Source organism: Dyadobacter soli (assembly GCF_900101885.1).
Taxonomy (GTDB): Bacteria; Bacteroidota; Bacteroidia; order Cytophagales; family Spirosomataceae; genus Dyadobacter; species Dyadobacter soli.
In genome coordinates this window covers 173015-230685 of sequence record NZ_FNAN01000016.1, presented here as the reverse complement: position 1 = coordinate 230685, position 57671 = coordinate 173015, and the positions used below count along the sequence as shown (strand labels likewise).

Annotated in this window: 38 protein-coding genes (2 of these 38 running past the window's edge); 18 read left to right on the top strand and 20 right to left on the bottom strand. The window is 52.4% G+C overall.

Features of this window, described 5'->3' with window-relative positions:
* From BLQ88_RS25385 to BLQ88_RS25365, 5 genes are all read left to right on the top strand, one after another.
* A protein-coding gene (locus tag BLQ88_RS25385; protein WP_090155726.1) for a sensor histidine kinase crosses the window boundary here: on the top strand, window positions 1-1481 show its 3' portion. Its footprint begins 802 nt before the window's first position; only the last 1481 of its 2283 coding nucleotides appear in the window; the start codon falls outside the window, past its left edge; the stop codon is at window positions 1479-1481.
* A 138-nt stretch (window positions 1482-1619) separates the two neighbouring features.
* On the top strand, window positions 1620-2603 hold the full coding sequence (locus BLQ88_RS25380; RefSeq protein WP_090155725.1) for an alpha/beta hydrolase: 984 nt from the start codon (window positions 1620-1622) through the stop codon (window positions 2601-2603).
* Between the two features lie 24 nt (window positions 2604-2627).
* Window positions 2628-3404: an alpha/beta hydrolase gene (locus tag BLQ88_RS25375; protein ID WP_090155723.1), complete on the top strand. Its 777-nt coding sequence runs from the start codon at window positions 2628-2630 to the stop codon at window positions 3402-3404.
* A 270-nt stretch (window positions 3405-3674) separates the two neighbouring features.
* Window positions 3675-4466 (top strand): AraC family transcriptional regulator, encoded by a 792-nt coding sequence (locus BLQ88_RS25370; RefSeq protein ID WP_090155721.1) that lies wholly within the window; start codon window positions 3675-3677, stop codon window positions 4464-4466.
* A gap of 1 nt (window position 4467) precedes the next feature.
* Window positions 4468-5322: a helix-turn-helix domain-containing protein gene (locus BLQ88_RS25365; protein WP_090155719.1), complete on the top strand. Its 855-nt coding sequence runs from the start codon at window positions 4468-4470 to the stop codon at window positions 5320-5322.
* Between the two features lie 5 nt (window positions 5323-5327).
* Here BLQ88_RS25365 and BLQ88_RS25360 read toward each other — a convergent pair whose 3' ends face one another.
* Window positions 5328-6326 carry a S41 family peptidase gene (locus BLQ88_RS25360; protein ID WP_176885096.1) on the bottom strand — a complete coding sequence of 333 codons (999 nt, stop codon included), beginning with the start codon at window positions 6324-6326 and terminating at the stop codon, window positions 5328-5330.
* A gap of 73 nt (window positions 6327-6399) precedes the next feature.
* Window positions 6400-7194, bottom strand: a complete 795-nt coding sequence (locus BLQ88_RS25355; protein ID WP_090155715.1) for a helix-turn-helix domain-containing protein — start codon at window positions 7192-7194, stop codon at window positions 6400-6402.
* Between the two features lie 223 nt (window positions 7195-7417).
* Between BLQ88_RS25355 and BLQ88_RS25350 the strand changes: the two genes are divergently transcribed.
* Window positions 7418-8005, top strand: a complete 588-nt coding sequence (locus tag BLQ88_RS25350; protein ID WP_090155713.1) for a Crp/Fnr family transcriptional regulator — start codon at window positions 7418-7420, stop codon at window positions 8003-8005.
* A gap of 54 nt (window positions 8006-8059) precedes the next feature.
* Complete coding sequence (locus BLQ88_RS25345; protein ID WP_090155746.1) at window positions 8060-8983, top strand: NAD-dependent epimerase/dehydratase family protein; 924 nt, start codon at window positions 8060-8062, stop codon at window positions 8981-8983.
* Here the strand turns inward: BLQ88_RS25345 and BLQ88_RS25340 are convergent.
* Window positions 8955-10130 carry a PepSY-associated TM helix domain-containing protein gene (locus tag BLQ88_RS25340; protein WP_090155711.1) on the bottom strand — a complete coding sequence of 392 codons (1176 nt, stop codon included), beginning with the start codon at window positions 10128-10130 and terminating at the stop codon, window positions 8955-8957. The two genes, BLQ88_RS25345 and BLQ88_RS25340, sit on opposite strands and share 29 nt — an antisense overlap.
* A gap of 106 nt (window positions 10131-10236) precedes the next feature.
* On the opposite strand from BLQ88_RS25340, the gene BLQ88_RS25335 reads away from it, so the two are divergent.
* A complete protein-coding gene (locus tag BLQ88_RS25335) occupies window positions 10237-12543 on the top strand; it encodes a TonB-dependent receptor (protein WP_090155709.1) in 2307 nt (768 codons plus the stop codon).
* 73 nt (window positions 12544-12616) lie between these two features.
* On the opposite strand, the gene BLQ88_RS25330 is transcribed toward BLQ88_RS25335, so the two are convergent.
* Window positions 12617-13744, bottom strand: a complete 1128-nt coding sequence (locus tag BLQ88_RS25330; protein WP_090155707.1) for a helix-turn-helix domain-containing protein — start codon at window positions 13742-13744, stop codon at window positions 12617-12619.
* A gap of 253 nt (window positions 13745-13997) precedes the next feature.
* Between BLQ88_RS25330 and BLQ88_RS25325 the strand changes: the two genes are divergently transcribed.
* Together BLQ88_RS25325 and BLQ88_RS25320 are read left to right on the top strand one after the other, a co-directional pair.
* The gene (locus BLQ88_RS25325; protein ID WP_090155705.1) at window positions 13998-16898 is read left to right on the top strand and encodes a TonB-dependent receptor; all 2901 of its coding nucleotides are present in this window, start codon (window positions 13998-14000) and stop codon (window positions 16896-16898) included.
* Between the two features lie 27 nt (window positions 16899-16925).
* Complete coding sequence (locus BLQ88_RS25320; RefSeq protein ID WP_090155704.1) at window positions 16926-17744, top strand: tyrosine-protein phosphatase; 819 nt, start codon at window positions 16926-16928, stop codon at window positions 17742-17744.
* Window positions 17745-17857: 113 nt separating this feature from the next.
* Here the strand turns inward: BLQ88_RS25320 and BLQ88_RS25315 are convergent, their stop codons facing one another.
* A complete protein-coding gene (locus tag BLQ88_RS25315) occupies window positions 17858-19069 on the bottom strand; it encodes an MFS transporter (RefSeq protein ID WP_090155703.1) in 1212 nt (403 codons plus the stop codon).
* A 27-nt stretch (window positions 19070-19096) separates the two neighbouring features.
* Window positions 19097-19756 (bottom strand): FadR/GntR family transcriptional regulator, encoded by a 660-nt coding sequence (locus BLQ88_RS25310; RefSeq protein WP_218132952.1) that lies wholly within the window; start codon window positions 19754-19756, stop codon window positions 19097-19099.
* Between the two features lie 216 nt (window positions 19757-19972).
* Between BLQ88_RS25310 and BLQ88_RS25305 the strand changes: the two genes are divergently transcribed.
* Window positions 19973-21364, top strand: a complete 1392-nt coding sequence (locus tag BLQ88_RS25305; RefSeq protein ID WP_090155701.1) for an alkaline phosphatase — start codon at window positions 19973-19975, stop codon at window positions 21362-21364.
* 151 nt (window positions 21365-21515) lie between these two features.
* Here the strand turns inward: BLQ88_RS25305 and BLQ88_RS25300 are convergent, their stop codons facing one another.
* The 4 genes from BLQ88_RS25300 to BLQ88_RS25285 form a co-directional block, all read right to left on the bottom strand.
* Entirely contained in the window at window positions 21516-23450 is a 1935-nt protein-coding gene (locus BLQ88_RS25300) for an alpha/beta hydrolase-fold protein (protein ID WP_090155699.1), read from the bottom strand.
* Window positions 23451-23478: 28 nt separating this feature from the next.
* Window positions 23479-27558 carry a hybrid sensor histidine kinase/response regulator transcription factor gene (locus BLQ88_RS25295; RefSeq protein ID WP_229212856.1) on the bottom strand — a complete coding sequence of 1360 codons (4080 nt, stop codon included), beginning with the start codon at window positions 27556-27558 and terminating at the stop codon, window positions 23479-23481.
* A gap of 215 nt (window positions 27559-27773) precedes the next feature.
* Window positions 27774-29591 carry a RagB/SusD family nutrient uptake outer membrane protein gene (locus BLQ88_RS25290; protein WP_090155697.1) on the bottom strand — a complete coding sequence of 606 codons (1818 nt, stop codon included), beginning with the start codon at window positions 29589-29591 and terminating at the stop codon, window positions 27774-27776.
* Window positions 29592-29605: 14 nt separating this feature from the next.
* Window positions 29606-32797 (bottom strand): SusC/RagA family TonB-linked outer membrane protein, encoded by a 3192-nt coding sequence (locus BLQ88_RS25285; protein ID WP_229212855.1) that lies wholly within the window; start codon window positions 32795-32797, stop codon window positions 29606-29608.
* Window positions 32798-33232: 435 nt separating this feature from the next.
* On the opposite strand from BLQ88_RS25285, the gene BLQ88_RS25280 reads away from it, so the two are divergent.
* From BLQ88_RS25280 to BLQ88_RS25265, 4 genes are read left to right on the top strand one after another with little or no spacing between them, the layout of a single operon-like run.
* A complete protein-coding gene (locus BLQ88_RS25280) occupies window positions 33233-34885 on the top strand; it encodes a sensor histidine kinase (protein ID WP_176885095.1) in 1653 nt (550 codons plus the stop codon).
* Window positions 34885-35637 (top strand): LytR/AlgR family response regulator transcription factor, encoded by a 753-nt coding sequence (locus BLQ88_RS25275; RefSeq protein ID WP_090155694.1) that lies wholly within the window; start codon window positions 34885-34887, stop codon window positions 35635-35637. Before BLQ88_RS25280 ends, BLQ88_RS25275 begins: the two co-directional genes overlap by 1 nt.
* Window positions 35638-35692: 55 nt before the next feature.
* Window positions 35693-36688 carry a glycoside hydrolase family 43 protein gene (locus BLQ88_RS25270; protein WP_090155692.1) on the top strand — a complete coding sequence of 332 codons (996 nt, stop codon included), beginning with the start codon at window positions 35693-35695 and terminating at the stop codon, window positions 36686-36688.
* Between the two features lie 60 nt (window positions 36689-36748).
* The gene (locus tag BLQ88_RS25265; protein ID WP_090155690.1) at window positions 36749-38386 is read left to right on the top strand and encodes an ABC-F family ATP-binding cassette domain-containing protein; all 1638 of its coding nucleotides are present in this window, start codon (window positions 36749-36751) and stop codon (window positions 38384-38386) included.
* Window positions 38387-38454: 68 nt separating this feature from the next.
* Here BLQ88_RS25265 and BLQ88_RS25260 read toward each other — a convergent pair whose 3' ends face one another.
* From BLQ88_RS25260 to BLQ88_RS25245, 4 genes are all read right to left on the bottom strand, one after another.
* On the bottom strand, window positions 38455-39951 hold the full coding sequence (locus BLQ88_RS25260) for a T9SS type A sorting domain-containing protein (RefSeq protein ID WP_176885094.1): 1497 nt from the start codon (window positions 39949-39951) through the stop codon (window positions 38455-38457).
* A 32-nt stretch (window positions 39952-39983) separates the two neighbouring features.
* Complete coding sequence (locus tag BLQ88_RS25255) at window positions 39984-41150, bottom strand: tail fiber domain-containing protein (protein ID WP_090155686.1); 1167 nt, start codon at window positions 41148-41150, stop codon at window positions 39984-39986.
* A gap of 100 nt (window positions 41151-41250) precedes the next feature.
* A complete protein-coding gene (locus tag BLQ88_RS25250) occupies window positions 41251-41889 on the bottom strand; it encodes a response regulator (protein WP_090155684.1) in 639 nt (212 codons plus the stop codon).
* Between the two features lie 172 nt (window positions 41890-42061).
* Entirely contained in the window at window positions 42062-44356 is a 2295-nt protein-coding gene (locus BLQ88_RS25245) for a sensor histidine kinase (protein ID WP_090155682.1), read from the bottom strand.
* 257 nt (window positions 44357-44613) lie between these two features.
* On the opposite strand from BLQ88_RS25245, the gene BLQ88_RS25240 reads away from it, so the two are divergent.
* Window positions 44614-47034, top strand: a complete 2421-nt coding sequence (locus BLQ88_RS25240) for an ABC transporter permease (RefSeq protein ID WP_090155680.1) — start codon at window positions 44614-44616, stop codon at window positions 47032-47034.
* Between the two features lie 26 nt (window positions 47035-47060).
* Here BLQ88_RS25240 and BLQ88_RS25235 read toward each other — a convergent pair whose 3' ends face one another.
* On the bottom strand, window positions 47061-48416 hold the full coding sequence (locus tag BLQ88_RS25235; RefSeq protein ID WP_090155678.1) for an FAD-dependent oxidoreductase: 1356 nt from the start codon (window positions 48414-48416) through the stop codon (window positions 47061-47063).
* A gap of 166 nt (window positions 48417-48582) precedes the next feature.
* Between BLQ88_RS25235 and BLQ88_RS25230 the strand changes: the two genes are divergently transcribed.
* A complete protein-coding gene (locus tag BLQ88_RS25230) occupies window positions 48583-49809 on the top strand; it encodes a serine hydrolase domain-containing protein (protein WP_090155677.1) in 1227 nt (408 codons plus the stop codon).
* Between the two features lie 80 nt (window positions 49810-49889).
* On the opposite strand, the gene BLQ88_RS25225 is transcribed toward BLQ88_RS25230, so the two are convergent.
* From BLQ88_RS25225 to BLQ88_RS25205, 5 genes are all read right to left on the bottom strand, one after another.
* Window positions 49890-51128, bottom strand: coding sequence for a DUF4374 domain-containing protein (locus BLQ88_RS25225; RefSeq protein WP_090155675.1), 1239 nt, complete (start codon window positions 51126-51128; stop codon window positions 49890-49892).
* A gap of 9 nt (window positions 51129-51137) precedes the next feature.
* On the bottom strand, window positions 51138-54551 hold the full coding sequence (locus BLQ88_RS36505) for a PepSY domain-containing protein (RefSeq protein ID WP_143016926.1): 3414 nt from the start codon (window positions 54549-54551) through the stop codon (window positions 51138-51140).
* 8 nt (window positions 54552-54559) lie between these two features.
* Window positions 54560-55744 (bottom strand): DUF4374 domain-containing protein, encoded by a 1185-nt coding sequence (locus BLQ88_RS25215; protein WP_090155673.1) that lies wholly within the window; start codon window positions 55742-55744, stop codon window positions 54560-54562.
* The gene (locus BLQ88_RS25210; protein WP_090155671.1) at window positions 55744-56364 is read right to left on the bottom strand and encodes a hypothetical protein; all 621 of its coding nucleotides are present in this window, start codon (window positions 56362-56364) and stop codon (window positions 55744-55746) included. Before BLQ88_RS25210 ends, BLQ88_RS25215 begins: the two co-directional genes overlap by 1 nt.
* Window positions 56365-56429: 65 nt before the next feature.
* Window positions 56430-56993 carry an RNA polymerase sigma factor gene (locus tag BLQ88_RS25205; protein WP_090155669.1) on the bottom strand — a complete coding sequence of 188 codons (564 nt, stop codon included), beginning with the start codon at window positions 56991-56993 and terminating at the stop codon, window positions 56430-56432.
* A gap of 246 nt (window positions 56994-57239) precedes the next feature.
* On the opposite strand from BLQ88_RS25205, the gene BLQ88_RS25200 reads away from it, so the two are divergent.
* Window positions 57240-57671: the beginning of an aminotransferase-like domain-containing protein gene (locus BLQ88_RS25200; protein WP_090155667.1), read on the top strand. It continues 987 nt past the right edge of the window; only the first 432 of its 1419 coding nucleotides appear in the window; it begins with the start codon at window positions 57240-57242; its stop codon lies beyond the right edge, outside the window.

Genomic DNA, 57671 nt, shown 5'->3' with positions numbered 1-57671 from the left:
ACGACGAGCTGCAAGAGCCGCAAAAGGCTCTCGTTTATTACAAATTATCAGTGAGTCAATCCATTGCAGACGGGAACCCTAACCAGGTACTGATCTCTACCCGGCGGATCGTCAAGAATTTACTGGCTTCCGGCAAGGTGGACGAAGCGAGGAAATACTTCGCCCCTATTTTCGCGAAATATCCGCCGAGAAACATCGACACCGAGATCATCTTCCTGGATGTGATGGCCCATTACCATACCTATAAAGGGCAGTTCGACATTGCCGAGAAGTTTATCCGGCAATTCCTTAAATATGAACCGAGCGTCAACAGCTTTTTGAGTTTCGAACTACAACTGCACCAATCCGTTGGTAAGCTTTATCTCCATGCCGGCCGCCTTGCTATGGCCAGAAAACATCTTAATGAAGCCTCCAAATGGGTCACTACCAGCAATCCTCAGGCCGTCATCATTAACATCGATATCCAAAAGAACCTGTACAAGCTAGATTCCGCCCAGGGAAATTATGCACTCGCGCTGGAACATTTTCGTCAGTTCAAGATACTTAGCGACTCGATTTATTCGGTAAGGAAAAGTCTTCAGATTGCGGGGATCCAAATCCAGTTCGACCTTAAGAAAAAGGAACAAGACATTCAGACCCTGTCCCAGCAAAACAAAGCGCAACTCGCCCGTTTGGCGCAGCGGGAATTCCAACGCAATGCCATGGTGGGCGGCACCTTGCTGCTAACCCTGCTGCTGCTTTCATTGTACGTTCTGTACCGCAACAAACAGAAGAATAACCTGGAATTAAAGTCGCACCAGCAGGTTATCGAAGAATCCAATACCCGGCTGACCCGGACCGTTGAAGAGAAGCAACTGCTGGTGAGAGAAATCCATCACCGCGTTAAAAACAACCTTCAAACGGTGATCAGTTTGTTGGAATCCCAGGCCTTTTACCTTGAAAATGACGCACTGACGGCCGTAAAAGATAGCCAGAGCCGCATACATGCCATGTCGCTCATTCACCAAAAGCTGTATTTGACGGAAAATGTTACTTCGATAAACATGCAAGTCTACATCGAAGAACTGGTTTCGCACCTCGGCAGCAGTCATCCCGACAGTGGCCAGATTTCCGTTGAAATGCAAATTGATGAGATATACCTCGATGTAGCGCAGGCGATTCCGCTTGGGTTGATCATTAATGAAGCTGTAACGAACATCTTCAAATATGCTTTTCCGAACGGGATGCCAGGCGAAATGCTCATCCGGTTCAGCGAGATTTCCGAAGGCCGGTACACGTTAAGTATCCATGACAACGGGATCGGGCTAAATACGGAGGCAAATCGCGCACGGACCGGTTCGCTGGGCATGAACCTGATGAAGGGCCTGAGTCGCGAACTGGGGGGCGATTTCATTCTTAAATCAGATCATGGCGTAAAGATTACAGTTCAGTTCGCATCTCTTCCCCATTTTTCGGAGGCAATGCACGCACATCAGGCTTGAAGTACATGAATTACCGGGTGATTACCATTGATCGCCCGGCGGTGTTACGCGATTTTTGTGAAAACGATGATGATTCATCCCCCTTGTGGTCCAAGGGCTACTTCCCGCGTAATCCATTTACTTAAACCTGAATAGATCATGACCACTGAAACCATCGCACTGTCCCCGGTCGACTTTGCCGAAGATCCCCATTTATCACCGGCTGTGAAAGCGTTTCTCAAACCGCTTAATGCGGGCGGGCCACCATTGGAAAGCTTGCCGGTAGCCGACGCACGGAACGTACTGGTTGCTGCGCAGGCTGCATTTGAGGTTGATCTTTCGGGCATTTCCGAGCAGGAAACGACTATCACGGAAGACGGCTATCAGATAACACTCAACATTGTGCGTCCCGAAGGGGCCACCGGGCAGCTGCCGGTATTCCTGTTCATCCACGGGGGCGGATGGGTGCTGGGCGACTACCCGACCCACAAGCGCATGGTACGTGACCTGGTGACGCTCACCGGCTTCGCGGGTGTGTTTGTGAATTATTCGCGTGCCCCGGAAGCGAAATACCCGCAACCCGTGCATGAAGTATATGCAACAGCAAAGTGGCTGGCGGCAAACGGGCAGTCCGTTGATCTCGACGGCACGAGGCTCGCTATCGTAGGGAACAGCGCCGGAGGCAACTTATCGACCGCCGCGGTACTACTGGCCAAATCAAAGGGCGGCCCCGAATTTAAGACCCAGATCCTGTTCTGGCCGGTTACGGATGCCAATTTCGAGCGGCCTTCGTTCCAAAAATTTGGTACACAGCGTTTTCTGACTTCTACCCTCATGCAATGGATGTGGGATCAATATGTTTCGCCGGACAGGAGGCATGAAATCTACGCATCTCCTGCTCAGGCTACCATCGAACAGCTTCGCGGTTTGCCCCCTACCCTCATCCAGGTGGCCGAAAACGATATCCTGCTCGACGAGGGCGAGGCTTATGGTCGCAAGCTCAGTGAGGCGGGAGTCGAAGTCACCACCGTCCGCTACAATGATGTGATCCATGATTTTGGCCTCCTGAACGGGCTTGCAGAAATCCCGCAGACGAAAGCCCTGTTTATCCAGGCAGCGCAGCAATTGAAGAAATACCTATAATATCCACCGTTAGCCAGATTCAATATGAAGACAAAGACGATAATGTTTGTGACGGGTGCATTTGTGACGCATCACTGCTGGGATGAATGGAGGGAATATTTCGAAGCACGCGGCTACTCCACGCTCGCGCCTGCGTGGCCATTCAAGGACGGGACAGCAGCGGAACTTCGCGCGCGCCAACCGAATGACGTAGACCTGGCGCGGCTTACGCTGGCCGAACTGGTAGATCATTATGCCGGCATCGCAAAAAGTTTTCCTGAAAAACCCATTATCATCGGGCATTCGCTGGGAGGGCTCATTACCCAGATCCTCCTGAACCGCGGACTGGCCTCGGCGGCAGTAGCAATCCACTCGGTACCGCCGCAGGGCATTATCCCGTATGAGTTTTCATTCCTGAAATCGACCTGGGGTGCGCTCGGGCTATTTACCTCACTGGATGAGACCTACCTGATGCCATTCGACACCTGGCAGTATGCATTCGTGAACGAAATGCCGTTGGAAGAGCAGCAAAAGGCATACGACCTGTTCACAGCGCCCGAATCCAAACGTGTTGCGCGGGGCGGGCTCACGAGCGCGGCTGCGGTAGATTTTGATAAACCGCATGCGCCGCTTTTGCTCACCTCCGGCTCGCTGGACAACATCATCCCGGCCCATTTGAATAACCGGAATTTTGAACGTTATAAAATGAATGGATCGGTCATCGAATACAAGGAGTTTCCCGGTCGTAACCACCACACGCTGTCCCAGGCGGGTTGGGAATCCGATGCCGATTATATTCTTGACTGGATCAAAAATTACTGACAAACGCTTCGCAGCAAACCTGATGCCCTTGCCATTTTGCAAGGGCATTTTTTTATCAGATTAATCCAAGCCCGGGAACAGTATCCTACAACAATGGCATCATTACGGCTCGTTGCTATCGAAATATCGCTGCCATATTTCGAAGATTATTGATATTTCAACAAAATCGAAAATTACTAAAACAGCTAATTATCTTATAATCAAAACATTAACTACTTGGCATGATTATGGAAAACAAAAAAAGACTCACCCATAAACCCATTCAGTCTTATGAAAGATTTTCCTTTAATCACCACCCGCGACACTCCGGTAATACAAGCTATCCATCCGGGAGAGGCCGTGCCGAAATTGAGCAATTCATACCGGCTTCTTTGGCTTGAAACACCGTATCATACATCTACCCGAAGACTGCTTATACAGCCTCCCGGCAAGCCATTGGCACGACAAGACATATTTGAATGCAGTGGCTGTGTAGTGTCATTTGCAGAAGAGTTTTTGCTCATGTTTGGTTTTGAAGATTCTGGTCCATTCCGGATAACGGCGGCGTTGCCCGCTACGCTCGACATATCCAACTGCCTTACCAGCAGAACGATCGAGCGCACTATCGCCAGCCTGAAACGCCAATCCCACCAGTTACCGAAAGGCAGCCTGGTTCTTTCCGGGCTTTTGAAGATACTCCTCGTTTCAGTCACACGCATCTTTGAACAAGCCGGGCAAGATCGTGGTACCTGCGTCGACCAGCGGGTTTTCGAGCGCTTTATAGATCTGATCCGTCAGCGCAACCTAAGTAAGAAAGGCATGCAGGACTACGCCAGGGCGCTGTCCATCCGGCCGGATGTGCTATCGGAGACGATCAAAAGAGTTTCGGGATATCCGGCAAGCCATCATATTTACCAGCACATCATTCGTACTGCCAAGCATGCCGCCATTGGATCAGGCTCTACTATGAAAGAGGTTGCATTTGCATTGGGTTTCAAAGATGTGGCCCATTTCAGCAAATTCTTCCGCAACAAAGCAGGGATGACATTTTCGGATTACAAAAAGGCTTATCAGGTTCTGTAACATGAAATATTCACATTACAATCCCTCGCAAACCAGCTTCCATGCGATTTCCCTCGGTGAAAATCAGGAGGGTGCTGAAAGTGCTTCCACCGGCTTCCGTCAATCGGAATTGTTTGAGCTGATCTGGATCAAAAAAGGCTATGGAGCGGTCACCGTAGATCTGGAAAACCGCCTGATCAGCGATAACAGTCTTTTTTGCCTCGTCCCGGGCCAGATCAATCGGTTTCCCGCCGGACAAGAGTTTGTCGGGTATAAAATCGCCTTCTCGCGGGAGTTTTTGTGTGCCGACAGCGCGTTACCTCACCTCCCTCCTGCCCTCGGCTATGGCGCCCGGGGCGGCCAGCTGGAAGTGTTGGCCCTGGGTAAGGAAATGCAAACCGAAGTAGAAAGTATCGTGGAAATGATTCTTTGGGAATACCATAACCGGCAAACGATGTGGGCGCAAATGCTGCACGGCCTTTTGAAAGTCCTGATTGGTTATTTCCCTTCCAATGCGAATGTTGCCGGATTGGAACCAACAGGAAACGATTCCCTGGCATTCAACCGGTTTATGGCCCTGCTCGATCAAAAGTTTGCATTTCAACGACAAGTTGCCGCCTATGCATCGGACCTCGCAGTTTCCTCCAACTATCTGAGCGAAATAGTGAAGCGCGTTTCCGGGCATTCGGCGAGTCATCACATTCAGCAGCGGGTGCTCCTGGAAGCAAAGCGTAAAGCGGTCAGCAGCAGCAGGTCCATGAAGGAAATCGCGCTGGAACTCGGCTTTGAGGATTCGTCTACTTTCAGCAAATTCTTCAAAACGATGACACAGGTCAATTTTTCAGAGTTTCGGCGCGGCTGGGTTACAGGTGTCTGAGGATGTCATTTGGCCGCTTCTGCCAGTACGTCGGCAACCGCAGCAAGCTCGGTTCCCTCTGCGACTGTGCGATCCGGTTGAATACCCGTCGCTTCCCAATTCTCGGTTGTACCCGGCCAAGTGGGCGCTCCGGTGGAGACGGAAATATAGAGGTGCTCATTGACGGGGTACCACGAATTCATGAACGCCGCCCCGCCCGATCGTTGTCCGATGATTTTTGCGCGACGGTGCTTTTGCAGGGCATATGCAAATGCTTCCGCCGCCGAAGCCGTCCCCTTGCCAACCAGGATGACCAGCGGCTTCTCATATCGGGGTTCCAGCAACCAGCCGACCGTCTTTTCTGTCTGCACGTTGCCATTCCTGGTTTTAAATTCCAGCAAAGTTGTGTTGGGGGGAAGGAAAAAGCTTTCGAGAACACTACCCACGTTACTGCCCCCGCCTCCATTGCTTCGCAGGTCGATGACCAATGCGCGCGTATTCGCCACGAAGCGCATTGCCGCAAACAGCACGGGAAGGCTCCTGGCCGAAATGTTGATCTCCGAGACATCCAGATAACCGATGTTCCCGTTCAATATTTTCACGTCGCGAAAGCCAAAGTTCCGTTCCGCGGCATCTTTCCCGTCGAAGAACGGGTTATATGCCTGCACGGCGGTGTCCGCGCCGGGCTGCGCAGGTTTTTGCAGATCCCTGACAGTCTTAGGGTCGTTTCTAACGTACAAATGCCCGTCATGGCTGAATTCCAGCAGGCTTTTTGAGATAATGCCGGCCAGATCCTGCCAATTTTTAGCGGCTGCAAATTTTCCCTGCCGATGTTCGGACCGGAGATGTTCCGCTATTTTCTTTCCTTTCTCCGGAAAAACATAGGCAGTATCGACCGTGTGCGCCATCGCGGCAATCGCCGCATCTATTTCCCGGGCTGGAAGTGCCTGGGCGAGCGCACACCGGCAGCACACCAGGAGAATGGTCGCGCTCAGGCAGAAACGGGTAAGTTGGATTAGTGACATGTGCCGGGTTGATTTTGGTTTCCCGGCAAAGTTCATCCATCCGCACCGACTAAAATTGTATGAGATTAGCGCGTTAGCTCTTCCGGTATTCCTTGGGTAAAAATCCTGTGACCTGCTTGAAAGCCCTGGTAAAATGCGCCTGATCGGCAAATCCGGATTCATACGCAATACGCGTGAGCGGGTAAGCGGTATTCTTAATCCGGGTAATTGAATTTTTGACCCTCAGGTTTCGAATGTACTCGCTTAAAGTACAGCCGAAATAGCGCGTAAAATACTTTGAAATCGTGACGGGATGCGTACCGGTTTGTGTCGCAAGTTCATGCAGGCTTACGTGCTCGTTCCAGCGGTCGTGCAGCAACTCGGCAATTTGCAATACCCAGTCCGGCTGTCGGCAACCGGCGGTTTCCCTCATGCGTAGCAGGCCAAGTACGGCCATAGTAATCGAATCGCCGATACAGTCTCCATCATAAATCAGTTGGCGGTACGCACGCAGGAACGCGGCGGCAGCGAGCGGATTGGCATGGGTAGCCTGTCCGATCCCGCACTCGGTGAGATCGAATGTTTTGATAAAATCGGGCGTAAACTCGATATTGAAATTTCGCGAACCCGGCAACGTCTTGCTATTCTGGTGAGGCTCGCCCGCGTGAAAGAATATCGCTTCACCCGCCTGGCGATAGCATTCACTGTGTTGCCGCTTTTCAACGGTCGCCCCCGCCAGAAGCATCGTTATGTGCGCATTCTCGTGCGCATGCAGCGATACATTGGGAAGATTTTCCTGCGAATACGTTGTTACACTCGTCCAGATGCCATTTTCCAGGCGGGTCGTCAGGTTCTTTCCTAAATAAGTGGCTGTCGGAAGAAGTTGCATAATCGATTCGGGTAAAACTATTTGAACCTGGTAGTACGATCGAACTGTGTTACTTTGCAGGCGAAAACCATTCAGCCAGCGGTAATGCTAATGACGCGATAAGACTTGAAATATTGTTGAGAGGAGGCTTCCTGATATCCCAAAGTCCTGGCGTGCAAACTTGTTAAACTTGCGCCAAATTTCAAAAAATGCCGTAATTTGAATTCATTAACAGGAAAACACCATGATCTCAGCGCTCGTCGAAACCTTGCAAAAAGAAGTACCGGTATCGGCCGCCGATGTAGCGCTGATTGCGAAGCATTCCAGGGTGAAGCGGTACCAGCGCGGCGAAGTGCTACTTCAAGGCGGTGAGGTACCGCAAGAGGTATTTTTCGTGCTCAGTGGGGCTTTGCACCAGTTTTATGTAGAGGAAACAGGCACCGAGCATACCTGCAATTTCACATTTGAGCGCGAGTTCGTGACAGACCTGGAAGCGTTTCAAAAGCGGATCGACTCGCCGTCTACCATTCAGGCCATGACCGACGCCACCGTACTCTGCATCAGTCATCAGGATTTCACATTAATGTTGGCGGAGTCGCCGGCAGTGGCCGAATATTTCAGGGTCCTCGTAGCGCGCATTGCCGAGCAGGGCATTAAACGCACCAAATTGCTTTTGTCCTCTTCGCCGGAAAAGCGGTTTATTGAATTTACCCGGGAGCAACCCGACCTCCTGCGTCGCGTGCCCCAGCGGTATGTTGCGCAATACCTGGGCATGACGCCCGAGAGCCTGAGCCGCATCAAAAAAAGATTGATGACCAGCGAAAAATCTTAACACAAATCAATGCCCCGCAGCGTACGGCCCGGATACATTTGCATCAAAAAGATCATGCAAACTATACTTGGCTCGGGTAGCGCAATCGGTAACCTTCTGGCAAAAGAATTAAAGAACTTCACCAACCACATCCGGCTTGTCGCCCGGAAGCCCGTTAAGGTCAATGCCGACGATGAGCTTTTCCCGGCCGATCTGCTCGACAAGGAAAAGGTTGAAATGGCCGTGAAAGGCTCGGATGTGGTGTACCTGACGGTCGGATTGCCGTACAATACCCGGGTTTGGGAGTGGGACTGGCCGGTTATCATGCATAACGTCGTCAGCGCATGTCTGAAATCGAATGCCAGGCTGGTATTTCTGGACAATGTTTATATGTATTCGGCGGACGAAATTCCCCGCATGACGGAAACCTCTCCTCTGCAGCCGCCCAGCAGGAAAGGACGGGTGAGGACTCAAATTCAGCAGATTATGCTTGATGCGATTGCTGACCGTGGCTTGCAGGGGCTTATAGCCCGAAGCGCCGATTTCTACGGGCCTTCCGTGGCCAACAGCCCGCTCGCCATCACCGTCCTCGACGAATTCCGCAAGGGTAAAAAAGCATTCTGGCAAGTCGACGATTCCAAACTCCACGCATTCACCTACGTGCCCGACGCCGCCAGGGCGCTCGCCATGCTGGGCAATACCGAAGATTGCTACGGTGAAATCTGGCATTTGCCCACCTCTTCCGAAAAACTGACGGGCAAAGAATTTATCACGAAAGTAGCCGCAGAACTGAAATGCAAACCGGATTACTATGTTTTCAAGCGCTGGATGATGAAACTCGTCGGCATTTTCGTACCGATCGTCAGGGAACTCGGCGAAATGTCATACCAGTACGACCGCGACTATGCATTCGACAGCAGCAAATTTGAAAACCGCTTTTCCTACAATCCCGTCAGCTACGCGGAGGGGATCAGGGAAATGGTACAGGCGAGCGTTTAACTGGCTTAACCTGCTTCTTACGCCGTCCCCACCAGATCAAAAAGCCCGTGACCGGCAGGCTAGCCAGAAACAGCGCCCCAAAAGTGGCGAGTATTTTGGTAGGCAGGCCAAAGATGCTGCCCACGTGAATGGCGTAGTTGGAGTTGCGCCATTTGGCACCGAGGGTCTTTTCATCCTGGTGCTCCTGATGGAACAGCTCGCCGGTATTGGCGTGGTAAGAATAATGGTCCGACTCGTCCCAGCCGGTGTTGCCGTCGAATGCCAGGTAGGCTCCTATTTCTGCGCGGCCATCGGCGGGTACCGGTAAATAGAGATTCATCGCGGTCCATTCGGCACGTTTGGTGACTACGTCGGCGAGTACCTTGTCGAGCGGTTGGGCCGTCAGCGGGAACTGGGCCAATGGACTTTCGTGTATCGGGAAAACCTGCTCAGGGTCGTCGCCCAGGAGGCGGTAAATGCCGTTGGTCCACCAATCGAACGTCCACACGAGGCCGGTAATGGCGAAAAGCAGGATGAGTAAATGCATATAAAACCCGCCCACATTGTGCACGTCGTAATTGACCCTCCGCCAGCGGGCGTCCCATTTGATCTTGAAGCGCTGCTTGCGCGCGGCTTTGTTTTTGGGCCACCACAACACCATACCAGTAATGGAAAGTATCATTACGAAAACCGTGGCAAATCCTACCACATAATGCCCGATATCATACCGGAGCAGCATGTTCTGATGTAGCCGCCGGGTAAGGTCTATCGGGTTACGAAGCATGTCGACCACGCCTTGCACGCGGCCCGTATAGGGGTTTACGTACACGTGCACCCAATGCGTGTAATCATCCCAGTGCGTCCAGCCCGTGGGGTTCGGATTGTCTTTGTAAGTAGTGAAAATATAAGCCCGGTCAGGGGCATTCACGATGTCTATCCAGTTCAGTTTTTTCCCGGGCACCGTCTGCTGCGCGATTTCCGTAAGCCGGGAAAGCGGGAGGCGCTGCGTGTTTTGGGGTTTTACAAAAACATAATCGTGGTAGTACCAATCGGTCAGCTCAGTATCCCAGACAAAGATGGCCGCGGCGGTCATACTAAGTACCACCACCAACCCGGCGGCCATCCCCAGCCAAAGGTGAATGGTGCCTGCAATTTTCTTGATTTTCATAGCGGCTGCAAAGGAACAAATAAAAAATTATTATTTAATCCAATTCCAAATAATGAAATGAGCAATATCTTTGCGCATCCACAAACACTCAATGCAAATCACCCCTATGAAGCAATTTCTATCCTTTATGCTCCTCCTCGTGAGCATGCATGCCCTCGCGCAGACGGGCACCATCCGCGGAAACGTGACCACTTCCGACGGTAAGCCTGCCGAATTCGTCAATATCGTTTTGGAAAAAACCAGCCGCGGCGCGGTAGTGAACGAAGCGGGCAATTACGCTGTCAACAAGGTGCCTGCGGGCTCTTACACGCTCGTCGCCAGCTTTGCGGGCCTTGTTACGCAAAAGAAAGAAGTGACCGTTTCCGCGCTCGAAGTGAGCACCGTCGATTTCATCCTGGCCGAAGACAACCGGCAGTTGCAGGAAGTGATCGTGCGGTCGTCGGCGGGCCGGGTAACCGACAAATCGTCGGATATGGTAGCGCGAATGCCCATTTCAAACCTGCAAAATCCGCAGGCGTTCAATATTGTGGGCAAGGAGCTGATGAAACAACAAAACGTCGTCGCCATTACTGATGCATTCAAAAATGCACCGGGTGTGGTGGCCGCATTGTATCCCAGCGGCGGAATCGGCGCATTGTCGCGCGGGTTCTCGACGGGCATCGACGCCCGTAACGGCCTGCAAACCACCTCGGGAAGGGGTAGTGCGGACGTCGCGAATATCGAAAGGATCGAGTTTATCAAAGGGCCCTCGGGCACCTTGTTCGGTGCGGGCAGCTCATCGTTTGGCGGTGTGGTGAACCTGGTGACCAAAAAGCCGTTTGAAACATTCAAAGGCAGCGTCGACCTATCCGTCGGCAGCTTTGGCCTCGGCCGCATCAGCGCGGATGTGAATACCCCTTTGAAAAGCGATAACAGCCTGCTTTTAAGGGTCAATACCGCGCTTCAACGCCAGGATGCCTACAACGAAAGAGGCTTTTACAACAGCTCGCTTTTCGCACCAAGCATTTTGTACAAACCAACTGACCGGCTCTCGGTGCTGGTGGACGCCGAAATTTACAGCGTCAACTCCGTTCGCCCGACCTACGTGCGCATTGCAGAAGATGCGGGGATCCGCTCCTATGCCGATATTCCATTGGATTACAAAAAGTCACTGCTGGATAACGACCTCGACGCGAAAACGAATACCGTCAAGTTCTTCGGAGAGGCCAGATACCGCATGAACGGCGGCTGGACCTCCACTACCAATGTCTCCTACGTAAACGAGTTTACAGAGCGCAGCTACCAGGATTACCCCGTCTGGATCTCGCCTACGAAAGTGACCATTGACGTTTCGCGGTACGGACCCGTGAGCAATACCTACGCCAACCTGCAACAGAATTTCAATACCACATTCAACACCGGCCCTTTGAAGCACACCTTCCTTACCGGCCTGAACCTGAACCAGTTCCTCGGTCGCGGTGAGAGCGGTGGTACCGGCATTATCCGTACGCTCGACGTGCGCGACAACAACCTGAAAGTGGACAGAATACTGGTCGACAGCGCATTGGTACCAGGTACCATGCTGAACTGGGGACGCTCGAACACGCTTACCTACGGTGCGTACGTGTCGGATGTGATCAGCTTCAACGATCGCCTGTTTGCGATGCTGAGCTTGCGGTACGAATACATTGAAGATAAATCGGTTGGCCCGTGGGCGTCGCCTTACACGCAGAGCTCTTTTTCACCCAAACTTGGGCTCGTGTACCAGGTCGTGAAGGACAAGGTATCGCTGTTTGCCAACTACATGAACGGTTACCAGAACTACCCGCCGATCGTTCAGCCGAATGGTTCTACCTTGCAGGTCAAACCGATCTATGCCATTCAGTATGAAGGCGGTATCAAAGCTGAGCTGCTAGACAAGAAGGTGAACACGACATTGAGCTACTATTATATCGACATCGACAATGCGGTGCGCTACGGGAACAACTCGTTCGCATTCCAGGATGGCAAGCAGGTGAGCAAGGGTATCGAGTGGGATTTCAGCGCCAACCCTGCCCCGGGGATGACAGTAATCCTCGGCTACGGCTACAACGATAACCGCATTCTCGGCGCCGAAAACCTCGACCGGAACATTTCCAACAACTCGCCCCAGCACATAGCCAACTATTGGCTGAACTACCAGTTCCAGACCGGCGCGTTACGGAATTTCGGCCTCGGCGCGGGTGGTAACTACGTTTCCGACGCCTATTTCGACGACACGAATTTGTTCCTGTTGCCCTCCTACCACATTGTCAATGCGAGCGCTTTTTATGAAAACCAGAAGTTCAGGATCGGTTTTAAACTGAACAATATCAATAACCAGAAAAGCTGGGGTTTCTGGGGCGCACCGAACCCGACACGTAATTTTGTGACCAGCGTGAGTTTTAAATTTTAGCATTGCGGCGGATTCCTGTCGTCGGCACTGTTCGGCAGACGGGAATCCGCTTTCGCGTAGCATATACCCCCATTCAAACCGCAATTTTCGCCCCCCGCAGAACTCTTAAATGCTCCGAAGGCGTGAACCCGGTGATCTCTTTGAAGTACCGGTTGAAGGAAGACTTTGCCTTGAAGCCTGATTTGTAGGCGAGGGAAAGAAAGTTGAAATCGTCGGACTGGCTCGTCGAAGCGGCCTCCATTTCTTTCAATGCATAGGAAATCCGGTACTCGTTGATGTATTGGTAAAAGGATTTACCTGCAAAACTGTTAAGCGTTTCAGATAGGTGGTATTTGTTGATACCGGTCAGGCCGGCCAGTTTGTCGAGGTTCAGGTCGCAGTCGGTGAAGAACATGTGCCGGCGCATTTGCGCTTCCAGCGATTCCCAGATTTCCTTTTGCCGCTCCTCGGGCAGTACTGCTGCCTTGCGGGACAATGGGCTGTCGGCGGTGGCGGTTTCTGTAACCGGCGCTGTTTCGGAGGTAAGTAATGCCGTATCCGGCGCAGTTCCTGCCACAAATTTGTAATAAACGATCATCACGCACAGCGCACTCAATGCGGTGTAGGTGATAATGCGGACAGGGATCATGAGGTCGGCATGGAAGAACGAGTTGGCAAAATAAACCGGCCCCGAAACGCAAACCATGCCCAGAAAGCACCATGCTATGACCGCTACAATGCGTTTTTCAACCACTTTCCCGTCGGCGAACCCACGCCTGATCCGCAATGCCAGCCACGCATAACCAATATCCGAAAGCAAAATCCCGCAGTAACTCCCCAGGTTATACCATTTGAGCAGCCCGTAACCCGACGTGCCCGAAACCGCGATAACGCCTGCGATCGTGAAGTAAGCGATAGCGGCAGCGACGAACGGCAGGAAAACGTACCAGCGCGTGGCGGGCAGGAAGGCGTCGTCATGCACTTTCCGGGCATACAGGTACAGGAGCGGCGCATAGCAAAAGCCGATGAAAGTATTCATTTGCTGCCGCACCTGCTCGTCGTTCACGAAAGTATAGATCACGAATTTGATCGAAAGGTGGCAGCCAATGCAAGCGATAAACATGATCAGCAACGAATCTGCGCTCGTCCGCACTTTGCCTTTCCATAGCATTCCCACGGCGACGATCGCCTGAAAGATGCCGATTGCGATAATATGATGCATGTAATGCTGTTTTTCCGGATGCAAATTTAGGATTTCAGTATTAACTGGATGTTAAGGAACCGGCACACGAGTGATCCGCGGCGCACTTGCAGCCTTTCTTAATGATTTCTTAACAGGAAAATAAGTATTTGTATATCAATAACTTAAAAGTGGCGCTCCAACGAGTGGGACGTGTGCGGGTAGCAGTTGTTGGCGTGGGTTGAAGCGAGCATGAAGTGTCCCGCACCTTTGTCGCAAACAATCCCGGACTACCATGTACACTTTTACAAATGTCGGTTCCCTCACCGGCAAACGATCCCAACGCAGGCTGTTATGGTCGCTGACGGCCCTGCTGGCACTCGCATCCGTTGCCCGTGGGCAGACGCTCAAAGGCACGGTCATCAGCAAGGACGGAAGCCTGCCCGGCGCCACGATACAAATGCCGGCGCATAACCTGTTTGCCTCCACGGAAATTGACGGCTCGTTCACACTTGTAGCCAATACGGAAGGACACGCACGGCTGACGATCACGTATGTAGGGTACGGTAAGAAAGAAATGGATGTCGTGATCGGCAAAGGCGTGACCAACCTGGGTAACATCGAATTGCAGCCCGATAGCAAGAACACGCTCAGCGAAGTACTCGTAACCGGCAGCATGGCGCCATCGCAGATCAAGGCGATGAGCATTAAAAGGAATTCCAATGCGATCATAGATGTAATGGCTTCCGACGCCATTGGTAAACTCCCCGACCGTAACATTGCCGAAGCTGTGCAGCGCATGCAGGGCGTGGCGGTGGCGCGGTACCACGGCGAGGCCGACCAGGCCACCGTACGCGGGACGCCATTCGCATGGACGTCGACGCTCTTCAACGGAAGCCGGCTGCCGAGCTCCAATGTGCTGGGTAACCGGTCGTCGGTCCTCGACGCGATCCCCTCCGAAATGATCCAGTACGTACAGGTAGCGAAGGCGATCACACCCGATATGGAGGGCGACGCGATCGGCGGTTCTATCAATTTCATCACCCGAACGGCCCCGGCTTATCGTCAGCTGAATGCAAGTGCGGCGGGCGGCTACAACTCATTTTCCCGAAACGGCACCTACAATGCCTCGCTGATCTACGGTGACCGTTTTTTCAAAAACAAACTCGGCGTCGTGCTCGCCGGTGCCATCTGGGACCGTCAGTGGGGTGCCGATGCATTCGATGTGAGCTACAACACCGGACTGGCCGACGCGGCGCAGAAAAAATCCATTAACTCGGTGATGTTCAAGCGGTATATGGGCAAGCGCCAGACGATGGGCCTCAGCCTGGGAATGGAATACAAGCTCGGCGGAGCGAGTAAGCTGTTTTTCAGGGGAATGCTGAATAAATTCAATGATATCCGTCCGGTGTCTGAATCGTATATCGACTATACCAACAGCCGCTATCAGTACAACTACCGCTATTCGCATTACCAGACGGCCATTCAGGGCGGCGAGATCGGCGGGGAACACCAGGTAGCGCCCCGGCTCAGGCTCGACTGGTCGTACAGCGATTACAAATCCAGGTATTTTCTTGAAACACCTCCTACCTATGGAATCAAAGGGCTGCCGATTGGGACTTTTCGGCAGAAGATCACAGGCGGTTTCAATGATCTGTCGTCGGACGGCAAACGTTACTGGGGTTTCGATTCACCCAATGGCGTCGGGGGTGATCCGATGCATTTCGAAGCGGGCCTGACCAACGAGTCGGAAACCATGGACCCGCAAAAGCTGACACTCCAGCAACTCGTGATTGCGCAGCTCGACAACAGCGAACACGACCGAAACGTGCAGCTGAACCTGCAAACGGAAGTTTCGAAAAATCTGAAACTGAAATTCGGGGCCAAATACCGCCACAAGTACCGGGAGAGCACCTACGGATCGAGCATTGTATTTATGCCGGCCGCTGCACTGGGCGTACCCAACTCCCCTGCCCTGCTAAGCCTGGCCAACCTGCAAACCGCCGCACCTGCGAAAGGGACCGAATTTTTCGGCCATATGCCCGGCGATCACAGCCAGTATGTGATGAATCCGCTTACCAAAGACCAGCTTTTCAACCTGTATGGCGCCGAATCGCTTACCAAAAACGGTTTCGTGGAAGTAACGCCTAAAACCAATCCGACGGCACTTTACGAAGGTTCCGAGCAGGTAACATCGGCTTACGTAATGGCCGAATACCAGGTAACCGCCCAGTTGCGGCTCGTGGGCGGCGTGCGTAACGAGTACACCAACATGGACCTCGAAGGCTCGGCCGCTACCATCGCCGGAACGCCCGCCACGACCGTCATTACCCCGACGAACGTGAAAAACAACTACAATGCATTGCTGCCGATGCTGCATTTGAAATATGCATTGAGCGTCAATACCAACATCCGCGCCGCTTACACCCGCACATTTATCCGCCCCAACTTCGGCGATATGACGCCGGGTACCTCCATCGACAATACCAAAACGCCGATGACCATCAGCCAGGGTAACCCCGCATTGAAACCGACATTCTCCAACAACTTCGACCTGATGGGCGAGCATTACTTCCCGAATATCGGGCTGCTCTCGGGGGGCGTGTTTCACAAACGCATTCAGGATGTGGTGTTCACGGATATGAGCATGCAAAGCATTGACGGCAGCAGCTACCTCGTAACGCAAGCCAAAAACCTGCAAAATGCCACGCTGATCGGCTTTGAAGCGGGTATAAACCGGCGACTTGACTTCCTCCGGGGTTTCTGGTCGGGCTTTGGGGTGGAATTTAACTACACCTTCATCGACAGCCGGGTGAAAGTGCCACGCGGCGTGGAAGGTAATATCACGATGGACCGCACACAGCTGCCCAACCAGTCGAAAAACCTTTTCAACGCCATTCTATTCTATGAAAAGAACAACATCATGCTCCGCCTGGCAGGTAACTACCGCGGTGCCTCGGTGGAAACCATTAATCAACAGCTCGGCCCCGGTTTCTACATCTGGACCGACGCCAATTTCACCATCGACGCGTCCGCTACCTACACCATCAGCAAGCGTTTGCGTGCATTTGTGGAGCTCAACAACCTGAGCGATTCGCCGATCAAAATGTACATGGGCGATAAACGCCGGACGACATCCAGCGAATGGTACGGACGTAAAGGTCAGGCTGGTCTGCGCTGGGACATTATCAAGTAATTCAATTTAATTTCAATACACCATCCAATGAAAAAGCTCATTCTCATTTTCGCACTCCTGTCACCCGTAGTCTCATTCGGCCAGCTGGCCGACAGCACCCAACGCCTCGTGCATGTACGCGGCGCGGTGAACTTCCGGGACGTAGGAGGATACAAAACAACCGACGGCCGTCAGGTCAAATGGAACCGCGTCTTCCGAAGCGCGTCCATTCAGGGACTTACACCATCGGATCTGGACACGCTTCGTGCAAGGCATATTTACACCGTTATCGACTTCCGCGGCAAGCAGGAATCCGCGCAGGCCCCCGATAAATTACTGCCCGATACCGATTACCTGCTCAGCCCCGCCGGCAGCGACGACGGCATGATGTCGAAGGAGCAAATGAGCAAGGCATTCAAAGGCGAGGGTTTCCTGGAAGAATTTTACGGAAAAGGCGGCATCAAGTACTTCGGTGAGCGCTACCGACCACTTTTCCAGAAGTTACTGGTCATGAACGATACCACTTCGATGCTCTACCATTGCACCGGCGGCCGCGACCGCACCGGCATGGCCACCGCGCTTTTCCTGTACACGCTCGGCGTGCCGCGCCAAACCATCAACGCGGATTTCACTGCTTCGAACATCTATTTGCGCCCGATGATGGGCCGGATGATGAAGCCCATGGCCGAACAAAGCGGCATGACCGTAGCGCAGCTGAACAAGAAAATGGAACTTCGCCCCGAACTGCTGGACATTTTTTTCAATGCCATCAAAAACCAATACGGCAGTGTGGAAGCATTCATGCAAAAGGAGCTGGGCATCGGCGCGGCTGAGACCAGAATGCTGAGGGAGAAGTACACGATCTGAGCTGCATAACAGCGAAAGCCAGCTGCCGAAGCGGGTGCTCCGGTGGCTGGCTTTCGCTTATGTAAAATACAGCCCCGGGGCCGCAACAGCGGGGCATCGTAATCTACACATTATCAAGCATTTTTGAGTTTAGGTAAAAGACCGGTGATAATGCCGATCAGCGGCAAGAATGCGCAAAGCTGGAACACATGCTCGATACTGGTCTCGTCGGCGAGGTTACCCAGCAATGCCGAGCCGAGCCCGCCCATTCCGAATGATAGTCCGAAGAACAATCCGCCGATCAACCCGACTTTTCCCGGCACCAGTTCCTGGGCGTAAACCACAATGGCGGAAAAGGCCGAGGAAATGATCAGTCCGATGCAAACGGAGAGAATGGTGGTCCAGAACAGGTTCGCATAAGGCAGCATCATCGTGAACGGCGCGGCGCCCAATATCGAAGCCCATATCACATACTTGCGCCCGAAGCGGTCGCCTATCGGCCCGCCGGCGACAGTTCCTATCGCAACCGCCGATGAGAATATAAATAACTGAATTTGAGACTCCTGAATGGACAAGTGGAATTTGTTCATGAGAAAAAACGTGTAGTAGCTGGTCATACCCGCCAGGTACACATATTTGGAAAAAATCAGTACAAGCAGGATTACCAGCGAAAAAACCACCTTGTTTTGGCTGAGCGAAGAGTGCGCAGCGGATGCCTTTTTAACTGATTTCGGCAAAACACTTCCCCTGTACCATTTCCCTATATTAATGGCCAGTATCCCGCCCAGGATCGCGGCCACAGCAAACCACATAATGCCATGCTGACCAAACGGTGCCACAATCAATGCGGCCAGCAACGGCCCGAGGGCGCTCCCGCTATTTCCCCCGAGCTGGAAAAACGACTGGGCGAAGCCGCGTTTGCCGCCTGACGACAAATGCGCAATGCGCGACGATTCCGGATGAAAGATCGACGATCCGATTCCGATCAGGCTCACGGAGATCAGTACCAATCCAAATGAATTCGCCCAGGCAAGCGACAGTATCCCGACCAGGGAGAAGCCCATACCCACGGCAATAGAGAAAGGTTTAGGATTTTTGTCAGTATAAAGCCCTACAAACGGCTGCAATAGCGAAGCCGTAATCTGATAGCATAGTGTCACCAGGCCGATTTGAGCAAAACTCAGATGAAAATCCACTTTGAGCATCGGGTAAATCGATGCAATGACTGCCTGCATGGTGTCATTCAATAAATGCGCGAAACTGATCGCGAAGAGAATGGGGTAAACCGTCTTCTCAGGTTGCAGAACGGATGTCGCAGGCTGCTGAGTAGCCGAACTAGTCATCATATCATCTGATGTTTAAATATAAAAAATTTAGTGTTTCAAAATTTCCCTGGCATACCGCAAGGCCAGCTCTTCATTCCCTTCTTTAATACTCAGGAACAGCGACTGATGTAGATCATTCGTTTGGATAAATGACGTAGTATCCGGGTGTATCTGCAAAAACCAGCTTTTCAACCGCGATGAAAATGCATCATACATATCGGTCAAAATTTCATTGCCGGATGCCCTGGCGATACTTACGTGGAAGTTGATGTCTGCCTGGATGCATTCTTCGATCCTACCCTGCTGGGAAGCCTGTATACGTTCATTCAGAAAGCCTTCGATGTCGTCGAGGTGCCGCTGGGTGCGGTTGCGTGCCGCATTCTGGGCGATTTTCACTTCCAGAAGCTGCCTCACCTCATCGATATCCTTCGCCGCAGCCCGGTTCAGACGCTGGTGTAAAGTTTCGCTGTCTTCTACAAACTCATTGATGAACGTCCCCAAACCCTGCTGCACGCGCAACAATCCGGAGTTCGCCAGCATTCTCACGGCCTCGCGAATGGACGAGCGCCCTACCCCGTATTGCTTCATCAATTCGGGTTCGGTCGGCAATCGCTGGCCGGCCACGTAATGCCCCGACCGGATGTAGGCCTTGATCTCGTTCGCTACCTCATCGGCCAGCGATTTTTTATGTATCGGTGTATTCATCATATCATCTGATGACAAAGATCAAGCGTTTTTTTGAGAAAAACAACATGATATAAAAAGTCCAGGCTTCTTAGCCGGATTCGAAGCGCATTAGCCTGAAATCGCTGGCACATTCGTCGGGGCGTGTGGTTGAACCGACACAACTTAATATTCGGGTAATACGGCCGGATGTAGCTTTGCGGACAGTCAAAGAAACTGTTCACTCCATTGAACCTCCATATGAAAAGAAGGGATTTTTTTACCGGCGCCGCAGCCAGTCTGGCGCTGGGGCCGATGGCCGCTTTCGGGAAAGAAAACGGCAGCCATCAACCGCTCAAAAATAAGTTTGCCGCCAAAAACATCATTTTTATGGTGAGCGACGGCATGAGTACCGGCACATTGAACATGGCCGATATACTCCTCCAAAGAAAAGAAGGACGCGAGAGCGCGTGGATTAAGTTGTATACCGAAAAAACCGGTCGCCGCGCATTCATGGAAACGTCGTCGGCCAATGCGCTCGTGACCGATTCGGCGGCGGGGAGCTCGGCCTGGGGCGGTGGCAGGAAGGTACCGAACGGAAACCTGAACGTGAATGCCGACGGAACTTTCAACAAACCCATTTTACAGAAATTCAAGGAGGCCGGCAAATCGGTAGGCTGCGTAACGTCCGTGACGATCACCCACGCGACACCGGCCGGTTTTTGCATTAATAACAAATCCCGCGGCGACGAATCGGAAATCGCGGACCAGTACCTCGACCTGAAATTCGACGTGATGATGGGTGGCGGTGCCGAGTTTTTCCAGGCAGATAAGCGGAAGGATAAAAAGGATCTTTTCGGAGATTACGAGAAGGCAGGTTACAAACTTGCTCGAAACCGCGACGACCTGATGGCATTGGCAGGCTTGCAAAAACCCATTATGGGTGTGTTTTGCGAAGGCGCGCTCCCCTATTCGCTGGATACATTCGAAGACGCGGAACTTCGGAAAGCCGTGCCGTCGCTCCCGGAAATGACGCGCAAGACGCTCGAACTGCTCTCCAAAAACCCGAAAGGCTTTGCGGTGCAGATCGAAGGCGGTAAAGTGGACTGGGCGGCGCATTCCAACGATGCAGGCGGACTGCTCTACGACCAGATCGCATTCGACGAGTCCATCAAAATCGCGCTCGACTTCGCCGCCAAAGACAAGGAAACGCTCGTGATCATCACCACCGACCACGGCAACTCAAACCCCGGACTTTTCGGAAGCAACAAGCAGTTCGACCTGTTCCAAAAATACAAGCATACCAACAACTGGATCATGGGCGACCTGAAAGAAATGCCGACGGCCTCCCAGCTGATCGAGCGGATCGAGTTCGCGCAGGGTTATGCGATCAAAACAGCGGAAGCCGAAAAGCTGATCGGGTTGCTGGGTACTAAAAACGAAAAGGGCCTCTATGTTGCCAACAAGCCGCTTTTCCGCGAGTTTGGAGCGATCCAGTCGCGCTACACCGGCCTCGGCTGGGCCAGCATGGACCACTCCGCCGACTACGTGGAGCTCGCCATGTTCGGCCCGGGCAGCGAGAATCTGAACCCGTTCGTAAAGAATACGGAGCTGCACAATTTCATGCTGGGTGTGACGGGGGTTACGAGCTGATCCACCAAAAACGAAATTGACCGAAGCCATCCCCCGGTCAAATTTAACTACCACATCTAACGGGACCCCGGTACATGACCGGGGTTCCAGGTTACTTTTTCCGCAAATCAGGCTCGGGGCAATGCCGACCGTCATTGCATCTTTTCGAATCCTATTTGAACAGCAACTGGGCGAAGCCGAACAAGTCGTGGCGCCAAACCGGCCAGGTATGCCCGCCGGGATACTCGCTGTACTGGTATTTAATGCCGAGCTCGTCGTATTTGGACAGCATAATCTTGCAGTTCTTGAATGCGATGTCCTCCGGCCCGCCCATCGAAATCCAGAAATTTTTCAGGTTGCCATTGATACTGGCCGCATTGGTTTTGGCAAACTCGTAATGCGCACCCGACAATGCATTGTTATTCGCGAACCAACCCGAACTGAACACGCCGAGAGAAGAGAACATGTCGGTGTTTTTCACGCCCGCGTATAGCGTCTGTATCCCGCCCATGGACAGGCCCGCGAGCGCCCGGTTGGCCGCATTTGCCTGCACGCGGTAGGTACTTTCCACAAACGGGACGGCACCCTGCTTCAACTCGCTTTCGAAGAGTTTCAAAAAGCCGTCGCCCGCTGTTGCCAGGCTTCCCGGCCCGAGCGGCGCGCCCAGGTTCCCGTCCATCATCACGATCAGCATCGGTTTCGCTTTACCGTCCGCGATCAGGTTGTCGAGGATCAGACTGGTTTTGCCCTGCGTCGCCCAGCCCCGCTGATCTTCCCCGCCTCCGTGAAGAAGGTATAGCACCGGATATTTTTCCGTGGAGGTATCGTAGCCGGGCGGGGTATAAATGTACATTTCCCGCCAGGTGTTGCTGGCTTTCGACAGATAGCGCTGAATGCGGATATTGCCATGCGGCACTTCCCGCATCGCGTAGTAGCCGCCTTTCCGGAAGGGTATTTCAATGCCGCTGGCCATCCGGCCCATGCCGTAAAAAGTCTCGCTAGCAGGGTCGGCCAGTGCTACGCCGTCGATGAGCAGCGAATAATAATGGAAACCCTCCCCGATCGAATCCGTGGTAACCGACCAGAAACCGGCGGTGTCTTTGAGCATATCGTATTTTTTGCCCAGATCGACCTGCACCTTCTGCGCACCGGGCGCTTTGGTACGGAACACCACCCGGTTGTCGGGCAGGATCTGCGGATATTTTGCATTGCGGATGTTGGTCGAAGCCGGTGTGCCCAGAATGGTGTATTTCGACAATGATTTCACATCCACTGGTTTAAACAAAAACTGAGAGAACATGTACAGACCGTTTTTCCAAACCTTGAAATCATGTACGCCAGGCTCGATGTAATACACATGCGGCACCTCGTGCTCGAGAAGATAATCGTGCGTGCGCTTGCTGAATGTGATGAGGCGGTCGTCGTCGCCGCAGGAGATAAAAAGCAGTTTCAGTTTTTGTCTGGCATCCTCGGGATTGGGCATCAGCTCCTGCGGTAGCCGCGTGTTCGGTGCTGACGAAAACCCGCCTACCCAGGCAAACCGGTCGAGGTTGCCCAGCCCGAAGTTGAGCGACTGCCCACCACCCATCGAAAGGCCCGCGATCGCGCGATGCTCCCGATCGGTCAGGACAGGGTATTTCTTTTCGACGAACGGGATGAGGTCGGTCAGCAGGTCCTGCTCGAATGTCGCGAATGCGGCCACTTTGTCGGGCGCCATGATATTGCCCGTCGCGCGGTCGTCCTTCATTGCCCGGCCGTTGGGCATTACCACGATCATCGGCTCGATCTTCTTTTCGGCATACAGGTTATCGAGGATCAGCTGCGGGTTACCGCCTTTCAGCCACTCCTTTTCATCCCCGCCGATGCCGTGCAGCAGGTAAAGGACCGGGTATTTCTTCTTTTTGGAAAAGCCCGGCGGCGTGTAGACCAGCGCTTTTCGCGTGGTACCAACGGTTTTCGAGGCATACTGAACACTGTCGATTCTGCCGGCCGCTACCCCCTCGCGAACCGTGTCGAAGCCGGGCGGCATCCGGGGTTCGGTGCTTTGCGCAAAGGCCATAGCGGGCAGGGTTAGTGCGCTCATTACAAATAAGATAAGTCTTCTCATCGGTTTGTTTTTTATCCTGATCAAATGTTTATGCTTTTTCCATATAATTCTCCGCGAACGCTGTGGGCGATACGCCGTGTAATTCCTTGAATGCGACCGAAAAGCTGTTCACATTCGCGAATCCCACCGCGAATGCCACCTCGGACACCGTCAATCCTTTTTTGGTCATCAGTTCGGCCGCCTGTTTAAGCCGGATGTTGCGTATCAGGTCCCTGGTAGTGAGGTTGGTCAGCTCTTTCAGTTTCCGGTGCAAATGCACGCGGCTGATGCCGATTTCATTGGAGATCATTTCCACGCTCAGATCCGGGTTAGCCAGGTTTTTATCAATCAGGAGGTGCACTTTTTCCAGCAGTTTTTCTTCGGACGCCTTGATATTGATTCTTGAAATAAATTCCTCCTGGTAATGCTGCTCGTTGTCGTTGTTGCGGAGTATCTGCCTGTTTTTGATCAGCGCCCTGATCGTCTTCGTTAAAATCTGCACGTTGAAAGGCTTGGTAATGTAGGCATCGGCGCCCATTTCCAATCCTTCGGCATTGGTCGATTCGGCTGTTTTGGCGGTAAGCAATACCACCGGGATGTGGTTTACCAGCGGGTTGGCTTTTACCTTTTTACAAAGCATCATACCGTCCATGACCGGCATCATCACATCGCTGACGATCAGATCGGGCATTACTTTTAAGATAGCCTTGTACGCTTCCTCGCCATTGGCATACGAGAAAACTGTAAACTCGCCCGACATTTCATCGGCAAGGTACTGGCAGATTTCGCTGTCGTCGTCCACTACCACCAACCGTTTGGCTTTCTTCCGCGATTTGTTTTTGAGAACGCCCTCCTCCGATAGCTCTTCCGCCGCGGAATCTGCCGGCGAAAACTTGTCAACAGGATCGACAGCGGCTGCATCCACCTCCGCAACGGGCATGTTGATCACAAACCGGCAACCGATCGTCGCCATATTCTCGGCGCGAATGGTACCGCCGTGCAGTTCCACCAGCTGCCGCACGAGATGCAGGCCTATGCCCGTACCATGCCTGTTGTGGTCGCGGTGGCTGTCGGACTGGTAAAAGCAATCGAAAATGCGTTCCGTTTCGTGCTGATCGATCAATGGCCCGGAATCCTCGATGGCGATACGCAATCCCCGCCGCACATTCGCGTCCACGGCATCCCCGACGGACAGCGCGACGCGGATGCGGCCGCCTTTGGGTGTGAATTTGAATGCATTGGACAGTACATTGATCAAAACCTTATCAAAGTTAAGCGGATCGATCTTCGCGAATATCTTCTCAGACGGCGCATCGACTACGAATTCGATTTTCTTGCTTTCGATCTGCTCCTCGAACAGCAGGCATATTTCCTTCGTAAAATCCACCATTTCCCTATTCGAGAATTGGAGGGACATCTGGCCTTTTTCAATCTTCCGGATGTCCATCAGCTGGTTCACCAAGTCAAGTATACGTTTCGTATTACGCCCCATAATGTCGTACAAATGCATCCGTTCCGGATTGTAATCCTGGCCCTGCAATTTTTGAAGCGGGCTCACCACCAATGTCAGCGGCGTGCGGATTTCATGGGCGATATTGATAAAAAATTGCAGCTTGGCTTCGTTCACTTCCTCGCGTCGCAGGTGCGCAAGCATTTTTTGTCGCACCAGCCGCTTGTTTTTGAGTGTTTTAAAAACAAAAACCGCTACCAGAAGCCCGAGCAACGCGTACACTGCCCACGCCCATGCCGAAAAATACCAGGCAGGATGGATAATGATATTCACCCGCGTTTCGTCGGAATCGGTTTTGCTCGACTTCGCTTTCAGCCGGAATGTGTACTTGCCCGGCGCGAGGTTATCGAACGTCAACCGGTTGGTACCTGCCCGCAAGGCTGTCCAGGCGTTGTCATTGATGGCGTACATATAGGAAACCCGCTCCGCATCGATGAAATCCATCGTGGAGAATTCCAGGCTGAACGAGTTGTCGTGGTGCGGCAGGTTGAATTCATCGGCGCTGCTCACGGTCGTGTCCACGATCATATACCCGCCTGACTTCATGCCTTTTTTCACGGCTTTGTCATGAATGTACAAATCCACGATGCGCACGGCAGGACGCCTGGTGGACATTTTGATTTCCTCCGGCTTGAAATGCGTCAGCCCGTTGATTCCCCCGAAATAAAATTCACCGTTTTGCGTAACGAGCGACGCTCCCTGGCTGAACTCGTTGCCCTGTAACCCGTCGGCCGAGTAAAAGTTGACGAAGGTCTGGCTTTCCACGTCCATTTTCGACAAGCCGCGGTTGGTGCTCAGCCAGAGATTGCCGGCCTTGTCGCCCCTTACCGCGCCGATGAGGTTGCTGGGCAGGCCATCACCGGTATCGAAAGTGGTGATCGCTTTGGTAGCGCGGGCGATCTTTTTCAGTCCTTGCGACGTTCCCGCCCACAGGTTGCCTTTGTCGTCGTCAAACAAGGAGTAAATCACGACGCCCTTCAACAGGCTGTTAGCACCGAAAGTCGACACAAAGCTTTTTGTATCCAGGTCCAGGCATGCCAGTCCATTGAAAGTGCCGATAAACAGCTTGTTATCCCGTGCGACGAGCAGGCAATTGACCCAGCTGTTGGGCAGAAAATTCTCGTGCGGGAGGCTGATCCTGCCCGGTAATGCATCCAGATTCTCGACCGCGCCCGTGCGCAGGTCCATTGAAAATATCCCCGAACCCATCGTAGCGATCCACAGCCGTTTTTTCGAATCTTCCTTCATATCGAAAACCCGCTGTACGTTGTCGCCGTTCTGATCCGACAGCTTGTCCGAATGCATGAACTTCCCGGTGTTGCGGTCCAGTTTCGAAAGGCCGGTCAGGTAAGAGCCTGTCCAGAGGTTGCCTTCGGAATCTTCGAAAACAGTCATTACGTTCTCGGGTGCCGAGGGGTTACGCTCGCTTTTGCGGTAGTGCGTACCTGCTTTGCCGCCGTTTGGCAATGCATACAAGCCATCATTATCCGTCCCGACCCATATCGTGTGTTTTTTATCTTCAAATAGCGCCTTCACAGCGCTGGACCCGATCAGGTTCTTACTCGCCGACTTGTAGCCCATGTAGCCGAAACGGTTGGTATTGACGCCCAGCAGCAGCAAACCTTTCTGGTAAATGCCCAGCCAGGTATTACCCGAATTATCTTCGCAAGCCGAGAATACCTTCGATTTGGTGAAATCAAACGTGTCCACATTGTGGTTCATATCGAGAATTTTGCCCGAGCCAGAATCATAATACTTCAAGCCATTGCCCCGTGTCCCGATGAGGATCTGCCCATTGTCGTTCACCATCAGGTCGGCTATCGGGAGGGTCCCGTTGTACGGAACGGGCTGGAACGTGTCGGCCACGGTATTGTACTGGTATAACCCGCTCACCATGTTACCTGCAAAGACGCGGCCGTATTTGTCCTCACATAGACTGGTAATGATGTTGTTCTGGATTTTCTTGGAAACAAAATAGGATTTCACCGATGTCAGCGATCGGTCCGCGAATCGCAGTAAGCCGCGATCTTCGGTGGACACCCAGAGGTTGCGGTCGTTGTCTTCGAACAATTGGATGATGAGGTTACTCGGCACCTGCAGCGGTATGGGCCTGGCAAGCGGCTGGCCGTTCTCGCGCGCCACTTTGAATATGCCGTGCCCGGAGGTTCCCACCAGCATGTCGCCATTCTTTCGCTGGCAGATCGCCAGTACCCGTACATTGGCCATTTTGGATTGCCCGTTCATCAGCGGAATGGTGCGAAACGAATCCGTGGCCGGGTCATAGTATTGCAATCCGTGGAGCGAACCCGTGAACATCCTTCCGGCCTGATCTTCAAACAGTACCTGGATAAAATTGCTGGAAACGCCGTCGGTAGTAGCCTTATCCTGCCGGTATACTGTGAATTTGATCCCGTCGAAACGGTTCAATCCGTCTTCGGTAGCCACCCAGATAAACCCGCTGCGATCCTGATGAACGGCCGTGACCATGCTGCTCGACAGGCCGTTTTCGACACTGAACAGCTTGGCCGATTGCCCGAATGCATCGGACAGCAAACAGACGCAGGCTACCAGCGTTCGGATCAGCATTTTGAAATGCATTGCTGCCCGCGTGTGTGTCATTTTCGCTTTATAGTGATTTCCCCCGATATACCGTTCGCCTGCGGCCATGTTACATGCTGTTGTTACTGATAACTGCTTTTCGCCTGGATTTACAACAGAAAACAAATATATGTGGGCATAATACTATAATAACCGGCACAATGTTACATAAGTCATAGCGCATGTTACCAATCGGGAGCCTGCCCGCGGACGAGCAGGCTCCCGATGCATATTGATCAGTATCCGGGGTTTTGTTTGATACCCGGATTCTGGTCGAGCACATTTTGCGGAATCGGGCTCATGTACTGCTTGGGCTCGAATTTCACCTTGTACTTTTTCTCCTCTTCAATGGTGTAGACCCAAACGCCCGAATTGTTGGCCGGCACCGAATTGCGGATCACCATGTTGTGCCGCGGCTTGTTCATGACAGTCGCCGCGGTAGCGAGACGCTTGTTATCCAGGAAGCGCTTGTCTTCGAAGCAAAGCTCGACTCTCCGTTCCCGCGCAATGGCTGCGCGCATGGCATCCTTGGACAGGCCCGCCGCAAGCGCAGGCAGTTCCGAGCGTGCCCGCAGCTTATTGATCGCGTCGTAAACGGATGCGTCCGGGCCTGATGCTTCGTTCTGTGCTTCGGCAAAGTTGAGCAGTATCTCGGCATAGCGGAAGAAAATATAGTTCTGGCCGCTCGCATCGGCGCCCGGCGCTGCGTCGGGGTTGAGGCGTTTTTTCTGGTAGTAACCCGAATCGCCAACGTCCGTTTTTCCGACGAGGTCAATCTGGTTGGTACGGTCGGGATTGGGATAGGTGGCGTCGATGCGGGTGTAAATCGTGTCGGCGCGTGGCATCCAGTCTTGCTTGTAAATGGCTCCGTCGTGTACGATGGCGTCATAGAAGCGCTTTTCGCGGTTTGCGTAGGGTTTTTGCGGATTGTAGCCCGAGGTCGGGTCGGTGATAACCTTTCCATTCGCCATCGCAAACTCGTCCACCAGCTCCTGGGTCGGGTTGTAATTACCCCACGAGCGGTATTCCCCGAGTACGTAAGTCGGCCCGCCCCGCTGCTCGTAGCTCGACCCCATTCCGCCTACATTAGCCACCACCTGGCGGTCCCAGATCACCTCCGGATTGTATTCGTTGCTTGCCCGGAAGATGTTTTTAAGGTCGCCGAACAGGTTATAGCGCTGTCCATTACCATACTTGTCAATAAATTGTTTGTTGGTCGCCGCCGCTTTGGCCCACCGCGAAGCATCGACGTTTCCGAAATGCACGAATTTTCCGGCGTCAGGCAGATAAGGCGTCGCAGTATTGAACAGCGGGCTGGCACCGAACAGCTCGATCCATCCTTTCACAGCCAATGCGGCACCGAGTGTAGCCCGGCCGGCATCTTTGTCGGACAAATTGTACTTCACGGCCAAATGCTCGCCTTTCACCACCTGATCCAGCTCATTGACGATGAAGTCGAACGTTTCCTGGAATGTCTTTCTCGGTTGCAGCAGTTCTTCGGGACTCATGGTATTGCGGTCCAAAGGCACGGTAATGACCGGCAGGCCGCCGACCTGTACAAAAAACTCGCTGTAAAAGAATGCGCGGAGAAACTTCGCTTCGTCAATGCGTTTGTTAAAATACGCTTCCGAGAAGTTGGCTTTGTTTTCCGTCAGTTTCTGGATGAATGTGTTGCATTTCCGGATTTTGACGAAAAAGTTTTGCCAGGTATAGCCGTACGTCGGGCCCTGCGTGCCTCCCCAGGGGTTATCGGTACTGCTCGACGGGATCTGGGTCACGCCCTGGCGCCAGTTCGAAGCCGTGTAGTAGTGGCTGATGTTGTAATCGTCGCTGAAATAGTCCAGCGTTTCGGTCTGGTTCAGCTTATTGGGCAATTCGCTGTACACGTCGTTCAGGAACACGTCGGCATTCGTTTCCGATTCCCATTGGGTTTTGTCGGTGAGGTTGGCCTTGTTGGCATTTTCGAGAAATTCGTCCGTATCGCAGGATACCGGCAGCACCAGCATGAGCAGGCCCGCACCCAGTATTTTGAAATAATTAATAGCAGCTTTCATAATATCGGTTATCGTTAAAATGTCAGATCAATTCCAAATGTGCTCGCCTTCATCACCGGGTATGCGGTTTCGCGGTCCGTATAGCCCATTTCAGGGTCGATGTGTTTGATCTTGCTGATCGTGAACAGGTTTTGCGTCAGGAAATACACCCTCGCCGAACTCATTTTCAGCTTGCCGGCAATGCTTTTGGGAAGGGTATAGCCGATGCTGGCCGTTTTCAAACGCACGTAGCTTGAATTGACCCACCAGAAATCCGAATCCTTGGTATTGTTCGCGTAAGGTGCTGGCGTAGATCTCGGGTATTTCGCATTCTGGTGATCGGGCGTCCAGCGGTTGTCGAAATATTCGTAAGCCGTGTTGCTGCCGTTATTTTCAAATGGTACGGTCATGAATTGTCTGACATTGATGCTGGATTTTCCAGATCCCTGGAAGAACAGGCTCACATCGAAGCCTTTCCAGTTCACGCTCGGCGTGAGGCCGAATGTCAATGCAGGGTAAACCGGGTTGCCGATCACGGTCAGGTCGAAGTTGTCGATCAGGCCGTCGGGTTTGCCGTCGGGGCCGCTCAAATCCGCGTACTTGATGTCGCCGGGATGCAGATCCCCGAATTGGGTTACATTGTAGCCGTCGGCCGCGCCTACGATGCCGTCGCCGTTGGTGTCCTCGGCAGAGGTAAATAAACCCAGCGATTTAAATCCGAATGGCGTGCCGAACTGGCGCCCTACCAGCGTGCGGTTAGGGTTTTTGGCCTCCGCGTCGGTCTGGAACACTTCCTGCATTTTGTTGATGGAATAGCTCAGATTCGCATTCAAAGAGAAATCGAGGTCTTTCGAGAACCGTTTGCGCGTTCCGAGGTTTAGCTCAATGCCATTGGCGCTCATCCTTCCCTTGTTTTCCTGCGAGAGCGAGAGGCCGTATTCCACCGGCAATGTCACCTGCGGCGCGAGCAGCATTCCGGTCCGTTTTTCGTGGAAATAATCGAATTCAACGGTCAGTAATGAATTCCACAAGCTCAGGTCAAAACCGATATCTGTTTTGGTAGAAATCTCCCAGGTAATTCTGGAATTGGCCTCCCGCGGCACCCGCGAGCCCTGCACAAGCGACCCGTTACCGAAACCGTAGGCGGCACCCCTGAGGTCGTAACCCGACTGGTACTGAAACGGGCCACCCGCCAGCATTCCCGCCTTACCCCACGATCCGCGCACTTTCAATTCATCGATGAAGCGGAAGTTTTTCATGAAATTCTCTTCCGAAATCCGCCAGGCAGCCGAGAATGCCGGGAAATAACCCCAGCGGCTTCCCGGGGCAAAGTAGTAATGGCCGTCGTAACGTCCCGCGGCTTCTATAATATACCGGTCTTTGTAAGTATACCCTATTCTGTATACGTAGCCTAATTCCGATCCGGTAGACGACACGCCTGCATTGTCATAATCCAGCTTGTCGGAGCTACCGAAGCTGAGCTCATCGATACCGATCGCGAAATTGTTGCGGCGGGTTGCCATCGAGTCGGCCTTGGTTTTCCGGGCTTCCATTACCACCAATCCGGTGATCGCATGTGCGCCGAATGTGCGGTTATAGTTCAGGTAAGCCTGGTAGGTAAAGTTGGTCCGTTTCTGATTTTGTAACCCCAACCAGCGGAAAGGGCGGCCATTGCCTTCTTGGAGCGAGATCGCTTCCGTATACGTGTAAGGCTTCTGGGACAGGTCTATTTTGTGATAAATGAATGGCACGTGCCAGAGCTTCACATTTTGCTGCCAGGGATCGTAACTGAATACCCCTTTCACACTCAGCCCTTTCGCAATCTGCTGCTCCACGAATATCGTTCCGAGGAGCGTATTGCCGTTGGTCCTCCTGTATCCTTCCGAACGCAATACCCCGATGGGCGTACTGGCGGAAGACTCGCCCCATTTGTCGCCCTCTGGATAAATGAGGCTTTGGGTAGGTAAAAACTTGTAAAAACTGCGGAACAAATGGCCGGAAGTGGTTTCGTCGGCATCTACGTCCCTGGTGTTTTCGACACTTCCGAAAATCGACATGCCGACTTTTGTCGTTTTGGTAGCCGCCATTTCAACGCTGAGATTGTAATTGTAGCGCCGATAACCCACCGGATCGAAAATCCCTTTCTGGTCAAAATAGCTCACACCGGCATGATAGGTCACATTTTCCGTTCCGCCACTCAGTTCCAGGCCATGGTTTTGAACCGGCACATTCTTGTTAAACACATCCACAAAGCTGGAATTAGGGTATTTCCAGGGATCTTCGGCATGGAGCTGGTCGTAATTCTTCACCATTTCGGGGTCATTCGGAAGGCTCGTGCCACCGGGTGTCTGGTTCAGGTAAGCTTCATTTTGCAAAGTCATGTAATCCTTCGCCGATAGCATTTTAGGCAGGTAGGTCGGGTTCTGGAACCCGTACGAAGAGCTGATCCGAACCTGCGGCTTGCCGCTTTTACCCCTTTTGGTTGTGATCATGATTACCCCGTTGGCCCCGCCGATGCCGTAAGGCGCAACCGCCGCCGCGTCTTTCAATATGGTAATGGTTTCGATGCTGGCCGGGTCCACCTGCCGGATATTGTCCCTCCTGACACCATCGACCACCACCAGCGGCCGGTTGTTGCCCGTGGTGACGATCCCGCGGATGTGGATATCCGGGTCGTCCTTACCCGGCTGCCCGCCATTGGGCCGCATACTTACCCCTGCCACACGGCCCGCGAGCGACTGGGAAATGTTCGGCACCGGTACTTCTGCAATGGCGTCGCCCTTAATGCTGGCGATCGACCCGGTTACCGTCGCTTTCTTCTGCGTACCATAGCCTACCACCACGATCTCTTCCAGCGCTTTCGTGTCCTGGGCAAGCACGAGGTCCAGCTTACTGGCTGTTCCCACCTGCATTTCCTTGGCCAGATACCCCACGAATGAAAACACCAGCACATCCTTATCATCGACGGATTCGAGGGTGTAAAGCCCATTGACGTCGGTGGACGTGCCGCGCGTAGTCCCTTTAACAGTAACGTTTACACCCGGCAGCCCCTGGCCGGCTTCGTCCGTAACTTTGCCGCTCAATTTCCTATCGATCGATAGCCCCCTGGCGTTTTTGCCAATCGCTACACGCGCGGAAATGTCCGCCGCAAACAGGTCGGACTGCGCGCCCAGGCCTGTTAATTGTAGAAATGACAATTGTAAAAAAAGCCGTAGTTTTCTTTTCATAATGAAAATGAATAAAAGGTTTGTAGAAGGAATCTTCCCAATGATCCCGCGACCATTGGCACAAAGCAGAAAACTTATGTCTGGAAGAACTTTGCCGTAACAGACGCTTCGTCACGATCCGGCAAATCTTCCCATCAGCACAATTGAGCACAAATATATATTCACATAGTGCAATTTTTTCGTGTTTCATGTTACAGAAACCATCGCCTATGTTACATTTTTGAGCCAGGCAGGAAGTATTTTTTAAGCAAACCGGAACAAACCGGCTGCCAGGTGCCCCCCACGCGACGATGAGAGATTTCCGGAATTTTTGAAGTGACTCATTAGTTTTGTCCGTCGCTTGCATTTTACACATCGACAGGCGCCATCGCCACATTTCCACTATTATCCGCCAAAATGCCTTCACAATTTTGTCCTGAACCAAACCTGAAAGGCATGAAAAAGCGGAAATATGCGTTAATGCTGTTCTTTTTGTTAGTCGCAATTACCCACCTCAACGCGCAGACACTCGTCCTCGACCCGGCGGGCAGCCGTTTTCTCATTGATGAAAAAACCCGTGAACCCCGCCTGGACCTGATCGTCCACAGCTTTACAACGCATGAAAAACGGGACATTCCGCGCTATGCGGTGATGGATACCGTTACAAAGCCGACCGTAAGCAATGTGGGGCCGAGTGTGTACCATGTTACCGCCGGAAGAATGGCTGAACGAATGACGCTGGTCATTCGAAATCCGGCAAGTTTACCGGCAGATTACGTACTGAAAGTCGATGGCGAGCCGGTGCGTACGCGGGAGGATATTCCAGATATCGCTTATTATCAATTGAATGGCGAGCAATGCAATGCTGCGGCGCTGCTCCCTTTCCGAAGCGACTCTACTACCGTTTCGTTGTTTGACAGTAATGCGCGATTGATCAGCCAGTTACTGATTTCATGGATTTACCCGAAGCCCGAGCTATTTTACGTCGACGTCAGGCACCATTATGCCGCCGACATCCGCGACACCTCTGGATTACGGCAGTTTATGCATTTCTTCAACAGGGCGCCTAACACCTACTCCAAGCCCAATGCCGTGCCCGACTCGCTGTCCATCGCAGAAGCCGAGCCTGTTTTTGGATTCAAAAGGGCATACTATGATGGCAAAGTACGGCCATCGCGCATTTCGTACAGAATCGGTAAGAAGGGGCAATGGATCGGAACGACCAGCGAAATCACCCCCCATTTTTTGCTGGAACACGTGAATGGGAACTGGTCGTGGCTCGTGGATGGACCGTACGAAATCCAATACAGTTACACGGCGAACGAGAGAAATTACGGCAGTTATGCATTTGCCATTGATCACACCTGGATCAACAGTTTCGCCTACAATGCCAGGACGCTGCTATGGCTGGTTGGAATGGTGCTGATGACCAAATTATGGCTTACTACCATCCTGGCGGGCGTGATTATGTACTTTTATTTCCGGAAACGGCTGCGGAAAGCGCGTGACCAGGCGCGAAAAACCAACCTCGAATTACAGTCTATCCAATCGCAGCTAAACCCCCATTTCGTATTCAATGCGATGGGATCGCTGCAAGGGCTGATCAATAAGAGCGAAATAGACCGGGCCAATACTTACCTGACGGGTTTCAGCCGACTGTTGCGCAATACGCTTCAAAATTCCGGACGTGAGATGGTGCCGCTGGACGTGGAAATGACGAATATTGAAAATTACATCCAGCTGGAACAGCTCCGTTTCGGCTTCCGCTACGCGATTGCAACGGATGAAACGGTGCGGCAAACGCAGCTCGAAGTGCCATCGCTGCTCATACAGCCGGTGGTAGAAAATGCGGTTAAGCATGGGATCTCAGGGCTGGGCGCTGCAGGGATGCTGGAAGTGACGTTCAAAACGGAGCATGAAGACCTGCTGATCAGCATTCGCGACAATGGGCACGGTTTCGACACCGACCGGCAAACACAAGGCAAAGGCCTCGCGCTCACCCACGAGCGGATCAAACTTTTGAACAAACAAAAATACCGGATCGCTATGGAAGTGGCTTCCGGCAATGAGGGGACGATAGTAATACTGACATTCAAAAAATGGCTCTGATGCGGGCGATCATCATCGACGACGAACCTAACAACATTGATAACCTTCGCGAACTGCTGACACGCTACTGCCCGGCTGTAAGCGTAGCCGGGCACGCAGGTAATGCAGATGCAGGCATTGAACTGATTTTGAAGACCCGCCCGGAGCTGGTTTTCCTCGACATCCAGATGCCCGGAAAAAATGGTTTCGATCTGCTCAAATCGCTTTCGAGCTACGATTTCGAGGTCATTTTCGTGACTGGCTTCGAGCAGTACGGCATTCAGGCTATCCGATTTTCGGCGATCGACTACCTCTTGAAACCCATTGACCCGCAGGAGCTGCAACAAGCCGTTCAGCGTGCGGAAGGAAAGATTGCGGAGAAAAAACAGAATGCCCAGCTGCAAAACCTGATGCATTTGCTGATGGAATCCAGGCAGAAATCCGAGCACCGGATCGCGCTTTCATCCGCCAGGGAAACACGATTCGTAAAAACCTCCGACATCATCCGATGTGTGGCCGAAAACAATTACACCGCATTTTTTCTGCGCGGGGGCGAGAAGCTACTCGTTTCGAAACCGATGTTCGAATACGACGAAACACTGACCGGCTATGGTTTCCTGCGCTGCCACCATTCGCATCTGGTAAACAAGCTGTATATTAAAAGCCTGCTGAAAGAAGATAGCGGCTACCTTCTGCTGGAAGACGGCGCAAAGATTCCCGTTTCACGCATGAAAAAGGATGCCGTGCGGCTGGCGTTGCAGAACGGGCTTTAACCCATATAGTTTTAACAAAAATCTGTTTCAATAACCTGAAAACCAATTCATTTAAATGAAAACCATTCTTGCCTACACTTTCCTCTTACTCTCCGTATTGCAGGTATCGGCACAGGAAAAGCGGGAAATCTTTTTTGCGGACGTAACCATTTATGTTGAGGCAGGCAAGTATTACCTTACCGGCTCAAAAGGCGGGAACGACGGGCCGCAAGGCTTTGCCTTTCTGGAATCCAGGGACCTGAAAACGTGGATAGTACCGGCCAAGTTAAAAGATTCGCTGGGTATGATCCTGACCAAAGGCGACCACACCTTCGGCACCAAGGGATTCTGGGCACCGCAAATTTTCAGGGACAAGGGTACTTATTATATGACCTATACGGCCGATGAACAAACCGTCCTGGCTGAGTCAAAATCGCTGTTGGGGCCATACAGGCAGAAAGAAATCGGCCCTATCGACGGCTCCGAAAAGAATATCGATTCCTATATTTTCAAGGATACGGATGGCAAATACTACCTCTATTGCGTACGCTTCGACAAAGGCAACTATTTATATGCAGCTGAGTTCGATATGCAAGCAGGAAAGATAAAACCCGAGACCCTGAAAAGATGTTTCAACCAGACAGAACCCTGGGAATCGACGCCCAACTTTAAATCGGGCCCCATTATGGAAGGGCCGACGGTGATAAAACTGAAAAACAAGTATTACCTGTTTTACTCGGCCAACCATTTCCAGAACATCGATTACGCCATTGGCTATGCCGTCGCCGATTCGCCATACGGGCCCTGGGTGAAATCTAAGAACAACCCCATCATTCAACGTTCCATAGTCGGCGAAAACGGATCGGGGCACGGTGACCTGTTTGAAGGGCTGGACAAGCAATTGTACTACGTATACCACATTCACAATTCCCCTGACAAAGTCGGCCCGCGCAGGACGCGCATAGTGCCGGTGGTGAAGCAATGGAATGCGCAAGCCGGGGTTTATACTTTCAGTGTGAAGGGAAACGAAGTGATTGTACCGATGACGACCGCTTCTCAAAAATTGGACTGAGACTTTTTTCGTCTCTTTCCATCCTATAATCGTAGCTTTGCGGCTTCAAAAAATGAGAAGATGATTACAGTTGAAAATTTGGCCGTCGAGTTTAGCGGTTCTACCCTTTTTAGCGAAGTTTCCTTCGTTATTAATCCTACTGATAAAATTGCCCTGATGGGTAAAAATGGCGCCGGGAAGTCCACCATGATGAAGATTATCGCCGGTGAGCAAAAAGCCACGCGCGGCCATGTACGTGCGCCCAAGGATGCCGTTATCGCCTACCTGCCGCAACATCTGCTGACCGAAGACAACTGTACGGTTTTCGAAGAAGCGGCGAAGGCATTCAAGCAGGTTTTTGAAATGCGCACCGAAATGGATAAGCTCAACCTTGCGCTCGAAACCCGCACAGATTACGATAGTGAGGAATATATGGCCATCATCGAACAGGTGACCGAGCTGGGTGAAAAATACTATCAGCTGGAAGAGGTCAATTATGACGCCGAGGTGGAGAAAGCTTTGAAAGGACTGGGATTCAGGCCGGAGGATTTTCAACGGCAAACCAAGGAATTCAGCGGAGGATGGCGGATGCGTATCGAGCTTGCCAAAATACTGTTGCAAAAGCCGGACCTGATCTTGCTGGATGAGCCTACCAACCACATCGATATCGAGTCGGTGATCTGGCTGGAAGATTTTTTGGTGAACAAGGCCAATGCGGTAATGGTGATTTCCCACGACCGTGCCTTCATCGACAACATCACCAACCGCACGATTGAGGTGACCATGGGCCGCATTTACGACTACAAGGCCAACTATTCGCATTACCTGGTATTGCGCGAGGAACGCAGGGCACACCAAATGAAGGCGTACCAGGAACAGCAGAAGATGATTGCCGACAATATGCAGTTCATCGAGCGGTTTCGGGGGACTTATTCCAAAACCAACCAGGTTTCTTCCCGCGAACGCATGTTGGAGAAACTGGAAATCATTGAAATAGACGAAATAGATAATTCGGCCCTGAAACTTCGCTTCCCACCTTCGCCGCGGTCGGGCGACTATCCGGTTACCGTGAAAGATGTTTCAAAATCTTATGGGGATCATGTCGTGTTCAAGAATGCAAGCATGTCCATTTCGAGAGGAGAAAAAGTATCTTTTGTGGGTCGGAACGGGGAAGGTAAATCCACGATGATCAAAGCCATCATGGGCGAGCTCAATGTCGATGGGACCTGCCAGCTGGGGCATAATGTCAAGGTCGGCTATTTTGCGCAAAACCAGGCCTCGCTGCTAAATCCCAATCTGACTATTTTTCAGACGGTAGACGAAGTAGCGGAAGGGGATGTAAGAACCCAGATCAAAAATATCCTCGGCGCATTCATGTTTCAGGGCGAGGATATCGACAAAAAAGTAAGTGTGCTGTCGGGTGGGGAAAGAACGCGGCTCGCCATGGTGAAGCTGCTCCTGGAACCTGTGAACCTGCTGATTCTCGATGAACCTACAAACCACCTCGATTTAAAGTCAAAGGATGTTTTGAAAGAAGCCCTCAGGAACTTTGACGGAACATTGGTACTGGTTTCCCACGATCGCGACTTTTTGCAGGGATTATCCCAAAAAGTATTCGAGTTCAAAGACAAACGGGTCATCGAGCATTTTGAAACCATTGATGCGTTTCTGGAACGTAACCGGATTAAAAGCATCGCGGATTTGCAACTTGCCAAATAGCCCATGGTGCTTTCCAAAACAAAAGCGGCAGACTTTATTAGCCAAAGTCTGCCGCTTTTTGTTTCAATCTACTTTTTCACAAACCTGTGTGTGTTAACCGATCCATCAGGTAGAATCAGCCTGACAATGTATGTACCGGTTCTGAGATTCCTGATATCTATTGCCTGATCGCCCTCGAAGCCATTCGGCTGGCTGCGTTCCAAAACGACATTTCCCGCGGTTGAGACAATCTGAATGCGGGAAACCGAATTGGCAACGCCCGTGCGAACCGTAATTTTATCGACCGCCGGGTTGGGCCATAGTGCCAGCACACCGCCAAATTCAGCTGTACGAATGCGGCTGTAAGCGAATGTACCGTCGTTGTCGATCATTTTCAGGCGATAGTAATTCTTGCCCGACAGCGGAGCATTGTCGCTGAACTTGTATTCTTTCAGAGAACTGCTTTCTCCGTGCGACCTCACTGACCCGATCGGCGCCCAGTTGCGGGCATCGATGCTGCGCTGGACTTCAAACGACTCGCTGTTAGTCTCCATGGTTGTCGACCAGGAAAGGAGCGCCGTTTGGTTTTCGGACAAAACATCGAATGCAACCAATGTTACCGGCAACGGCGGTGCGATAGATCCGATGCCGATCTGGGTAATGCTTACGCCAGCTGGAATGGTGCCGCTAATGGTACTCCCTTCCGTGGTGCCGGTCGCATTCGCAGCGCCGCTCAGGTCTGTCCACTCCGAGCCGTTCCAGCCGATTAACCGCAGGTTGGCCGTCGCTGCAAAGCCGGATACGTCGGGCATGGAAACAGTGATAGCCAGGCCATCGTCGTCCGCCGGGCTGCCCGCGATCCAGTCCCAGCTCCCCAGTGTGAATACCGATTCCACCGGATCGGACACCGCAGTGGCGGCTTCCACATTAGAAGTCTCATAAGCCGTGGACAGGTGTGCGGTTACGCTTGCGGGCGCGGAGATGCTGAGTATACGCGAGTCGCTGCCACTACCGACCGGAAAATTGAATGCTCCATTTCCTACTTTGCCTACGTATCCATTGACGTGCTGGGCATCGGTACTGCCACCCGTATACGATGCGCCATTCTGAAAACGCAGCTCGCCGGCTGACGTGTTGCCCCTCACGGTGGTCGTGATTCCGTTCTGAAAACTTGCTTGCGTAAAAACGTTCGCTCCGGCGGTATTGGTGATGTTGAACAAACTTGCGGTGCCGTTTTTCAATACCAAAGTCGAAAAGTTCGGAACGACTGTGCCACTCACCTCCTGTGTGCCTGGCGAGCCCAACGGGCCGTTGAAATTGTCGGTGCTGCCACCGTTACCGTTCGCATTGTAGGCGCCATTTACCCGCAGGGTGTTGGTGGCCGACTCGAAGTGGTCGAATATCGCGCCGAATGCAGCGGTATACGCGGAGCCGGCAGCGCCGGTAACCTCCGTGTGCGTGTCGTAGTTGCTGACGTAGCCAAAATTATTGAATGTGGTCCCGTCAACAAACACCTGGGCATGGGCATGCTGCAAGCCGAGTAACAGCATGCCGCCGACGGCCATGTTGATGTGCTTTCTTTTCATAGTTAAATCCATTGAAATAGAGAATGGGACGATTACTTCGCAGCTGATTTTTCGGCCACGCTGTTGCCGATGAGCTGCTCGACACTGGCTTTCAATGCATTCAGTTCATCGCTAAGCCCCGCTACACCACTTTTCAGGCTTGCGTTTTCTCTTTTCAAGGCTTCGATTTCTGCCTGCTGATCCTGGATCGCTTTGGTTAGGAACGGTGTAAGTTTGCTGTAATCGACGGTCCACGGCTGCGAGACATCGGCCCCTCCCTTCGTAACTACGCTCGGGAAAACGGTATAGAGTTGCTGTGCGATGAACCCGGTCTGCTGGGAGGTTTTGTTCGTTTTGTAGTTATAGTCGCTAACCTGGATCTTCATTACATCATCGATCCCAAACTTTGTGTTGCGGATATTTTCTTTCAGGCGTATATCCGAGGTAGTGTTGTAAACAACGCCCGTTCCCCCGTTGGAAGATATATGCCCCAGATTTGCTCCCTGCGCCCGGAAAATGATAAAGTTGTCCACGTTAACCGGCGCACTTTCTTTTTCCAGCAGCAACAGACCGTTCAAGTCGGCACTCGAAGACTTGATGTAGTGACCTACCGAAGAAGAAGTCTGAGTAGAAAGTTTGGCGACGGAACTAAAAGCTTCCAAAGGTTCAACCACGCCGATTGTGACATTGCCATCCTGATTGATCCGCATCCTTTCCTGTACGCCGGTCGTGTAGAATGCTAGTGCTGATTCCTGGGTTGTACCATCGCCTTTGTAGATACCAAGGATACTGGAATTGGTTGCGTGGAAGCCATTGGTAAGGTAGGGGCTGAAATAAACACCTCCTATAATTTCGTTGTCGGCCATGGGAGTTGGCGCAGCATAGGTGCCATTTGCCGACATCATAAACATGCCTGGCGCTTTCGAGCTTCCGAATCCCTTGAAATAGTGATCATTTCCGGCAGCTGCACCCTTATTGTCAGCCACAATCTCGACAATGCCGACCGGTGTAGTTGTTCCGACCGACAATTGGCCTTCGATAGCGGCGCCATTTGCAGGCACAGCGGAATTGGAGAAGTTTTGGCCGACGGCCACGTTACCATTTACAGAAAGTTTGCTCCCGGGTGTCGACGTTCCAATTCCAACGTTTCCTGTTTGTGCAAAAGCAGCGGAGCCAGCCAGCGCAAGAATCGCAGCTGCGAAATAGGTAGTTTTTTTCATGAGTAAAGTTGTTAAATAAACAAAAGGACTATTTAAGTATATGAATGGTTACATAATGTATGGGCACAATGATCCTGCGGAGGCATTCCGGCCTGTCCGATCAATTCGTTTTGAGAGGGAGTTTTTCGGCCAATTCCAATACCGAGCTGACTTTCATCTTTTCGAGTATCCGGGCCTTGTAAGTGCTTACTGTATTGGGGTTAATGTTTAAAATCGAGGCGATCTCTTTTCTCCATTTGCCTTCCAGTATCAGTTTTAGTATCTGTTCCTCACGAACAGAAAGCGGTGTGGATTTGGATGAATCCCTGACTTCGCCTCTCCTTTGCGAAATCCCTTCCAATAACTGCTGATGAACCTTTTCGCTGACGTAACGTTTGCCGTTCAGCACCGTCTCCACGGCCAGGCGCATCTGGTGCCGCTCGGATGATTTTGAAGCAAAGCCCGAGGCCCCGGCGGCAATGTATTCCAGCGCATACTCGGTCTCGTCAAACCCGGTGCATACCAAAATCTTAACATCCGGCTGCATGCTCCTGAATTGCTTTACCATTTCCGAGCCGGTCCCGCCCGGAATATCGATATCGAGCATGATCAGATCGAGCTCCTGTGCAGTGCATATCTGGATCGCGCCTTTAAACGACACCGATTCGTAGATTTCTGCGCCTTCCACTATTTCATTCAAAAGGATTCTCAGCCCGGTGCTGGTCAGGAAATGATCTTCGACTAACAATATTTTCTTCATGAACACAAAATCGATTCCCCGGGTATTACTGTCGCTTGTTTCGACTCATCACATACAAATGTAGCCAGCGAAGTATTAGTACTTTGTAGTGTAAGATAGATAATGACACTACATTTTTGTAGTGTTACATTTACACAAAATAACCGCTTGTAGAATACGCCTTCCCATTCCACTAACCATTTTCCACCAAATGACTGGCAGGCAACCCATTAGAATTTTTTAGGTCAAACGGCTTCGCGTTGGTAAATGTCAAAGTCACTTTAGTACCGTCATCCTCATTCTGAATGCTCAGCCTGATCATGGCGAAAGGCGCCAGCTCTTTGACGATTACCAATCCTAAACCATTGAAATTGTCAGGGGCAGGCAAAGATTCGTCGTGCCTGAACCATTCGACGATTGCGGCAGGCAAACCCGCCCCGGTGTCGCGTATCGAGAGGGATGTGGAGTCGTCGTCCCGGTACCAATCGGCGGTAATGGTGCCATTTTCGGTGTATTTATTCGCATTGTCGGTCAGGTTCCGGATGATAATGTCGAGCAGTTGCGGGTTGGTGGAGACGGTTACATTTTTGGGGACATGGTTTCGAAAAGCATTGGCGTTTACCCGGCCCGATTTGGCATACAAATGGAAGCTTTTATCGATAATCCCTGCCAGCGCAACTTCCTCCATTTTTACCTCGGTACGATAAACCTGCACTTTCATGTAGGTCAAAAGCTCGTCGGTAGATTGTTTGATCAGCCTGATGGCATCTTCCAGGTGCCCGTTCAATTGAGCGGCCTTTTCGGTCTCCTGACGGCCAATCAGCCTCCCCACCTCGCCCGTTACCAAAACCGCCGACGACAGCGGCGACCGGAGATCATGTGCCATTGAAGTCAGTAGCCGCGACTGCAACTGATATTGCTGCAACAGGTCAGCGCGTGATGCTTCGAGTGTCAGCAAGGTTTGCCGGAGCTCATCCGTCCGTGCAGATACCTGCATTTCCAGCCAGCGGTTTCGCTGCGCTATTTGAACGTACCGGGTCCGCCAGATCAACAGAACAACGGCAAGCGCAAAAACGGATGCCAGCCCCAGCAACCAACGATCCTCGTACCAGGCCCTGGGTGCAACCAGGATCATTTCTCTGCTCGTGTAGGTACTCGTGCCCGTGCCTGCGTGTCTGCGAATGATTAGCTTATGCAAACCGGATGGCACGCTTGCATAATGTATCGTGATATCGCCGCGGTCTTCCTTAATTTTTTGCCATTCCAGGGTGGAATACTCCTGATCGGGTTCTGCCAGGGCATACGTCATTTGGAGATTGCCCCGGTCTCCGAAATGCGGGGCGGAAAGATAAACCTTAAAATTGTCGGATTTGGAAAGCCGGATGGTATCGCTATCGGGTTCTATCGTTTTATCGCCTGCAACCACCTTTTCGACAACAAAGTCACCATCGGGAAGCGAAGGTACCTGTGCGCTGGAAACGCCGGGCCGTTCGCCGCCGGCTTCCCCCATCATAAACAACCCATTCTTACCGCTGGCAAGAAAAACCTCTCCATTCGACCGGTCGTGATAGATAATGTCCACACTTTCCGAATCCAGGTTAAAGTCGGCTACGAGGAGCTGTGTCGTAAGGGTGCCGTCGGGTTCCTGAACCAGCTCAAAAACCTGGCTGTCGATATAGAAGAACGCCTGGGCCGTTTTGTTATTCCAGAAAAGCTTTACCGGCGCTGTGGATTTTGCGTAATGCTCATTCCGGGTAATATCGCCCTTCATGGGAAACGACGATCTTTGGTTGTCATAAATCTGGGTGAACGATCTATCCGGGTTCAGGTAGTACAAGCGGCCTCCTAATGTGATGTAACTCAGCCGGTCCGTTGTTTTATTCAGTAATTGGTACCGTTTCTCCCATCCACGATAGTAGGCGACTGTGGTAGGGCTGCAAAGATAAAATTCCCCGTCCCCGAAATTACCCGCCACCATGGTCGATTGACCGGGCCGGATCGTTCTGCCCCACCTTTCCGGCAATCCGTTTATAAAATCGTAATACTGCCTGGCGCGAAGCGAATGGATTTTTTCATCGCGCAGCTGCACTTCATCCCCGACGGGACGTACGTGTCCGTCGATGATGTTCGCCCGGGCGCCGGTGGCAAAGGATACGTAGGCGACATCCAATTGACTGGGATTGCGTGCATTCCTTAATCCGGGCGAAATAGCCGATACCCGGTTGGTACCCGTTCCCGTATGACTTTTTTCGATTACAAGGAAGTTACGCCCATCGAAACGGGTCAAACCGCCTTCCGTAGCAAGCCATACGAAACCCTTCGAATCTACCGATAGGTCGTTGACGCTGTTATGCGGCAAGCCGTTTGCGGTGGTAAAATGCTGTGTGGGATGTTTTTGCTGGGAAATTACAGTGTGGGTGAGGAAAAGCAGGCAAACGCTTAAAATCGCCTTGACCTGCCGTGTAATGGAACGCCTTGTTGAGTACATGCTGTCGATGATATTTGCAAGCCCCCAAAACGCATAACGCCGGGTTAATGCAATTGAATAAAATACGATCGTGAATGTACATAATTCGACGAAAAGCGACAGCCGATCGAATAATTTCGACAGTTCATAGACTGTTTTTGTTTTACATATAAGTTATGAAAAAAGAAAAATCGGGGTAATTTGCGAAAGCAGTTCATCAAAGCCTCGGCCGACATCCATGAGGCACTCGTTCACCAATTTCTTTTCTCAAAAGCTTTATGATCAACAACTACGCCAGGATTGCTTTCAGAAGTTTTAAAAAGAACAAAGTTTACACATTCATCAACATTTCGGGACTGGCCCTTTCGCTGACCGCAACATTGCTGATTTCCTTGTGGATCTGGGACGAGTGGAATTACAACAAAGGCAATGCAAACTACGCGCGCGTCGGGCGCGTCATGTCCCATACTGCCCAGAACGGCCAGATCGCGAGTTCACCCAACCTGCCTTTTCCGTTAGCCGCGGAGCTGCGGGAGAAGTTTCCGGCCGATTTTGAGCACGTTGCGGTATCGTGGGATACGGAAGACTACAATCTGCTGGCGAACGGAAACAAGTTCCGCAAGAAAGGCCGGTTTATGGAGCCCGATGGTGCGCATATCCTCGCGCCGCGGATGCTCGCGGGCACGTTGGGCGCGCTTGGCAGCCCGTCCCAGGTATTGATTTCGGAATCTGCCGCCATTTCCATGTTCGGGAAAACCGATCCCCTCGGCCAGGCATTGAAAATTGACAATGAACTGGAAGCACTTGTGGCCGGCGTTTATAAGGATTTCCCTTCCAATTCGGATTATTATAACCTGTCGTTCATAGCCCCCTGGAAGCTGTTTGCCTCGGCACAAAGACGGCAGTGGGTCAACAACGTAAAAGACAACTGGAATGTAAACACGTTTGAGATATTGGTTCAGGTGAAAAAAACCGGCACCATCGAAGCCACATCCGCAAGGATAACGCATTTACTGGAAAACCATCTGAGCCAGGCGCCTGGTACCTCCGGTAGCACGCATACCATTGCGCTTCACGCGATGGATAAATGGCATTTGTATTCGTCCTGGGAAAATGGTGTGAATACCGGCGGAGATATTTACTATGTGAAGCTCTTCGCGGCGATCGCGGCTTTCATTCTCCTGCTGGCATGTATCAACTTTATGAACCTCAGCACGGCCCGCTCCGAACAACGGGCCAAAGAGATCGGTGTACGCAAAGTAGTGGGGTCCAGGCGCGCGCAACTCATTGCTCAATTCATTATGGAATCGCTGGTAGTCGTGACCGCGTCCTTCCTGATCGCTTTGGCGTGTGTGCAAATAGCGCTGCCCGAATTCAATGCGATCACGTCCAAGCAAATCGAATTCATGTCCCGAAACGGCTTGGCGTTCAATGCCTGGTTCCTGCTGATTGCCGTTGTATTTTGCATTCTGGTGAGCTTCGTGGCGGGAAGTTATCCCGCACTTTACCTCTCCGCATTGAAACCGGTCAAGGTATTAAAATCGGGATCGGCGAATGCGGGCCGGCTTTCCGCAACGCCAAGAAAAGCGCTGGTAGTACTGCAATTCACCATCTCTATCACCCTCATCATCGGCGCCGCCGGCGTTTTCCGGCAAATGCAGTTTGGGCAAAACAGGGCTACCGGCTATGACCGGCAAGGGCTGGTTTATGTAAAAATCCCGCCCGGAAGTTCGCGCCTGGATGCATTGAAAAACGACTTGCTGCATTCCGCGATCGTTTCATCGGTAGCCCAATCTTCCGGGCCCGTTACCGATCTGCTGTCAAATGCAAGAGGGTTTTCGTGGCCGGGCAAGTCGCCCGTTCAGGGTGACGAGTTTGCCGTCATCGCCGCATCGCACAGGTATGGTCATACGGTCGGCTGGCAGGTTGTTCAGGGAAGGGATTTTTCGGAAAAATTCGTTTCCGACTCTTCCGCTGTCATCATCAACGAAGCCGCTGCAAAGTACATGGGCCTGGCCGATCCGATCGGCAAAACGATCAGGTGGAAGGACGGGACATTCAACGACTCGGAGTACCGCGTCGTGGGGGTTGTGCGGGATATGGTGATGCAGTCGCCTTTCGAGCCCGTCAGGCAGGCGATTTATTTCATGACCTACGCACCTAATTACCTGTACATCAAACTGGATCCCGAAGTAAGAACAGGCAGCATCATGCCGAGCCTGAACCGGATCTTTAACCGGCATTTGCCCGGCAACGTATTCGATTTTCAGTTTGCCGATCAGCAATATGACCTGAAATTCAAAACTGAAAGCAAAATCGGTACGATAACCTTGCTGTTTGCAGCCATCGCCATTTTCACCTCCTGCCTGGGCTTGTTCGGCCTGGCCGCCTACACGGCCGAGCAGCGAAGAAGCGAAATCGGCATACGCAAAGTGCTGGGCGCGTCCGTTACCGGTATCTGGAAGTTAGTCGCCAAAGATTTCGTACTCCTGACGATCGCCGCCATCGCCATCGCAATGCCGGTAAGCTACTACCTGCTGAACCTGATGCTTGAAAAATACCAATACCGTTCACAAATGCCCTGGTGGCTTTTTAGCGGGTCGGGCGCGCTGGCGTTGGCACTTACGATTTTGACCGTCAGCTACCAGGCCATTAAAGCGGCGCTCACAGATCCGGTCAAGGCGCTCCGTTCCGAGTGAAAATCATACCGCGGTAAGCAGCAACCTTACCCGATTTTCGCGAAAAGATCGTTCAGGGATTCGCTCATCGATGGATGCGTGTAAATCGTATCGCGTAACACGGTGTAGTCGAGCCCGGCGTGCATGGCCAGCTGGACCAGATTGATGAGCTCGCTCGAATCGGAGCAAAGCAGCGTACACCCCAATATCAGGTTCGTGTCCGCATCCACCACCGCTTTGAAGATCCCTTCCGGACGGTTCAGAAGCTGCGCCCGCGTGCTGGTGGATGCCGGCAAGGTAGCTACTTTAACCCGGTAACCTTTCCCAATTGCCTCATGTTCCCGCAGCCCCACGTGCGACAACGGCGGGGTAATGAACAACGCCCCGGCAACCTGTATCCGATCGGCCGTACTATGGGGTTTAAAATCAAAAAGCTGGCTTCTGATGATCCGGAAGTCGTCCAGGGAAATGTAGGTAAATTGTGGGCCGCCATTGATATCGCCGATCGCCCAGATATTCGGGGTACTGGTTTGAAGGCGTTCGTCGACCACAATATACCCTTTACTGTCCTGTCGCACACCGGCGGCTTCCAGGTTCAAGTCTTCCGTATTGGGCTGGCGTCCCGCTGCAATGAGGATCGCCGTGGCCTTTATTTCTGTCCGCGTTTCTGCCTGGCGGTAAACGATGGTATCCGTATCCCCGCCAGGCACCAGCTCATCCACGAGCGCGCCAAGTTCGATACGGATTCCCTTGGCAATGAGTATAGATTGTACGGCATCCGCAATGTCGCGGTCCTCGTCGGGCAAAAACGTGGCCGACCGGCTGAGCAGCGTCACTTCGGAGCCGAATTGCGCATACATACCGGCAAATTCCAACGCTATATAACCGGCGCCGATGATCACCAGCCGCTCCGGCAACTTCGTTTCTTCCATCAGGGTCGTGCTGGTAAAAACACGCCGGCTCGCATTCAGTCCCGGAATGGATGGAAGAACAGGCTTGGCACCGGTATTGATAATAATTCGGTCGGCCGCGATGGTCACCTCCTCGCCCGAATCCGCCAGCCGCACGGAAACCGTGCCCGGCGACAGGAACGACGCAGTACCCGTGATGACGGTAGCATTCGGGAACTGATCTACCATATCGAAATTCCGCTTCCGCAACGACTCCACCAACCGATTCTTTTCGGCGATCGCATCAGCATACGGCACATGGTTTTCGGCACTGTGTACCAAGGACTTGGTAGGAATGCAGGCGATATTGATACAAGTTCCGCCGTACATCAGCGCCGACCGTTCTATAACCGCTACCTGCCAGCCCTGTTTCGCCATAAAAGCAGCCAGCGTCTTGCCGCCTTTTCCGAACCCGATAATCAGGGCGTCATATTTTTTCTGAATGGATTTCATGATATAAAAACCAGCCAACTGATGGAATATACCGGCCCGAAACCGCCCGAATCTCCATTTATAATTTTTTATTCTTTTTACAAAACTGTTAAAAAACGGGCATGAGTCGTCGCGATACCTTTGTAATGTAAATAAAACGACTATCCATACTCAAATCCGATCAGCAATGAAACGACACATTTTGAAATCAATAAGCCTCGGCATTTTCGCCACCACACTACTCTTCACCACTTCCTGCAAAGAAGAGCTCATTCCGACAGAGGAGTTATCCCAAATAGAAGGGGACGACCGCAACGCCAAGCTGGGAATCCCGACCAAATTTGACGCCAATGGCTTTGCAATCCGGATAGAAAATCTCCTGGAAGGCGAGGTAGGCTTCGGCTATGCAGTATACAACAACGGCGAGGAGTTTTACCGTGCCAATGGCGGCGATGGCTTTGCCAGAAAGCATTTCGAAGGTAGCTTTCAGCTCCACGGTGCGGTCGTAAAACAGGAGGTATTGACCACCACACAATACGTGACCGCCGTTACTGCTTTAAGAATACTCAAAAAATACAATTTGTCCCTTTCTACCAAGGTTTGGAATTACCTTCCCAAAAACTGGGTGCCAAGTTCCAAATTTAAAGAGCTGGATTTCGAGCGGCTTTTAGCGCACAGAACAGGGCTTATTTACTATCCTAATGATTGGGATAAAGTAAAACTGACAGTGGAAGGGCCGGTGAACGAAAGCATCTTCAATGCTAAAACAAAGCAGAACAATAATATCAATTATCTGCTTCTGGGAATTATACTCCCTTATGTGGAGGCAACCGAACTCAAAAAACAGGGTAATGCCGCTAAATGGAATGAATTGAATGCGACACCCGAAAACTTTATGCTGTATGGCGAACATTATCGCAACATTGTGCGCACCAATGTATTTGTTCCCGCAGGCCTTGAACATGCAACGGTAATTGATTGGCAGGCCTGGGGACAGAACCCCTGGGGAGAAATGGGGCCGATCAGCGCAAGCCTCTCTACGCAGGGCTATCCGGCCAGAAACGGGGACGAGCCTGGAATCGACAAGCCGATTATTCGTTGGGAATGCGGAGCTACCGGCCTGTATCTGAGCGCCTCCCAGTTTGGAAAGCTCGCCTCGAAAGTTGCTAAAAACGAGCTACTTACCATGATGGAGCTTAACCTGATGAAATCCAAACTGCTTGGTTTCGATGGTAAACTGACCGGAACGAAAGGCAGTTATTTTTACAAAACAGGGATCGGTCATAATTGCGAAACAATCTTCCTCGACTTTGGTCCTGTGCAGGTAGCCGTATTTGCCAATTCGCCGCAGAGCGAGATTTCAAATCCGAAACTGATCGCCCAGATGTACGAAAATTCCTTTGTACCGCTTTAAACAGCATTTCAAAAACCACAAAAAGTGCCCATTAAAACCTGTCGTCCAAGAAGTACGGCAGCTTTTAATGGGCCTTTTTCCTATTTAGTCGGGTGCGGCGCGATGAGCTGTACCTGAATGTACCCGCCGCCGTCGAGCGCGATGCCCTTCTTGAAGCTGTCGGCTCCGCCGTTCGGGTCGAATTCGTAAATGAATGCTTCCTTATCTACCGGACTGATACCCGTATAATATTTGCCGTTGAAAACCAGTGGCGAACGCACCATACCCACCGGGCTGAGCGGACTGTTCATAACGGTCACGGCCTTGGTGTTCAGGTTCAGTTTCACTACCTGGGCGATATCATTGTAACGGTCGCGAACGGAGGTCATTTTGCTTTCATACTGCACCGTACCGAATGCAATCCCGTTGCCCACGTAGTTGAGCCCCATCAGGCAGGCCTGGTCCCCTACCGGCGTAGTTACATCGAGAAAATAGTCTTTATCAAACTCGGCAGTACCCTTTTTGATCCTAACCACACCGGATTTACCGCCATTACCCATCCAGTATTTACCGGCGCTTACCACGAAATAATGGTTACCTTCCTCATCTTTATCAACCGAATGCAGGTAATCGTAACCCACACTTCCATTGGTAGCATTGGTACTGATCACCTTCATGTTGCCCATCGAAGGAAAGTCGTATACCAGCGCCTTCACGCCATCGACCACGTATGCACGCGTAGCGGCATCGTAGTAGTAACCGCCGAGGATAAACTTGCCGTTGTCCACAAACCCGCGGCCGAGGTAAAAGCCCACATCCGGTTTTGCAGCATCGTATGGCAATGTGAATGTACCCTTGTCGAGCACTTTGAAATCGCCGATGCTGATCCTGGCCCAGCCTGCCACGCCTTTGTTATCGTCCAATGCGCCCAGCACGAGCAATGTGTTGTCGTCGATCACATTCAGCGACTGGAAGTAGTTGGGCACCACGCCGTCAGTGAGGATGTACGATTTCTGCGCGATCGAACCATCTGCCTTCATTTCATACTGGATGAATTTCTTCTCGGGCAGGTTCATCTGGTAAACGTATTCCTTGTGCCACAGGTAGCGCGAACCTTGCGCCTCGATGCCTTTCCCGATAAACGACAGGTTCCCCTCGTGCAGCGACGGCACGGCGGCAATGTACTGGTCGTCGCCCTGGGCCCAGGCGGAAATCGTGAAATGCTGCTCGGCGGGAGTTACGTCGGCAGGCTCGTCCTTGTCGTCACAGGAGAAAAGGCCCAGGCTGGAAATGCCCAGGGCAGCGATGCCCATAAGGAGCCGGAATCGGTTGGTTTTCATTGTATTAAACTATTGGTTATGTAAAAAGCATCTGATATTCAAGCTGAGGAACCTGCCCGGCTTTTGCAGCAGGTAGTTGTCGTAAACCTGCCGGTCGAAAAGGTTGCGGCATTCCAGGCTTACATTCAGGCTGTTTTGGAGAAAGCTGTAAGTAAGTCCGGTGTTTTGTACAAATTGGGTCGGGATTCTTTTTTTGGTGGACGGATCGCCCAGGCTGGGCCAGCTCAGGAAAAAGCCCTTGACGTAATCGGTACCGAGGTAGAAGCTCAAATCGCCCTCTCCACCGAATGCAGCAGGGTACTTGAACCGCACCTCGCCATTGCCCATCATCGACGGCAGGTTTTTCATCCGGTCGTTGTACACAATGCTTTTTGCCCCGGATGCCGTGTAGCGCTGGCGGTTCCGCACATCCTGGTAGGTGACGGCCGCATTGATTTCCAGCCATTTCTTACGCGCATAACGCACGGACACGTCCCCGCCCGCGCTGCGCAGCTTGTCGATATTCTCGTAGCGGGCAGTTCCGTACAAGTCGCCTTCCCCGAGCCATATCAGGTCGCGGGTGTTGCGGTGGAACAGGCTCAGCTCGTAGCCCCATTTGTTTTCCCCGTCCCGGAATGTCTGTGCGATGCCTGCATTAACATTCGCGCTTTTCTCCGGTTTCAGTCCCGGCGCATTCAGAATGGTGTTTCCATTACCCAAAAGCTCCACGCCATCGGGCATACGCGCCGTGCTTTCGAATGAGAGCTTGATCAGGCTCGCCGCATTCAGCTGGAATTTCGTACCGAAACCCGCGCCCCAGCGGTTGTTTTCCGAGAAATAGGGAATGATCTCTTTTTGCTGGCCGCCATTGTAGTTATAGGTGTTGGTACGGGCCGAGTAACCGAAATTTTTAACAAAAAACACACTGGTAAGCCGCTCTTCCCACAAAACAGCCTGATAGGATAATGCGGCCACATACTTATCCAGCTCCTGCGGCTCGCGGAACGGGATCGTCCATTCCGCCGTTGCCAGCGGGTCGCTGCCGGTGCGGTGCGTGCGGTTCCAGGAGTAACTCGCGGCCAGTTTGTGATGCGCGCCGAGTGCGTAGGAAGCATTGGCGATCAGCATCGAGTTACGGTCTTTGAACCGGTAGGCCGATTTCTGTGCCCGGATGCCGTTCAACTCGCCCGATACCTGCGCGATCACTTCCTGCGCCCAATTGTATTTCCTCGAACTGGTATCGGTCGTTTGCGCCTGCATCCGGTTGAGCACGCCGTAAATATCCACCGAAAGCCCGTCGGGATTCTTCTTCGAATAGCGTACCGACGGCGACCAGAGCTTCTCGTCATAGCGCACCCCGCCGTACACGAATGCCATCGTCCGGCCGGTTTGCACGCCCTTTTCCATATCCGAGCCAATGAGCCCCAGCATGAGCACATCGGCCCAGGGTTTGCCGGTGATCCCCACTTCGGCCTTCACATTGAATGCCCGAAAATCGTCGTTGAAGCGGCGGTACTTCCGGCCGGCAATGGGTTTGCCAAACTCGTCGGCCACTTCCACGGTCGGGCCCCATACTTTATAATTGTTCTCCGAAAAACGATAGGAACTGCTGAGCTGAAACGTGAGGCCGTTCTGGTGGCGCCATTTGCCCGAAAGCTCTGCCTTATGCGTTTGAAATGACCCGTAACTGTATGAAACATCGAGAAAATTACCAAGGTCTTTGCGGGTAACGAGGTTAATGGAGCCGCCCAGTGCATCACCGCTGAGCTCGATAGGCGTCACGCCCTTGTACACCTCGATCCGCTCCAACGAATTGACCGGGAAATTTTGAATGCTGTAACCCGTTCCATAAGCCTCCATCGGCACGCCGTCCACAAAAAACCGCACCGATTTCCCCGACAATCCATGAATGGCATAGTTGAACTCCGAGCCCATTCCGCCCGTTTCCCGCACCCTGATACCCGGCATCGCATCCAGCAGCCGGTTGATTTCCAGGTTTCGCCCCGCGACTGCCTTCAAATCCACCACATCCACGGCAAACACCCGTTCCTTCACCTGCGCCGTTTCCGTTTTGCCTGTAACAGTCAATTCCCGGAGGTCGCGGGCATTCGTGTCCGGCAATGCGGTTGGGGTATTTTGTTGTCCGAAGGCAGGCCCGGAACCGAGTATCCCTGTTAAAAGTATAATCGAAGTGTATTTCAAAAATTTCCGCTTTTTGCCAAACCCTTTGCGGTTATACCAAACTATAAACCCCGTCACAGGAAGCGACGCCCCAATGAGCGAACAGAGGAAGGCCAGTATCTTGCCGGGCATTCCGAGAATGGTACCAATGTGCATGTCGTAGTTCATCCGCCGGATTTTCGCCCCGGTCGACGACGCTTCGAAGCTTTTATCGAACACCTCGTAAAAGTCCAGCCGCCGGAGCGTATGGCGATCGAAAGTGTGCCGGGCCACGTCGTAGAACCTGCCCGCAGCCGGGTACGTACGCATGCTGATGGTCGATTGCGCCTGCGTGGAATCCGGAAAAGCGTAGTAAAAACCGCCGTCCGAGGGATTCCCGGCGATCATTCCGGCCCAGACCAGGTCCAGCGCTTGCCGGTAGGTATAATGTCTGCCCTGTTCCAATGTATCCGAATGCACCCGCTTCCATTCCGGCTCGGCATCCCCGCCCGATGTGGCCCTGTACAAGCTTTCGCTGAACCACGTAAGCCCGAAAACGACGCCGGTGAGCGCCAGGACAAGCAGTACAAGGAATGTGTAAAAGCCCAGTACATTGTGCAGGTCGACGTTCAGCCGCTTCCAGCCCGCCTTCCATTTAATGCCGAAACTCTTCTTCCGCGTGCCGGCCGTCCATTTCAAAGGGTACCACCAGATAAGCCCCGTCACCAGCAGCAACACGAACACCAATGTGCCGTAGTTCACCACCGGCCGCCCGATTTCCTGCGGCAGCCACAGGTAGCGGTGCCCCAGCAATATCCATTCGAAAAAGCCGGTTTCGCCCGGCGCGAGCGTTTCCCTGCCTTGAACAGCACCCGTATAAGGATTCAGGAACAATACATGCGAGGCCGCGTCATGTCCGGCGTGGGCACTACCTGAGCCCACCCCTACCCGTATCGCGGCCCCCTGCTGGTAATAGGCGTAGGAAGCCTGCGCTCCGGGATATTCACGACTGGTAACCGATAAAATCCGGGACGGTTTCAGTACCGGCTCATTGCGTATCTCGGCGCGGATGGCCGGTTCGAGCAGGTAGGTAATCTCTTCATTAAATACCCAGATAGCCCCGGTGATGCACACCACGAACACGACAATGCCCGAAGCAAGCCCAAGCCACAAGTGCAGCCACTCGTTCACCCGCCGGAACGCCGTTTTACCACGCTGGCGTGCATTGCCCGGCGGCCGTTGGTCGGATAGGGTTTGCGTTGAGTCTGTACCGGAGTTTGTCATGATGTTCTTCAAAATGCGATCACCCCGCTGAGAAATTCGGCGTTGCGGTATACGAGGCCCTTTTTCACCTGGCCGGTCCGCCCGTCGTAGATATAGAATGCATTTTCACTGTTTCCGGCATTGACGGCAATAGCGACTTTGCCGTTTTTGAGCCGTTCCAATGCGCGTCTCGGGTATTTGCTCAGCGGAATATCCAGCTTCCGGAGCGACTGGTTTTTCAGGTCGGCCTCGTAGTAGCTTATCACATAGCCGTGCTGGTAATCGCGGTAGGCTTTAATGAGGTTATTTTCAAAAACCTGCACGATCACTTTGTCGCCGCCCGCGTGGATCATCCCGCCGGAATGGTTACCGTTCAGTTGGGCTGTAAGGTTGAAAAAATAAGTACTATCGAATTCCGTTTCACCACTTTTCATGCGCACAATGCCCGACGGCAGCGATTCGTTGGCGCCCCAGTAGTGGCTGTTCGAAGAAATCAGGTAGAGATCGCCATTGTCGGTAAATGCGTGCGAAGAAACGACGCTGTAACCCAGGCAAGCCGTTTTTTCGGTTGAAATAGTCTTTTCCAGAACCATGTCTTTCGCATTGAAAATGGCCAGATTAGCCTTGGGATAGGCATGGTTCTGGTCGTCGGCGTGGATGTAGGGCACCAGCACCTTATCGCCCCGCACAATGTACATGCTCGGCGAGGCCATACTGCCCGGCATGACGTCGAGGCGAATCTTGCCCCGCCGCTCCTCGGTCATATCGGCCGTGTTGATGATCTGATAGTCGAATAAGCTATCACTTACCTGACGAGGAGCTGTGCTTACCAAAAGGCGGTTGTCATCGAGAAATGCAGAGATAGGCCCTCCCAGCAAGCCGGTATTCGGCACGCTGCCTTCCGCTTTCAGCGACTGGTCCGCCGCTACGGAATAGCGGGTCATTTTTTCCTCCGAATTGAGAAAAACATAGCCCGGCCGCGCGGCCACCAGCACATTATTGGGAACATCGGGCACCTGTTTCGCGTCCCGGATATCGGCCTCGCCCGTTTCCAGGTCGGACACGATCTGGAATGGATAATAACCCTGCGCGGGCTGACTCAATGCGAGAATGTAATGCGATTCGGAAGTCCGGTCCCGCTCCGGACCGTAGGAAAAAGTAAGCAATGTGATCAGGCTGCCCGCCAGCAAACCGCTTTTTTGCCAAACACCCATCAGATCTCCAATGCTTTAAGCGCCTTCTGCTGCAATGGCAGTGGCAGGTCGAACAGGCGGTCTTCCTCTACCACTACCACCTCGTCGGATTTGAAATGGTATTGGAAAGCCAGGTATTTCCGGTCTTTCCGGACAGTGAACGAGGTCGGGCGGTTGTGGGGATTGCCGTTCGCGCAATTCAGGTTCAGATTGATCGCTACGTCGTTTCCGGAGGTATTGTGGATGCGCACGTCGCCGCAAAACACGAGGTCCGCGCGTTGGGAAACCAGTCCGAGGTCCACCCGCGCCGAAGCCTGGGGCGGAAGCCTCAGTTGCAGCCCGCTTGCGTCGAATGCATCGTAATGCCGCGAAGTATTCTGTATTTCAAAATGTTGCGAAAGCATACGGCCGGCCAGTCCGAAAGTGACCAGCAATGCCACGGATGCGGCGGCCGCATAGGCTACCCACGGGCGTAGCGGGCGTACGGCAGCGGTACGCATGTGCCTGTGTATGTTTTTCCAGGAATTTCGCAGCAGCCGTTCCTCGCCGGGCACCGGGCGGTCGAGCCAGCGCTTTACGCGTGCGGCCTCCTCGGGTGTACATTTTCCGGCAAAATATTTATCCAGTAAATCCTCGTCCATGGTCGGGTGGTTTACTAATGAGTAACCCGGCAAAGGATTTGGTCCTAACGGCTTGGCAAATTTTTTTAAGCTACCATCAAAAAGAGCGTGAAAAGCCCCTCGATGTTCCGGCGGAGAAAGCTTAAAGCCCTGGTAAGGTGGTTTTTGACGGTTTTTTCGGAAAGCAGCAATTCTTTGGAAATTTCCTGCGCATTCAGCCCCTGCTGGCGGCTCATGCGGTACACTTTGCGGCACTGGTCGGGCAGCTGCTCCACGAGCGCATTGACATTCTGGCTCAGATCGGCGTATTCGATATGCTCGCGGGTACTGTCGTCCCAGGCCTCGGACCCGGCAGTCAGGTCGTCCTGCGCCGACCGGAAACGTGCGTCGTTCCGCTGGTGGTTATAAAACTGGTATTTGGCGCAGCGGTAGAGGTAATTCTCCCACGAACCCCTCACAGCCAGCGTCATACGCCTGTCCCAGATCGCACAGAATATCTCCTGCACCATGTCGGCGGCCAGGGTTTCATTTTTACAAAACGAATAGCTCACCCGCAGCACAAACGGCGCATACTGCTTGTAAAGCAGTTCGAAATCCTGCTCGCTGGCAATTGTGATGTGCGGGGTTTGCTTTGCTGCGACTAGCGTCATACCGGGGAGGGCTCATGAGGGCATCGCTCCAAAGGTAGTTTTTGTTTTTATTTAAAACAATTATAAATAGAGACTTAGTGTAAATCACGTCTTGGGCTCAAAGTACCAATGGCGCCATGAAACTCACACCGGCTTCGCGCCCGTACTTGCCCCAGGGACATTTTCTGTCGTGTTTTTCAATTATTACATTTGCCTCGCATCCCAATTATCACTACTACGACAGTGCAGCGTTAATAACCCAGACTTATGAGGAGATACAAGTTTGAAATATTTACGGACGTGATCGAGCAAAATATCCGCGAAGGGATTTTTAAACCCGGCCAAAAACTTCCCTCAGTCCGCGAATTGAAGCATCAGTATCAAACCAGCACCAGCACCATACAGAGCGGGTACGAGTATCTGATTATCAGCGGCCTTGTCGAGAGCATCCCAAAATCAGGCTATTACGTCGCCAACAAGCCGGATATGCCCGTTCACGAGCCGACCGGCAGACATCGGCCTGTGGTGAGGGACGCGATTTTCAAGCACCACCTTGCACTTACGACCTCGCTCAGAGCGGGTCGCCGCCTTTCCGAGTTCAATGTAGCAGCCCCCGGCGATCTGTTGATACCTCAAAAATTGTTGCTCCGAACCATGCAGCAAACTATCAGGGAACATGGCGCCGGGCTGTTAAGGTAC

Coding starts and splice junctions, on each gene's coding strand:
- BLQ88_RS25325 (WP_090155705.1), top strand. CDS start 13,998: ATGTACACTTTTACAAATGTCGGTTCCCTCACCGGCAAACGATCCCAA.
- BLQ88_RS25225 (WP_090155675.1), bottom strand. CDS start 51,128: ATGAAAACCAACCGATTCCGGCTCCTTATGGGCATCGCTGCCCTGGGC.
- BLQ88_RS25265 (WP_090155690.1), top strand. CDS start 36,749: ATGATTACAGTTGAAAATTTGGCCGTCGAGTTTAGCGGTTCTACCCTT.
- BLQ88_RS25330 (WP_090155707.1), bottom strand. CDS start 13,744: ATGCATCATATTATCGCAATCGGCATCTTTCAGGCGATCGTCGCCGTG.
- BLQ88_RS25315 (WP_090155703.1), bottom strand. CDS start 19,069: ATGATGACTAGTTCGGCTACTCAGCAGCCTGCGACATCCGTTCTGCAA.
- BLQ88_RS25245 (WP_090155682.1), bottom strand. CDS start 44,356: ATGTACTCAACAAGGCGTTCCATTACACGGCAGGTCAAGGCGATTTTA.
- BLQ88_RS25350 (WP_090155713.1), top strand. CDS start 7,418: ATGATCTCAGCGCTCGTCGAAACCTTGCAAAAAGAAGTACCGGTATCG.
- BLQ88_RS25295 (WP_229212856.1), bottom strand. CDS start 27,558: ATGACACACACGCGGGCAGCAATGCATTTCAAAATGCTGATCCGAACG.
- BLQ88_RS25360 (WP_176885096.1), bottom strand. CDS start 6,326: ATGTCACTAATCCAACTTACCCGTTTCTGCCTGAGCGCGACCATTCTC.
- BLQ88_RS25270 (WP_090155692.1), top strand. CDS start 35,693: ATGAAAACCATTCTTGCCTACACTTTCCTCTTACTCTCCGTATTGCAG.
- BLQ88_RS25260 (WP_176885094.1), bottom strand. CDS start 39,951: ATGAAAAGAAAGCACATCAACATGGCCGTCGGCGGCATGCTGTTACTC.
- BLQ88_RS25205 (WP_090155669.1), bottom strand. CDS start 56,993: ATGACGCTAGTCGCAGCAAAGCAAACCCCGCACATCACAATTGCCAGC.
- BLQ88_RS25285 (WP_229212855.1), bottom strand. CDS start 32,797: ATGAAAAGAAAACTACGGCTTTTTTTACAATTGTCATTTCTACAATTA.
- BLQ88_RS25335 (WP_090155709.1), top strand. CDS start 10,237: ATGAAGCAATTTCTATCCTTTATGCTCCTCCTCGTGAGCATGCATGCC.
- BLQ88_RS25240 (WP_090155680.1), top strand. CDS start 44,614: ATGATCAACAACTACGCCAGGATTGCTTTCAGAAGTTTTAAAAAGAAC.
- BLQ88_RS25305 (WP_090155701.1), top strand. CDS start 19,973: ATGAAAAGAAGGGATTTTTTTACCGGCGCCGCAGCCAGTCTGGCGCTG.
- BLQ88_RS25275 (WP_090155694.1), top strand. CDS start 34,885: ATGCGGGCGATCATCATCGACGACGAACCTAACAACATTGATAACCTT.
- BLQ88_RS25340 (WP_090155711.1), bottom strand. CDS start 10,130: ATGAAAATCAAGAAAATTGCAGGCACCATTCACCTTTGGCTGGGGATG.
- BLQ88_RS25255 (WP_090155686.1), bottom strand. CDS start 41,150: ATGAAAAAAACTACCTATTTCGCAGCTGCGATTCTTGCGCTGGCTGGC.
- BLQ88_RS25310 (WP_218132952.1), bottom strand. CDS start 19,756: ATGATGAATACACCGATACATAAAAAATCGCTGGCCGATGAGGTAGCG.
- BLQ88_RS25300 (WP_090155699.1), bottom strand. CDS start 23,450: ATGAGAAGACTTATCTTATTTGTAATGAGCGCACTAACCCTGCCCGCT.
- BLQ88_RS25375 (WP_090155723.1), top strand. CDS start 2,628: ATGAAGACAAAGACGATAATGTTTGTGACGGGTGCATTTGTGACGCAT.
- BLQ88_RS36505 (WP_143016926.1), bottom strand. CDS start 54,551: ATGACAAACTCCGGTACAGACTCAACGCAAACCCTATCCGACCAACGG.
- BLQ88_RS25370 (WP_090155721.1), top strand. CDS start 3,675: ATGAAAGATTTTCCTTTAATCACCACCCGCGACACTCCGGTAATACAA.
- BLQ88_RS25320 (WP_090155704.1), top strand. CDS start 16,926: ATGAAAAAGCTCATTCTCATTTTCGCACTCCTGTCACCCGTAGTCTCA.
- BLQ88_RS25280 (WP_176885095.1), top strand. CDS start 33,233: ATGAAAAAGCGGAAATATGCGTTAATGCTGTTCTTTTTGTTAGTCGCA.
- BLQ88_RS25215 (WP_090155673.1), bottom strand. CDS start 55,744: ATGGGTGTTTGGCAAAAAAGCGGTTTGCTGGCGGGCAGCCTGATCACA.
- BLQ88_RS25250 (WP_090155684.1), bottom strand. CDS start 41,889: ATGAAGAAAATATTGTTAGTCGAAGATCATTTCCTGACCAGCACCGGG.
- BLQ88_RS25355 (WP_090155715.1), bottom strand. CDS start 7,194: ATGCAACTTCTTCCGACAGCCACTTATTTAGGAAAGAACCTGACGACC.
- BLQ88_RS25365 (WP_090155719.1), top strand. CDS start 4,468: ATGAAATATTCACATTACAATCCCTCGCAAACCAGCTTCCATGCGATT.
- BLQ88_RS25235 (WP_090155678.1), bottom strand. CDS start 48,416: ATGAAATCCATTCAGAAAAAATATGACGCCCTGATTATCGGGTTCGGA.
- BLQ88_RS25230 (WP_090155677.1), top strand. CDS start 48,583: ATGAAACGACACATTTTGAAATCAATAAGCCTCGGCATTTTCGCCACC.
- BLQ88_RS25290 (WP_090155697.1), bottom strand. CDS start 29,591: ATGAAAGCTGCTATTAATTATTTCAAAATACTGGGTGCGGGCCTGCTC.
- BLQ88_RS25380 (WP_090155725.1), top strand. CDS start 1,620: ATGACCACTGAAACCATCGCACTGTCCCCGGTCGACTTTGCCGAAGAT.
- BLQ88_RS25345 (WP_090155746.1), top strand. CDS start 8,060: ATGCAAACTATACTTGGCTCGGGTAGCGCAATCGGTAACCTTCTGGCA.
- BLQ88_RS25210 (WP_090155671.1), bottom strand. CDS start 56,364: ATGGACGAGGATTTACTGGATAAATATTTTGCCGGAAAATGTACACCC.